The 57,671-nt window shown below is 66.9% G+C and carries 47 protein-coding genes and 2 tRNA genes (2 of these 49 running past the window's edge); 19 read left to right on the top strand and 30 right to left on the bottom strand.

The window, feature by feature from the left end; genetic code table 11:
• From K8P63_RS10485 to K8P63_RS10470, 4 genes are all read right to left on the bottom strand, one after another.
• Positions 1–1,068 carry the 5' portion of a PepSY-associated TM helix domain-containing protein gene (locus K8P63_RS10485; RefSeq protein WP_223795981.1) on the bottom strand. 84 nt of this gene lie to the left of the window's left edge, so 1,068 of the gene's 1,152 nt are visible here — the first part of the coding sequence; its start codon is at positions 1,066–1,068; its stop codon lies off the left edge, out of view.
• Positions 1,068–1,760, bottom strand: coding sequence for a hypothetical protein (locus tag K8P63_RS10480; RefSeq protein ID WP_223795980.1), 693 nt, complete (start codon positions 1,758–1,760; stop codon positions 1,068–1,070). Before K8P63_RS10480 ends, K8P63_RS10485 begins: the two co-directional genes overlap by 1 nt.
• Position 1,761: 1 nt before the next feature.
• Positions 1,762–3,909: a TonB-dependent siderophore receptor gene (locus tag K8P63_RS10475; protein ID WP_223795979.1), complete on the bottom strand. Its 2,148-nt coding sequence runs from the start codon at positions 3,907–3,909 to the stop codon at positions 1,762–1,764.
• A gap of 490 nt (positions 3,910–4,399) precedes the next feature.
• Positions 4,400–5,812: a YncE family protein gene (locus K8P63_RS10470; RefSeq protein WP_223795978.1), complete on the bottom strand. Its 1,413-nt coding sequence runs from the start codon at positions 5,810–5,812 to the stop codon at positions 4,400–4,402.
• A 15-nt stretch (positions 5,813–5,827) separates the two neighbouring features.
• On the opposite strand from K8P63_RS10470, the gene K8P63_RS10465 reads away from it, so the two are divergent.
• The 4 genes from K8P63_RS10465 to K8P63_RS10450 all read left to right on the top strand — a co-directional run bounded on the left by K8P63_RS10465 (position 5,828) and on the right by K8P63_RS10450 (position 11,306).
• Positions 5,828–7,195, top strand: coding sequence for a glycosyltransferase (locus K8P63_RS10465; protein WP_317629372.1), 1,368 nt, complete (start codon positions 5,828–5,830; stop codon positions 7,193–7,195).
• Positions 7,196–7,461: 266 nt separating this feature from the next.
• Positions 7,462–8,010: an RNA polymerase sigma factor gene (locus K8P63_RS10460; protein ID WP_223795977.1), complete on the top strand. Its 549-nt coding sequence runs from the start codon at positions 7,462–7,464 to the stop codon at positions 8,008–8,010.
• A complete protein-coding gene (locus tag K8P63_RS10455) occupies positions 7,997–8,977 on the top strand; it encodes a FecR family protein (RefSeq protein WP_223795976.1) in 981 nt (326 codons plus the stop codon). The genes K8P63_RS10460 and K8P63_RS10455 overlap by 14 nt, the downstream gene beginning before the upstream one ends.
• Positions 8,964–11,306, top strand: a complete 2,343-nt coding sequence (locus K8P63_RS10450) for a TonB-dependent receptor (protein ID WP_223795975.1) — start codon at positions 8,964–8,966, stop codon at positions 11,304–11,306. Before K8P63_RS10455 ends, K8P63_RS10450 begins: the two co-directional genes overlap by 14 nt.
• Before the next feature lie 58 nt (positions 11,307–11,364).
• Here K8P63_RS10450 and K8P63_RS10445 read toward each other — a convergent pair whose 3' ends face one another.
• Both K8P63_RS10445 and K8P63_RS10440 read right to left on the bottom strand, forming a co-directional pair.
• Complete coding sequence (locus K8P63_RS10445; protein ID WP_223795974.1) at positions 11,365–13,911, bottom strand: TonB-dependent receptor; 2,547 nt, start codon at positions 13,909–13,911, stop codon at positions 11,365–11,367.
• Positions 13,912–14,137: 226 nt separating this feature from the next.
• On the bottom strand, positions 14,138–16,009 hold the full coding sequence (locus K8P63_RS10440; RefSeq protein WP_223795973.1) for an AsmA family protein: 1,872 nt from the start codon (positions 16,007–16,009) through the stop codon (positions 14,138–14,140).
• A 388-nt stretch (positions 16,010–16,397) separates the two neighbouring features.
• Here K8P63_RS10440 and K8P63_RS10435 point away from each other — a divergent pair, with 388 nt between their 5' ends.
• Complete coding sequence (locus tag K8P63_RS10435; RefSeq protein ID WP_223795972.1) at positions 16,398–17,918, top strand: carboxylesterase/lipase family protein; 1,521 nt, start codon at positions 16,398–16,400, stop codon at positions 17,916–17,918.
• A gap of 7 nt (positions 17,919–17,925) precedes the next feature.
• Here the strand turns inward: K8P63_RS10435 and K8P63_RS10430 are convergent, their stop codons facing one another.
• On the bottom strand, positions 17,926–20,364 hold the full coding sequence (locus tag K8P63_RS10430; protein WP_223795971.1) for a DUF3772 domain-containing protein: 2,439 nt from the start codon (positions 20,362–20,364) through the stop codon (positions 17,926–17,928).
• 229 nt (positions 20,365–20,593) lie between these two features.
• On the bottom strand, positions 20,594–21,760 hold the full coding sequence (locus K8P63_RS10425) for a glycosyltransferase (protein WP_223795970.1): 1,167 nt from the start codon (positions 21,758–21,760) through the stop codon (positions 20,594–20,596).
• A 98-nt stretch (positions 21,761–21,858) separates the two neighbouring features.
• Here K8P63_RS10425 and K8P63_RS10420 point away from each other — a divergent pair, with 98 nt between their 5' ends.
• Complete coding sequence (locus K8P63_RS10420; protein ID WP_223795969.1) at positions 21,859–23,229, top strand: lipopolysaccharide biosynthesis protein; 1,371 nt, start codon at positions 21,859–21,861, stop codon at positions 23,227–23,229.
• 22 nt (positions 23,230–23,251) lie between these two features.
• Here K8P63_RS10420 and K8P63_RS10415 read toward each other — a convergent pair whose 3' ends face one another.
• The 3 genes from K8P63_RS10415 to K8P63_RS10405 all read right to left on the bottom strand — a co-directional run bounded on the left by K8P63_RS10415 (position 23,252) and on the right by K8P63_RS10405 (position 27,012).
• Positions 23,252–24,376: a glycosyltransferase gene (locus tag K8P63_RS10415; protein ID WP_223795968.1), complete on the bottom strand. Its 1,125-nt coding sequence runs from the start codon at positions 24,374–24,376 to the stop codon at positions 23,252–23,254.
• A 3-nt stretch (positions 24,377–24,379) separates the two neighbouring features.
• Positions 24,380–26,293 carry an asparagine synthase (glutamine-hydrolyzing) gene (gene asnB, locus K8P63_RS10410; protein ID WP_223795967.1) on the bottom strand — a complete coding sequence of 638 codons (1,914 nt, stop codon included), beginning with the start codon at positions 26,291–26,293 and terminating at the stop codon, positions 24,380–24,382.
• A 632-nt stretch (positions 26,294–26,925) separates the two neighbouring features.
• Positions 26,926–27,012, bottom strand: a tRNA-Ser gene (locus tag K8P63_RS10405).
• A gap of 232 nt (positions 27,013–27,244) precedes the next feature.
• Here K8P63_RS10405 and K8P63_RS10400 point away from each other — a divergent pair.
• The 9 genes from K8P63_RS10400 to mazG all read left to right on the top strand — a co-directional run bounded on the left by K8P63_RS10400 (position 27,245) and on the right by mazG (position 35,194).
• Positions 27,245–28,207 carry a lytic murein transglycosylase gene (locus K8P63_RS10400; protein WP_223795966.1) on the top strand — a complete coding sequence of 321 codons (963 nt, stop codon included), beginning with the start codon at positions 27,245–27,247 and terminating at the stop codon, positions 28,205–28,207.
• 145 nt (positions 28,208–28,352) lie between these two features.
• Positions 28,353–29,531, top strand: coding sequence for a D-alanyl-D-alanine carboxypeptidase family protein (locus K8P63_RS10395; RefSeq protein ID WP_223795965.1), 1,179 nt, complete (start codon positions 28,353–28,355; stop codon positions 29,529–29,531).
• A complete protein-coding gene (tmk, locus tag K8P63_RS10390; RefSeq protein WP_223795964.1) occupies positions 29,528–30,154 on the top strand; it encodes a dTMP kinase in 627 nt (208 codons plus the stop codon). The genes K8P63_RS10395 and tmk overlap by 4 nt, the downstream gene beginning before the upstream one ends.
• Complete coding sequence (locus tag K8P63_RS10385; RefSeq protein WP_223795963.1) at positions 30,151–31,137, top strand: AAA family ATPase; 987 nt, start codon at positions 30,151–30,153, stop codon at positions 31,135–31,137. Before tmk ends, K8P63_RS10385 begins: the two co-directional genes overlap by 4 nt.
• A gap of 5 nt (positions 31,138–31,142) precedes the next feature.
• Complete coding sequence (gene metG, locus K8P63_RS10380) at positions 31,143–32,657, top strand: methionine--tRNA ligase (protein ID WP_223795962.1); 1,515 nt, start codon at positions 31,143–31,145, stop codon at positions 32,655–32,657.
• Positions 32,657–33,430, top strand: coding sequence for a TatD family hydrolase (locus K8P63_RS10375; RefSeq protein ID WP_223795961.1), 774 nt, complete (start codon positions 32,657–32,659; stop codon positions 33,428–33,430). The genes metG and K8P63_RS10375 overlap by 1 nt, the downstream gene beginning before the upstream one ends.
• Entirely contained in the window at positions 33,427–34,194 is a 768-nt protein-coding gene (locus tag K8P63_RS10370) for an MBL fold metallo-hydrolase (RefSeq protein WP_223795960.1), read from the top strand. Before K8P63_RS10375 ends, K8P63_RS10370 begins: the two co-directional genes overlap by 4 nt.
• The gene (locus tag K8P63_RS10365; RefSeq protein WP_223795959.1) at positions 34,191–34,367 is read left to right on the top strand and encodes a hypothetical protein; all 177 of its coding nucleotides are present in this window, start codon (positions 34,191–34,193) and stop codon (positions 34,365–34,367) included. Before K8P63_RS10370 ends, K8P63_RS10365 begins: the two co-directional genes overlap by 4 nt.
• A gap of 89 nt (positions 34,368–34,456) precedes the next feature.
• The gene (mazG, locus tag K8P63_RS10360) at positions 34,457–35,194 is read left to right on the top strand and encodes a nucleoside triphosphate pyrophosphohydrolase (RefSeq protein WP_398288887.1); all 738 of its coding nucleotides are present in this window, start codon (positions 34,457–34,459) and stop codon (positions 35,192–35,194) included.
• Here the strand turns inward: mazG and hflX are convergent.
• From hflX to K8P63_RS10320, 8 genes are all read right to left on the bottom strand, one after another.
• Complete coding sequence (gene hflX / locus K8P63_RS10355) at positions 35,175–36,500, bottom strand: GTPase HflX (RefSeq protein ID WP_223795957.1); 1,326 nt, start codon at positions 36,498–36,500, stop codon at positions 35,175–35,177. The two genes, mazG and hflX, sit on opposite strands and share 20 nt — an antisense overlap.
• Before the next feature lie 73 nt (positions 36,501–36,573).
• Complete coding sequence (gene hfq, locus K8P63_RS10350) at positions 36,574–37,074, bottom strand: RNA chaperone Hfq (protein WP_223795956.1); 501 nt, start codon at positions 37,072–37,074, stop codon at positions 36,574–36,576.
• Positions 37,075–37,254: 180 nt separating this feature from the next.
• Positions 37,255–38,640 carry a nitrogen assimilation response regulator NtrX gene (gene ntrX / locus K8P63_RS10345; RefSeq protein WP_223795955.1) on the bottom strand — a complete coding sequence of 462 codons (1,386 nt, stop codon included), beginning with the start codon at positions 38,638–38,640 and terminating at the stop codon, positions 37,255–37,257.
• A 4-nt stretch (positions 38,641–38,644) separates the two neighbouring features.
• On the bottom strand, positions 38,645–40,807 hold the full coding sequence (locus tag K8P63_RS10340) for a sensor histidine kinase (protein ID WP_223795954.1): 2,163 nt from the start codon (positions 40,805–40,807) through the stop codon (positions 38,645–38,647).
• A gap of 149 nt (positions 40,808–40,956) precedes the next feature.
• Positions 40,957–42,402 carry a nitrogen regulation protein NR(I) gene (gene ntrC, locus K8P63_RS10335; RefSeq protein WP_223795953.1) on the bottom strand — a complete coding sequence of 482 codons (1,446 nt, stop codon included), beginning with the start codon at positions 42,400–42,402 and terminating at the stop codon, positions 40,957–40,959.
• Complete coding sequence (locus K8P63_RS10330) at positions 42,402–43,505, bottom strand: two-component system sensor histidine kinase NtrB (RefSeq protein ID WP_398287401.1); 1,104 nt, start codon at positions 43,503–43,505, stop codon at positions 42,402–42,404. Before K8P63_RS10330 ends, ntrC begins: the two co-directional genes overlap by 1 nt.
• The gene (dusB, locus tag K8P63_RS10325) at positions 43,481–44,413 is read right to left on the bottom strand and encodes a tRNA dihydrouridine synthase DusB (protein WP_398288885.1); all 933 of its coding nucleotides are present in this window, start codon (positions 44,411–44,413) and stop codon (positions 43,481–43,483) included. Before dusB ends, K8P63_RS10330 begins: the two co-directional genes overlap by 25 nt.
• 142 nt (positions 44,414–44,555) lie before the next feature.
• Positions 44,556–45,050: a nuclear transport factor 2 family protein gene (locus K8P63_RS10320; protein WP_223795951.1), complete on the bottom strand. Its 495-nt coding sequence runs from the start codon at positions 45,048–45,050 to the stop codon at positions 44,556–44,558.
• 47 nt (positions 45,051–45,097) lie between these two features.
• Between K8P63_RS10320 and K8P63_RS10315 the strand changes: the two genes are divergently transcribed.
• Entirely contained in the window at positions 45,098–46,315 is a 1,218-nt protein-coding gene (locus tag K8P63_RS10315) for a flavin monoamine oxidase family protein (protein WP_223795950.1), read from the top strand.
• A 41-nt stretch (positions 46,316–46,356) separates the two neighbouring features.
• Here the strand turns inward: K8P63_RS10315 and K8P63_RS10310 are convergent, their stop codons facing one another.
• From K8P63_RS10310 to K8P63_RS20780, 6 genes are all read right to left on the bottom strand, one after another.
• Positions 46,357–47,184, bottom strand: a complete 828-nt coding sequence (locus K8P63_RS10310) for an outer membrane protein (RefSeq protein WP_223795949.1) — start codon at positions 47,182–47,184, stop codon at positions 46,357–46,359.
• 140 nt (positions 47,185–47,324) lie between these two features.
• Positions 47,325–49,127 carry a translation elongation factor 4 gene (lepA, locus tag K8P63_RS10305; RefSeq protein WP_223795948.1) on the bottom strand — a complete coding sequence of 601 codons (1,803 nt, stop codon included), beginning with the start codon at positions 49,125–49,127 and terminating at the stop codon, positions 47,325–47,327.
• A gap of 177 nt (positions 49,128–49,304) precedes the next feature.
• Positions 49,305–49,571, bottom strand: coding sequence for an accessory factor UbiK family protein (locus tag K8P63_RS10300; RefSeq protein WP_223795947.1), 267 nt, complete (start codon positions 49,569–49,571; stop codon positions 49,305–49,307).
• 66 nt (positions 49,572–49,637) lie between these two features.
• On the bottom strand, positions 49,638–50,378 hold the full coding sequence (locus K8P63_RS10295; RefSeq protein ID WP_223795946.1) for a TlyA family RNA methyltransferase: 741 nt from the start codon (positions 50,376–50,378) through the stop codon (positions 49,638–49,640).
• 43 nt (positions 50,379–50,421) lie between these two features.
• Positions 50,422–51,165 (bottom strand): CAP domain-containing protein, encoded by a 744-nt coding sequence (locus K8P63_RS10290; protein ID WP_223795945.1) that lies wholly within the window; start codon positions 51,163–51,165, stop codon positions 50,422–50,424.
• 582 nt (positions 51,166–51,747) lie between these two features.
• A complete protein-coding gene (locus K8P63_RS20780; RefSeq protein WP_263282626.1) occupies positions 51,748–52,062 on the bottom strand; it encodes a hypothetical protein in 315 nt (104 codons plus the stop codon).
• On the opposite strand from K8P63_RS20780, the gene K8P63_RS21015 reads away from it, so the two are divergent.
• On the top strand, positions 52,019–52,132 hold the full coding sequence (locus tag K8P63_RS21015; RefSeq protein WP_398288883.1) for a hypothetical protein: 114 nt from the start codon (positions 52,019–52,021) through the stop codon (positions 52,130–52,132). The genes K8P63_RS20780 and K8P63_RS21015 overlap by 44 nt on opposite strands.
• On the opposite strand, the gene K8P63_RS10280 is transcribed toward K8P63_RS21015, so the two are convergent.
• The 5 genes from K8P63_RS10280 to mutM all read right to left on the bottom strand — a co-directional run bounded on the left by K8P63_RS10280 (position 52,089) and on the right by mutM (position 56,252).
• Positions 52,089–52,164 (bottom strand) — tRNA-Val (locus tag K8P63_RS10280). The genes K8P63_RS21015 and K8P63_RS10280 overlap by 44 nt on opposite strands.
• Positions 52,165–52,207: 43 nt before the next feature.
• The gene (locus K8P63_RS10275; RefSeq protein ID WP_223795944.1) at positions 52,208–53,113 is read right to left on the bottom strand and encodes a winged helix DNA-binding protein; all 906 of its coding nucleotides are present in this window, start codon (positions 53,111–53,113) and stop codon (positions 52,208–52,210) included.
• A gap of 132 nt (positions 53,114–53,245) precedes the next feature.
• Positions 53,246–54,625, bottom strand: coding sequence for a chromosomal replication initiator protein DnaA (gene dnaA, locus K8P63_RS10270; protein WP_223795943.1), 1,380 nt, complete (start codon positions 54,623–54,625; stop codon positions 53,246–53,248).
• Between the two features lie 443 nt (positions 54,626–55,068).
• Positions 55,069–55,332 carry a 30S ribosomal protein S20 gene (gene rpsT, locus K8P63_RS10265; protein ID WP_223795942.1) on the bottom strand — a complete coding sequence of 88 codons (264 nt, stop codon included), beginning with the start codon at positions 55,330–55,332 and terminating at the stop codon, positions 55,069–55,071.
• A gap of 104 nt (positions 55,333–55,436) precedes the next feature.
• Positions 55,437–56,252 (bottom strand): bifunctional DNA-formamidopyrimidine glycosylase/DNA-(apurinic or apyrimidinic site) lyase, encoded by an 816-nt coding sequence (gene mutM / locus K8P63_RS10260; RefSeq protein WP_223795941.1) that lies wholly within the window; start codon positions 56,250–56,252, stop codon positions 55,437–55,439.
• A 48-nt stretch (positions 56,253–56,300) separates the two neighbouring features.
• Between mutM and ubiE the strand changes: the two genes are divergently transcribed.
• Positions 56,301–57,032, top strand: coding sequence for a bifunctional demethylmenaquinone methyltransferase/2-methoxy-6-polyprenyl-1,4-benzoquinol methylase UbiE (gene ubiE / locus K8P63_RS10255; protein ID WP_223795940.1), 732 nt, complete (start codon positions 56,301–56,303; stop codon positions 57,030–57,032).
• 7 nt (positions 57,033–57,039) lie between these two features.
• Positions 57,040–57,671, top strand: the 5' end (the start) of a protein-coding gene (gene ubiB, locus K8P63_RS10250; protein ID WP_223799694.1) for a 2-polyprenylphenol 6-hydroxylase. It continues 901 nt past the right edge of the window; 632 of the gene's 1,533 nt are visible here — the first part of the coding sequence; the start codon lies at positions 57,040–57,042; its stop codon lies off the right edge, out of view.

The following is a 57,671-nucleotide window of genomic DNA, read 5'->3' as shown; positions in this document are numbered from 1 at the left end:
CAGCAGCCCGGTCACGGTGAACATCGGCATCGACACGCTCGACACGAACAGGGCGATGCGGCCGGGGAGGCCGAAGAAGGCGCCGGTATGAAATGCGTGGAAGCTCGTCGTGATCGCCGACCCCGTCGGCCGGTCGGCATAGCGATCCGATTTGGTGAGCGCGCCCGTCTTCGCATTGAAATTGAGCTCGTCGGTCATGCGATCGAAGCGGGCATGAAGCGGCAGCACGCGCATGCGGATCGGCCCCTTGCCGGTCGGCATCAGGATCGCGATCCGCTCATAGCTCGCGCCGTCGCTCGCCATGACGGTGGCCCATGGCAAAGCGAGGCTCGGCAGCGGCGCATCCTTGGCTGCGGGCTCCTTTTTGGCGCCCTTCTCGGTCGTGCCGGTCAGCGCATAGCGCACGCCTTGCTGATACCAGTCGAACGACCACCACAGTCCGGTGAACGCGCTGAACAAATAGAGCAGGAACAGCCAGCCACCGATCACGCGGTGCAGGTTGCGGTACAGGGTCGCGCCGCCGCGGCGGAGATCGAGTACCAGCCATTCGCGCCATGCGAGCGGGCGGCGCGGCCAGCGCAGGTAGAGCCCCGATAGCGCGAAGAAGATCAGGCAGAGCGCGGTGATGCCCGTCAGCGATCGACCGATCCCGTTCGCATGGCCGGGCAGCGCCAGCCAGCGGTGCAGATTCTCGACCGTGTCGAAAAAGGCCTCGCCGGTGGCGGGACCGAGCAGCCTGCCGTCATGCGGATCGAGATAACTCGACGCGCTGCCGCTTTTCTTGCCGGCGGGCGCAAAGATGATCTTGGGGGCGCGCGTGGGATCGCGCTGCATGACGAGCTGCGTCACGCGCGCGCCGGGGCGCTGGCGCAGCGCCGCGGCGATCAGCGCGTCGGGAGCGAGCAGGGGGGCGTCACTCCTCGCGACCGTCACCACGCCTGGGCTGAGCGCGGTCATGATCTCGTCCTCGAACGCCATCGTCGCGCCGGTCAGGCCGATCAGCCCGAGCACCAGCCCCACGCTGATGCCCAGCCAGCCATGCAGTTTGAAGAGCGTCCGGTAGAGCATCACTTGGTCGCCACGGCCCAGTCGATCGCCGCGTCGAACAGCTTGAGTCCGCTGGCGGAGAGATTGGAGAAGCCGTCATTGCCGAGGAACAGCATCACCCGCCGCGCCGGCGCGAGCGTTTCGTAATCCATCGTCGCGCCGGTTTCGTAGCCGAAGATAGCGACCTTCTCGGGCTGGCCGTACAGGGTGGCGATGATCGTCGCGCCGAGGCCGGGCTTGCCCCAGCTCATCGGTGCCTGCTTGACGTAGACGTTGGCGATGCCGGCGGGCAGGCCGGCGGCCATCGGCTGCGGGGCATTGACGATCCAGAGGTAACGCTCCTTCTCGGCCTCGCCGAAGTCGACGTCGTGACGCTTGCCGGTCATCGCCAGATCGTCGAGGAAATCATTCTCCCACGTCACCAGCGGCACCTTGAGCTGGCGCCAGCCGGGTTGCACGTCCTTCGCCGAGACGGTCGAGGACAGCACGATCAGGTCGGCGCCCTTGGCACCCTCCGGATCGGCGGCCTGGTCCTCGATCTGGACCGTGAAGCCGCGTTCGGTCAGCCGGTCGCGCACCTTGGCGTCGCTGGCGAAATTGGGGCCGCCTTGCTGCACGACCAGGATGGCGGTGCGCGCGCGAGCTGCCGCCTGGGCGGGGGCCAGGCCGGCGAACGCCAGCGTCAGTGCGAGGACGTAGCGTAGAAAGGTCATATCAAAGTCCGAACGTGATGGTGAGCGAGACGCGGCGCGGATCGCCGATCGAGAGGAAATACTGGTTGATCGCCGACTGGTAATAGGTCTTGTCGAAGATGTTCTTCACGTTGAGCTGCATGCCGACCTTCTTGCCCGACACGGTCATGTCGTAGGTCAGGAACGCGTCGGCGGTGACGTAGCTGGCGAGGAAGAAGCTGTTCGCGGAATCGCCCGGGCGGCGCCCGATATAATGTGGCCCGCCGCCGACCCGCAGCCGATCGTCGCCTCTGATCGCGCCGAAATCGTAGACGGCCGAGAGCGAAGCCGTGTTGCGCGCGACGTTCGCCAGCTGGTTGCCCGCGAACAGCGGATCCTCGGTCGTCTTGGCAGCGGTGAACGCATAGCTGGCGATCGTGCTCAGCCGATCGGTGACCTGCCCGGCGACGTCCAGCTCGACGCCGCGCGAACGGGCGCGGCCCGAGGTGCGATAATCGGTCAGCTTGGTGACATCGTTGAACTGCGAGACGATCACGTTGCGCTTGTCGATGTCGTAGACCGCCAGCGTGCCGGTGATCCACTTCGCGATGTCCAGCTTCAGGCCACCCTCGAACGAGCGCCCCTTCTCGGGAGCGAAGGTTGAATTGAGCACCACGCCGGTGCCGAGCGGCGCGATCGTGGAGGCGGGCTTCAGCGAGCGGGTGTAGCTGGCGTAGAAGGACAGGAAGTCGAACGCCTTGTAGACCAGCCCGGCGCGCGGCAGCGCGAACGTGCCGGCGGTATCGGTATTGGCGACGAACGGCCGGCCGCGCCCCGCAAGCTGGGTGAAGTGCAGCACGCGGCCGCCGAGGACGGCGATCCAGCGATCGCTCAGGTGGATCGAATCCTGCGTGAACACCGAATAATCGTGGAGCTTGTCGGTCTGGTCGCTGTCGCTGGGCGAGACGGTCGAGGAGAATGGCTCGATGCCATAGACCGGGTTCAGATAGCTGAAGGTCGAACGCGTCGCCTGGCGGAGCAGATCGGCGCGATAGATCTTCCGATACTCGCCCTCGACACCCACCTGCAGATCGTGGCGCATGCCCAACAGGTCGACGTGGCCGTCGATATAGAATGTGCCGTAGGTGTCCGTGCTCAGCGCGCTGCGCGTCCCGTCGTCGCTGCGCATCAGCGTGCCGGTGGTCGTGTTCACGCCCGAGACGCGCAATTGCCCGGCGTCGTAGGTCTCGCGGTTGTAGCTGAGATTGAGATGCGCCGCCCAGCTGCCACCCAGCCGATGATCGACCGAAAGCTGGCCGAGATGGCTCTCGCCCGACATCTGATTATTGTAATCATCGAGCCGCTCGGTGCGTGGAATATTCAGCGGCTTCATCGTGCGCGGGTCGAGCGCGGTGCCGCGGTCGAACGGATACAGATAGCTACGATATTCGTACCAGCCGACGATCTGCGTGGTGGCGCCGTACCAGGCCAGCGAGGGTGCGACCAAGGTTTCGCGCCGCACGCCGAAATTGCGCCAATAATCCTCGTCGTCATAGTCGACGACGAGCCGATAGGCGAGGTCGCCGGCGATCGGCCCGGTTGCATCCGCCATCGCTTCCAACCCGAGCTTGCCGTGCGCATAGCCCGATCCGGTCATCGCGACGTTCAGCTGGCTGTCGAGCAGCGGCTTCTTGCTGACGATGTTGATGACGCCGCCCGGATCCATGATCCCGTACAGCAGCGACGACGGCCCCTTCAGCACCTCGACGCTCTCGGCCGCCGCGTTGAAGCCTCGCCCTTGGACCAGCGGCATGCCGTTGTGCATCACCGATCCGTCGCGATTGCCGCCGAAACCGCGCTTCAGGATCGTGTCCTGCGTGGATGCCAGCGTGTTGGCCTGCGTGATGCCGCTGACGTTGGCGAGCACGTCGTCGAGATAGCGCGGCCGCTGATCGCGGATGACCTGTGCGGGGACAACGTTCACGACCTGCGGGATGTCGAGCGGGTTCGCGGTGGTGCGCAATGTCGACGCGTCCGGCGTCGGCTTATAGCGGTCGTCGGCACCCTTGCCGACGGGCGCCGCGCGCGCGGTGACGACGATGTCGGGCGCAGCGTCGCCGTCGGCGGCATGGGCGGGCGCAACTGCGATCAGGCTCGTGCCCGAGAGCAGGAGGATGGAATAGGCGTTCAAGACTGGATCCTGCGGTGGGTTCCAGCGGCCTATAGCTATCGACAATCAGTCGCAACAAGAGCGAGCTGATAGCGGAAACATTAAATTTCCCCAATCTGGATTGCGCGCATCGGCGGGTTTTCACCCAAAGCCATGATATCGTTCGGCTTGCGCGATTTCGCCCGATGGTCGGCACCGGCGGCGCGTCGATGTTATCCGAGGTGATGGCACGGCCGTGCATGCGCGGTACGATACCGCTTCGCGCGCCATCGCCCATGAAGGTGATAAACGACTCGCCTGCGCGGCGAGTATGTTGACCGCTCGCGCGATGGGCTAAGGCGGGGACAGCGCTTCGTGTCGGCGCCGCCGCATGCTTGGCGCTCAGGTCGCGCGCGACAGACGTCTATCGCGTTTGCGAAGTTCTACTTCGCGACCAAAAGCCGCGTGTGTTCTTGCGGGGCGGGGCAGGACGACCGGGCCGAGACAGCCCGATCACCCTGCCCGAATGGCGTCAGGCTGCCGGCTGCACCGCAACCAGGTGGAACGTGCCCGGGATCGGCGCGCCGCGCTTGGCGCCGGGCGCTGGCGTGCCGAGCTTGGCCGTCGGCAGATAGACGGTGCCATCACGCGGATCGAGCGTGCCGGTCCGGGCGTAAGGCTCGGTCTTGATCGAGCCGGTCACGTGCGCGCCGTGCGCGCCGTCGAGCGCGATCACCGTCAGGTCGCCGCTCTTGCCGCAGGGAATGTAAGCGTGCCGCCGCGCGGCATCGAGGATCACCGCGTCCGGGCCCATCCCGATGTCGAGCAAACCGGTGAGCTTGCGGGTGCGGGCGTCGACCACGGCGGCCTTGCCGTTCGCGCAGGCGGCGATGAGCGTCATGGTCTTTCCATCGTAGGCGAGCCCGCTCGGCGCGTCGCAGCCGGTGAGGGCGATCGGCGCGGCTGCCTTCATCGCCTTGGTGTCGACGACTTCCATCTCGTTGGCGTCTTCGTCATTGATGAACAGCGTGCCGTTGGCCGCCAGCGCGCCAAACTCCAGACCGGGCTTCAGCGCGATCGTGTTGACCACCTTGTTGGCATGCAGGTCGATCACCGAGACGCTGCCGCTCTTGGCGTTCATCACGTAAGCGCGGTGCGTCGCCGCGTCGATCGCGGCCGCGTCCGGATCCTTGCCGACGTCGAGCCGGGCGACGTCGTGGCCGTCGGCCGTGTCCATGATGCGGACGCTGTCGTCGTCGCCGCTCGTCACGAGCAGATGCGCAGTGCCGGGGATCGGCAGGACGCCGTGGCCGTGCACGATCGTACCCAGCGTCCGCGGCGCGGCCTTGCCCGAAAGATCGAACATGGTGATCGAGGTCGAGCGGGCGACATACAGGCGATGAGCCGCGGCATCGACGCTGGCATAATCCCATGCGCCACCGTCGGGCCCGGGCAGCGCGCGCGGTGCCGGGGCGGCAGCGACGCTCAAAAGGGCAAGCGAGGCAAAGGCGATGCGCATGGAAACGACTCCTGAAAGAGGCAGGTTCACTGCGCGAAGACCCTCGCCGAAGCCATAGAAACAGGTCAGATTGGGAAAACTTAATCTGTCGAGGGCGGCGCAACCATGTGAACTCGAAAGCTGCGAGAGTTTATAAGCTCGTTTCTTCATTGGCGACTGGAGCGCATGATGAATGCGATCGTCACTCTTTAAGCAGTCTGTAAAACGACTGAATAAACTTGCGATTTGCTCCTCTCGGCATTTGGATGCCGTAGGACTTTGGCCGCGCGGGGCGCGCCGTTGCCCCGGATCAGAACGTAACGCTTCTGCGCAGGGCGCCCGCGCCGGGCTGCGGGAAATGGCAATCTGTGCCGTCTCGGCTCGCCGTGTTGTTCCACGGTGCGCACCGCCGGCGGTTGCCCCCAAGGTCGCCGGCGGGCGCTTCACGATATTTCTCGTGCGATGCCCGACCGTCGTGCGCCACTAGTGACACTGCCGATGCGGGTTTGGCGTGGTCCCGCCGTCCTGCGCGCATGCGGATCGACCAGACACTTTCTGCCCGGCCAGCGCGAGGCGGCGATGCGGTGGAGTGAACTGCCGTGCGATGTCGGCTCGGCACGTCCGGGGCACGATATTCGCCAGAGCCCGGCGGCGGCCCGGATCACGATCGTGCTCCACGACTTTTCCGCAGGTGGCACCGAGCATGTCGCACTCCGGCTGGCCGATGCCTGGTCTGCGTCGGGGCGGGACGTCACCTTGTTCTGCGGCACCGAGGGCGGGCAGCTTCGCGACCTCGTTGCGCCGGGCGTCGCGGTCGTCCGTGCCTCGAGGGAATGCGTGCGCGGCCCGCGCTCGCGCGCGCGGCTCGGGGCGGCGCTGGCCGATTTCCTGAAGCTGAGCCCACAGGACGTCGTGTTCGCGCCGGGGAATTTCCATCTGCCGGTCCTCGCCCGGTGCGCGCAACTCGGCACGTCGGGCGCCACCACGATCTGCAAACTCAGCAACCCTGTAACCAGTCGATCCTCCAACCCGGCCATCACGACTGCACACAATTTCATTTTGCGGCAGATGGCCGCGTGGATCGATGCCTTCGTCGCGATGAGCCCCGCGCTTCGGGATGCGGCGCGCGATGCGTTGGGCCGGCCGGATACCGCGATGGCCTGGGAACCGATCCTCGCGGACGCGCTCCCGATCAGACGGCCGGCGCCCTCAGGTCGACCGCTCGTCCTCGTGATCGGCCGGCTGGAGCGGCAGAAGAATATCGAATTGGCGCTGGATGCATTCGCGTGTTCCAGAGCCGCCAATGATGCCGATCTGCTTCTGCTGGGCGAAGGACGGCTGCGTGCGCGGCTCGCGCGCCGGGCGAAGAAGCTGGGTATTGCGGATCGGGTCATCATGCCCGGTTACCGCAATGCCGTGCAGGCCGATCTCGCCCGCGCATCCGCTCTGCTCCTGACCTCCCATTTCGAAGGCTATCCGGCCGTATTGGTGGAGGCGATCGCGGCCGGCGTGCCGGTGATCACCACGCCATGCTCCCCCGCCATCAGCGAGATCGTCGGCGATTATCCCTCGAGCATCATCGTGCCGCCGGATGTCGGCCTCGTCGCCGCCGCGATCGATGCCACGCTCGCGGGCGGAAGGTCGGCGAGCGACGCGGCGCCCGGTCGCCTGCATGCACGCCATCGGATCGGCGCAGCGGCAGCAGGCTATCTCATGGTTTTCGACGCGGTGCGTCGGCGTAGTCAGCGCTCGATCGGCGTGGAGGGTCCCAGCTGGACACCCCGCTCTTTTGCCGTCCCCGATCTCTCCTCAGCCAGCATCGGAGGCTGAACCGTGCACGTGCTTCGCAAATCCGTTCCGCATGCGGCTCCGCCGATCTTGCCGGCGCATCCGTCGACACGGACGCGCTTTGCAGGCAGCCCCACGCGGCGCTCGGAAGGGTCGATGCCGTGCACCTGCTGGTACGTCGTCGCGCGCATATTGATGTGGGCGACCCGCAACGAGCGGGGCAGCTAATGGCGGCCACTCTTCAACCTGTTTGCGGGAATGGAGCCGCGGCGGTAGGATCGTCGCGTCTCCAACACCCGGGCGAAGCGATGACGCAAGGCGGCATGCAGGCCGTGTTCATGGAGAATCAGGCGGTCCTTCTTCGTTTTCTGCGTGCGCGGGGGGCAGGGGGCGAAGCCGAAGACGTCTTGCAGGACATGTGGCTGAAGCTTGGTGTGGTGGATGCGGGGCCGATCAGCGAGCCTTTGTCCTACCTCTATCGCATGGCCGACAACCAGTTGCTCGACCGCCACCGGGCGCGAACGCGCCGGGCGCGGCGCGAATCCGAATGGGGTGAAAGCATGCAGGTGCAGGCGCCATCGCCCGAACAGGCGCTGGATGCCCGCGAGAAGCTGATTGCCGCAGAGCAGGCGCTGACCGATCTGGGCGAGCGCACCCATTCCATCCTGACGCGCTATCGCGTCGACGGCGTGAGCCAGAAAGAAATTGCGCGTGAACTGGGCGTCAGCCTGAGCCTGGTGGAGAAGCATTTGCAGCGCGCATATCGCGCGCTGGTTGCGGTACGCCGTCGCGTCCAGGGCGAGACGATCGAGGGGGCCGGCAGCACATTGCCGGACAAGGCCGATGCTGGCAGCTGACGATCGCACCGAGCGCGAGGCAATCGCATGGCGGCTGCGCGTACCCACGCTCGACGCGCAGGGATGGGCCAGTTTTACGACGTGGCTGGAAGCCGACCCGGCCCATTCGCCAGTATACGACTTGGTCGTGCGGGCCGAGGAGGATGCCGATCGCGCTTTGCACGCGCGGCGCGTCGAACAGAAGATTGACCACGCGGCGCTGCTCGTCGACGACACGACGCCGCAGGCGCGGCGTGGGGCCGGTCGAGCATGGATGGCCGCGGCGGCGGCGATGGTCGCTGTCCTTGGGGGAGTGTGGGGCGTGCATGGCTGGCAGTCGGCGCCGTCCGATCGGCTCATCGTCACTGCGCCGGGCGAGACGCGTGCATTGCGTCTGGCCGACGGCACCCTGGTCAGCATGAATGGGGACAGCCGTATCCGCATCGCGTCGGGCGACCAGCGACGCGTGCAGCTGGAACAGGGAGAAGCGGCATTCAGCGTGGTCCATCATGCCGATCGGCCGTTCGAGGTCGTGGTGGGCGCGACGATCTTGCGCGATGTCGGGACCGCCTTCGACGTATCGCGTCGTCTGGACGGCCTGGATGTGGCCGTCGCCGAGGGATCGGTCGCCTACGATCCGGCGGGCCGAAACGTCCTGCTGGTGGCCGGGCAGGCGGCGCGAACCGGGGCAAGCCCGGGTACGCTGGAGGTCTACGATGTCGATCGCACCAAGGTGGGTTCGTGGAAGTCGGGCCGCCTCAGTTACCACAGCGCGCCGCTCGCCTGGGTCGCGATTGACATTGGGCGTGCGCTGGGCAAGCGCGTAACGGTCGATCCCGATCTTGCCCAGCGACGGTTCAGCGGCACGATCGTCGTGGCGAAGCAGGGCGACGTCATGCGAAACCGGCTGGAGGGGTTGTTGGACGTCACGATCAGTTCCTCACCCGGCGAATGGCAGTTGAAACCGCCCGCACGTGCGGTCCACTGAGCGGGCCTTCGTCGCGGCGCTGCTGGCGGCGGGAACGAACGGTTACGGGTTGGCGGCGAGCGCGCGGCCATGGATTCCCGCAGGCAGTCTGGGCGAGGCATTGGCGATGCTTGGCGGCAGTGCGGGCATAAGCGTGGGGGTTTCGGATCCCTCGCTCGCGCGGCAGCGTGTCCCCGGCCTCGCCGGACCGATCGCACCGGAAGCAGCCATCCGGCGGCTGATCAAGGGTCTGGATGCCTGCCTGCGCCGGATTGACGCGCAAACCTATCGGGTCGAGCCTTGTCTACGTCGCGGCAGGCCGCTGCCGCCGCCGCCGCCGGTGCCGGTGCCGGATGTGCCCAGCGCGATCATCGTCACCGCGAGCAAACGCCAGACCCCCGCAACCGATTATGCTGGAACCGCCCTGATCATCGTGGGTGACGATCTGGCCCCGGGAAGGAGCGCGCGCGGCAGCGCGGGCATCGTCGCGCGGCTGCCGACGCTGGCGTCGACCAATCTCGGGCCGGGGCGCAACAAGCTGTTCATCCGCGGCGTCGCCGATTCCAGCTTCAACGGGCCGACGCAGGCGACCGTGGGCCAATATCTCGGCGACATCCGTCTTAATTACAACGCCCCCGATCCCGACCTGACCCTCTACGACGTCGCGCAGGTCGAGGTATTGGAGGGGCCGCAAGGCACGCTCTACGGCGCCGGGTCGCTGGGCGGCATCTTTCGGATCGTACCGGAGGCGGTCGATCTCGACCACGCCCATGGCAGTTTCGCGGCTGGCTTTTCCGACACCTACAAGGGAGCGGATGGCAGCGATGCGGCGGGCATGCTCAATCTGCCCATCATCGATGGCCGGGTCGCGGTCCGCGGCGTCGCCTACCGATCGGTGGACGGCGGCTATATCGACGACGTCGGGCGCGGGTTGCGGGACGTCAACCGCACGAGGACGATCGGCGGCCGAGTGGCCTTGAAGGGGGAGTTGGGCGACGGCTGGGTGCTTACCTTGTCCGGCACCCTGCAGAACATCGACAGCGCCGACGGCCAATATGCCGAACGCAACCTCCCGCGGCTGGAGCGGCGCAGCGCGGTCGCGCAGCCGTTCGATAATGATTACGCGCTCGGCGGGATCACGCTGACCAAAAGCTGGGGCAATACGCGCCTGGTCTCGACGGCCAGCGTGATCCGGCACGACGTCGGCTCCTCGTACGATTTCACGCCTGTCGGCGGCTCGCCGACCCTGTTCGGCCAGACCAACGCCATCCTCCTCTACTCGAACGAGACGCGCCTTTCGCACGAAGGGACCGGCGGTCGCGGCTGGCTGATCGGCTCGAGCCTGGTGGTGGACGAAGAGCGGCTGACCCGTACGCTGGGCCCGGTCGACGCCCCCACCCGGATCGAGGGCGTGCGCAACACGATCGCCGATGCCGCCCTGTTCGGCGAGGTGACGCAGCCGGTGGCGCGCCGGTTGATCGTGACGGCGGGCGCGCGCGTCAGCCTCACCGTTCTGGACGGCCAAGCGCTGGACCAGCCCGGCGAGCCATCGGAGCCGAGCCGCCACCAGGTCCGCATCCTGCCGTCCGCAGGGCTGGTATGGCGCCTCGGGACGCACGGGACGACATTGTTTGCTCGGGTCGAGCAGGGATTCCGCCCCGGTGGGCTGGAGGTGAGCGGCGATCCGTCATCGCAGAGCGTCCAGCGCTTCCACGGCGATCTCATCACGACATGGCAGGGTGGCGTGCGCGCAGGGCGGGAGGCGCTCGGCCACGTCAGCGCATCGGCCAGCCTGTCCTATTCGGCGTGGAACAACATCCAGGCCGATCTCGTGGGCACGACCGGGCTACCCTATTCCAGCAATATCGGCGACGGCCGCATCCTCGGGGCCGAGGGCAGGGTCGGGTGGCGACCTCTCGAGGGCGTCGATCTGCAGGCCAGCATCTTCCTCAACGATAGCGAGCTGACCCACCCCGCGCCGGCATTCGTGGGATCGGACGCGTCGCAACTGCCCAACATTCCCGCGATCGGCGGTCGCATTGCGGCGACCTATTCGCGCCGGTTGACCGAACGGTGGCGTGTGTCGACCGGTCTTGCCGCGCGCTATGTGGGCCAGTCGCGCCTCGGCGTCGGGCCGCTGCTCAACATCCCGCAGGGCAATTATCTGGATGCGAGCGCCGATCTCCGGATCGGGACCGAACGGCTCGGCTTCGATCTCAGCGTCGCGAACCTGACCGACACCACCGCGAACACCTTTTCGCTGGGCGATCCGTTCCGGGTGGCCGATCGCCTGCAAACCACGCCCGTTCGTCCGCGCACCGTCCGCTTCGGGATCGACGCGCGCTTCTAGCACCGGCGTTGCCGTAGCCCGGAGCGCAGCAAGCGCGCTCCGGACTACGGTCGATTTCCTAGAGGTGAACCTTGACGCCGCCTTCGATCGTGACATCGTAGAATTCACGCTGGATCGGCCGGTTCGATGACCCCTCGTAGAAGCGCAACGGCGCGTTGGTGAGGTTCTTGACGTTGGCGTACAGCTCGACCCGCTTGGTCAGCTGATAGCTGCCCGTGAGGTCCAGCGTGAACCGCTTGTCCTGGAAGATGTCGGTCGCGCGATTGGCGCCGATGCCGAACAGCACCGCCGACTCATACTGGCCCGACAGGCGCAGCTTGGCGCGTTCGCGCTCGTAGAAGACCGCCGCGTTGCCGGTATATTTGAACGTGCCCGGCAGCGTGACATGCTCGCCGCCACGGACGGCGGCCGACGAGGTGACATAGGTGAAGTTGCTGTCGACGCCGAGGCCGGACAGCAATCCGGGCAGGCCGGCGAAGCGGTTGACGAATGCCGCCTCTATACCCCGGGCATGCGCGCCGGAGATGTTCTGGTAGCTGTCGACCGTGAAGATGCCGGTGAAGCCCGGATAGCTGCCGCGGGTGGTGCGGGCGACGATGTAGTTGCTGAACTCCTTGTCGAAGAAGCCGAGCGACACGATGCCGTTGCCGGGAAGGTAATATTCCAGCGACGCGTCGAAATTCTGGCCCGTTGTCGGCTTGAGCGCAGGATTGCCGATCGCCACCGCCTGGTTGCCGACGTCGACGTTGGCCGACTGGATCGTCTGGTAGAAGCCCGGCCGGGCGATGCCGGTCGAGTAGGTCGCGCGGCCGACCAATTTCGGCGCGATCTGGTAGCGCAGCTGCACCGTCGGGAAGACATTGGTGTAGGTGTGATGCTGCGATTGCGGCGTGAGCAGGGTTGAGCCGTCGGCCTGCGTCGTCGTCGCGATGCCGCGATACGTCACCGACGTATGCTCGACGCGCACGCCGGCAAGAACGCCCAGCGCCCCGAAGGTGCCGTCATATTGCGCATAACCGGCGGAGACGTCCTCATTGTCGTCGAAGCTGCCGCCGGCATTGAGGACCGGGCTGCCGGTCGCGCCCTGCAGGAACAGGCCGCGCAGCGCGTCGCCGGCGAGCCCCGAACCGATCATGTAATGGCCGTCATAATAAGTGTAGGGCCCACCGCTTTGCAGCCCGGTCAGGCTGTTGCCGGTCGCGTCCGAACTCCAGCCATAGGGATTGGCGGTCTTGTGGCGGTAACGCAGTTTGCCGCCGATCTTGATCTCGTCGCCCGCGGTCAGGCCGGGCGAAGCGCTCAGGTTGGCTGCATAGGACCATTCCTGATCGCGATCATGCTCGGGCTGGTTGACGATATTGTCGAGTGCGTAATTGGCGGAATTGGTGATGCTGCCGCCCGATACCACCGAATAGCTTGGGTAATTGGGATTGGTGGTGTTGTCATAGGCGACGGTCAGCCCGGTCGGCCCGGCGAAGGTGCTGTTATAGTCGTAATGCTTGTCATAGGTCGCGCGCGAATAGGCGCCGAACCAGTCGAGCTTGAAGATGCCGAGATGATGCTCGCCGCCGATCTGGAACACCGTGTTGCGGTGCGTCTCGTCATAATCGCGCAGCGTCTTCGTGGCTGACACGCCGGTCGCGATCAGCCCGTTGGCATTGGCGGGATCGACCGTCACCGCATCGCCGAGACCGCTGAGGACGAGGCGGTTGCGATAGGCATGCTCGTTATAGCCGGCGATGCTGACGCGGGCATAGATGCGGTTGTTGGCGTTCGGCGTGAGGTCGAACTCGCCGCTATAGCCGAAGCGGCGGCGGTGATAGTCGTAGCGGCGCAGCTCGAGCGCATCGAAGGCCTTGTCCGGCACGCCGTTGGCCTGATCGTCCTTGTAGGCAGCCTCGACGTCGTCGACCGCGCGGCGATCATTGTAGAGGAACTGCGTCACCACGAAGGAGAACAAGGCGTTGCCGTCGACGTTATGCCCGACCGGCGCGCCCAGCACGACTTCGTCGCGATAGAGGGCGGACGAATGGAGCGGCTCGTACCCACCGCCGAGCGTGATGTCGGCGAAGGGCTTCTTGAGACCGATGGCGGTGCGCGGCGTGAGCTCGATCGAGCCGCCGAGGCCCTCGGCCTCATGATCGGGCAGGCCGGTCTTGATCACGGAGATACGGTCGATCGCGCCGATCGGCACGGTATCGAACTCCACCGCGCGGCCCGATCCGTTGAAGTAGGTTCCACCCGGCTGGGTGTTGAGCAGCACCACGCCGCCGAGGGTCGCGCCGTTCAGATTGCCGTCGAGGCCGCGGATATTGACGAAGCGCCCTTCGCCGGTGTCGATCGAGAGCGCGACGCCGGGCACGCGGCCCAAGGCTTCCGCCGCGTTGACGTCGGGATATTTGGCGATCGTCTCGGCCGGCTGGATGTTGACGAGATTGGGCGCGGCGGCCTGCTCCTGACGGGCAGTCGCTTCGAGACGGCCGGTGATCACGATCGTGCCACCATTATTCGCGGCCGTGTTGTCGATCGATTGCGGCGCAGTCTGGGCCGAGACCCCGACTGGAATCGCTGCCGTCGTGCACAACAGAAGATAGAATGCTTTCACGTTGGTTCCGCCCTTTATTGATGTTGGGCGGATGCGATTGTCGTGTGACACTTTGGCGTCGAAGTTACATCTTACAAAGACATTGGGAGAAATTAATGATTCAAATTATTGCGGGTTAAGAGATGCTCTGACGTCTTGCGTCTGACCGGGTTTAACCTGTGCGTTTTTCTTGGCCAAAAATGCCCCTGGCCGATCCAGAGCAGGGCGGTGGCAGCGAATTGATGTCCTACGAGCACCCGCGTGAGGGTGCAGCCGGGCGGCCGATCGGCAGCAATCCCGCAACGGGCGACAGCAGGACGCCGAACTTTCCCTTCAGGCCGACCGCTTTGGCCTTGGGGCTGGGGAGCAGGGTCACGCTGGGCTTGGTCCACGGACCCGAAATCCGGAACGGTGCCGTGACCTGAAAGAGGCGTCGGTGGGCCGGATGGCCGATGAAATAGGCGCAGAAGCGTTCGGTGCCGAGGTCGACCGTGGCATCGCCCGATGCCGAGCCGGCGGACGATTGTGCTGTCAGGGCAGTGCTTGCAAAATGTCCGTTGCGGCCGGTGAAACCGTCGCCCGTGATGCTGGCGTCGGTCACGCTCTTCCCGCCGCCGATGCTCGATGCCGCGGCGCGCAGCAGATCGCCGCCGATCATCCAGCCGGCGGCCTTGGGCAGCGAAAGCGAGGAGACGCGCAATCGCGCCGATCCACGCGCGCCGGCGGCGGCGGCGTGGAAGGATTGGCCCGCCCCGGCGATCGCGAATTGCCCGTCCACCTGTCCCGTCTGGCCGGCGCCCCCCGGCAGCTGTGCAAGACGAAGACCGGCGAACCGCATCGCGATCCGGGTTTCAGGAACCGCCGGGCGGGCGTCGATCCGCCCATCTCCGACGACCGTGCCGCCCGCCAGCGCCGCGTGGAACGTCGGCATGTTCAAAAGGCCGTGGTCGAGATCCAGCCGCGTCGTCACGTTGCGCAACTGGAGCGGATAGCCGGTGAGAACGCCGACGCTGATGTCGAAATCGAGATCGGTGGCGCGCAGGCGGGCTACCCCGAGTGGTGCATCGCTGATGATGTAGTGGCTCGGCGGCCCGGCCGCGACTGCGCCCGATCCGTCGCGCGCCTGCGCGTGCGAGGGGGGCGTCGCCAGCATCGCATCGACGTCGGCGTGATCGAGACGATCCGCATGCAGCTTCGCGCGGATTTCCCGACGGGGATCGCGGTGGTTGGACCAGATCTTGCCGGTGACGTGGCTCTTGCCCGACGACACGTCGATCCGGCCCACCCGCATGATCCCGCTGCCCGACGTGACGATCGCGCTCATGCGGAACGGCGCCGTGTTCGGCGTGATCAGATGGAACAGGTAGCCGATGTCGGCGAGGTTCGGACCGGTCGCGCGCACCGCCAGGCGGTAGGCCGAGAGATCGAAGGGCTGGACGCTCCTGCCATGCACGTCGACGCGCGTATGGCCGTCGATCAGCCAGCCCGCAAAGGGGTAGGGCGGCCCCACCGCTTCGCCATGCAGCGGGCCGCCGACCATGCCGACCGACACGGGCGCGCCGATATACATGCCGGCACCCCGGAAACGGAATGCAGCCTCGCCGCTTCCGATCGCGAACGGGCCGGCGACATCGAGATTTCGCGCGATGTCGTGAAATCGCAATTGGCCATTGGACAGCTGGAAATCCCTGACGCCGGCCAAAGGGGCGAAGGCCGGCCCCTTCTGTCGGTGAGCGGTCGACGTCCAGTTGTTCCGGTTTGGGCCGTAGCGGATCAGCGACAACGACACGCCGTCGAGCTTGAGGGTATCGATCCCGAGTGATCCGGCCCAGAACCGGATGGGCCTCAACGTCGCGACAAGGCGGCGGACACGCGCGAGATCACCACGGGCAAAGCCGGGTGGATTGGCGACCTGCAGGTCGTCGATCTCGACCCATTGGTTTCTGCTCAGCAGATGGACGTGGAGCCCACCGATCCGGATCGCTCTCCCCGAGAGCCGCGATGCCAGACGTTCGACCGGGCCGTCGAGCAATCCCCGATCCAAAGCGAAGGCCGTGGCAAGCAAGGCGACCGCGATCGTCGTGAGCAGCCCGACCAGCGCCGATACGATGATGCGCATGCGCGATCGTGCGGCGCGCCGCTCGGGTCTGATCTCGGAAGATGAATGCGGTTCGCCACCGCAGGGTCGATCACCGCCGCGCTCGAGCATGAACTATCGTGGTCCTACGGTATGGGCGCGATGAACGGGGATGGGTTGCTCCGTGGTTGCTTGCATAACCCCCCAGACGGCGTCAGTGCCGCCCACCCGTCCCAATCGCGTCAATTAAAGTTAACCGCTGCACCGGAGCCGACGCGCTACGATCGCCGACAGCGGCCGGCCGCTGCCGGCGACGGCGTGCATTTGCGTGGCGATGGATCATCCGTGCTGGTGCGACTATGATCGCGTGAACGATCGGGCAGCAGTCGAGATAATCGGCGCTGTCCCGACCTTTTGCGAAGGGGAGCTGATGAAGGCGCGGTCGAGCTTGTGGCTGTTGTGCAATATCGCGACCTCAGCCTGGGCGGCGCCGGTCGTGACCATCGCGCAGGGGCAATTGATCGGTAGCGACATCAGCGGCGTCGCCGCATTCAAAGCGATCCCGTACGCCGCGCCGCCCGAAGGCGCCTTGCGCTGGCGGCCGCCGGCGCAGCCGCATCGCTGGGCGGGCGCGCGGCAGGCGACGGCGTTCGGTTCGGTCTGTCCGCAGGCACCGGTGAGCTGGGCCGGGCATGATCTGGACCGTACGAGCGAAGACTGCCTGACGCTCAACATCTGGACGCCACGGCCGAATGGCGGAGCACGCCTGCCCGTGATGGTGTGGTTCCACGGGGGCGCCTACACGGCGGGTGCCGGCTCGCAGAGCACTTATGAGGGATCCCATCTGGCGCGGCACGGGGTCGTGATCGTGACCGCCAACTATCGGCTGGGCGTGCTCGGCTATCTGGCGCACCCGGCGCTGACCAGAGAATCGCCGCTGGGCACGTCCGGCAATTACGGCCTGCTCGACCAGATCGCAGCGCTGCGATGGGTGCGGTCAAACATCGCCCGCTTCGGCGGCAATCCGCGCAACGTGACGATCTTCGGCCAATCGGCGGGTGGCGGATCGGCGATGCTGATCACCGTCGCGCCACGGGCGCGCGGCCTGTTCCAGAAAGCGATCTTCGAAAGCGGCGCGGCACTCGGCCTTCCGGGCACGCAAGCGGGCGCGATCGGGCTGACGGAGGCGCAGGCGGCCGGGGCGGCGCTCGCCCAAAAGCTCGGGGCCGCCACGCTCGCCCAGCTGCGCGCTTTGCCGATGGCCGCTTTGGTCGCCCCGGACATGCCGAGGATCAGCACCAGCCCGATTGCCGACGGCAAGATCGTGCCGATGGACATCACCGCGGCGTATCGCGGTCGTGCCGATGCGGGCGTGCCGGTCCTGCTCGGGTGGAACAGCAACGAGGCTGCGCGCTTCGTCGATCATGTCACGCTCGCAAGCTATACCGGCAGCGCGCGCGACGAATTTGGGGCGGCCGCCCCCGGCCTGCTCCAGCTCTACCCAGCGCGGAGCGATGACGAAGCCGCTCGCGTTGCGCCGGACCTCATGAGCGATACGGAGTTCGGCTGGCGCAGCTGGAGCATCGCCGAGGCGCGATCGCGCGCGGGGACGGCGCCGTTGTTCCTTTATCAGTTCGACAATCCGCCGCCCGGTCCGAACGGCAAGCGCACCGATGGGGCGATCCATTCCGACGAACTCGGCTATGTGTGGGGCAATAACGACCCCCAAGGACGGTGGCCCGCGGCGGACAAGGCGCTTGCGCGGATAATGCAGGATTATTGGGTCAATTTCGCACGGACGGGCAATCCGAACGGCGCCGGGCTGCCACGCTGGACGCCTTATGCCGACAGGCGAACCGCACTCTGGCTGCGAGGGGACCGGATGGCGAGTGCGCCGCCGCTGCGTGCGGAGAGGCTGGTCCGGATTGACACGCTCCTCGGCGGAAAATGAATGCACCTCAGCTCGTTGCGGCCGGCCCACGCGCAGCATCACCGGGCTCGATCGTCCGATCGGCGAGGCCGACATTCACGACAGGTGTCGAACTTGCGAGGGCAATCCCGTTCTTCCGAAGATCGGGAACGATCTGGAACAGCAGCTCGCTCTTGATCCGATAGGCCTCGCGGGCCGAGGCGACATATGCAAGCGCCGTAAACTCGAGGCCGCCGTCCCGAACGTCGGTCAGAAACACGTTAGGGGCGGGATCGGCGATGATATCCGCATGATCCACAAGGCGTGCGCCGATCAGATCGCGGACCAAGGCGGGATCTGCGGTGTCGTTTACGTTGAGCACGATCTTGAGGCGACCGGGCGCGCTGCCATGGGTCACGTTCCTGACCGTCTTCGAGATCAGGTCCGAGTTGGGGACGATGAGCTTCGAGCGATCGCGCATCTCGATCTCGGTCGCGCGGACGCTGATCTTCCTGACGTCGCCCTCGAGATCGCCGATGGCGATCCAGTCGCCGATCCTGATCGGGCGCTCGGCCAAAAGGATCAGCCCGGAAACGAAGTTGCTTATGATCGACTGGAGACCGAAGCCGATGCCCACCGAGAGCGCGCTGGCAAGCAATGTGATTTTGTCGAGGCTGAGACCGAGATAGGCGGACGCGACCGTGATGGCGACGATCGCACCAAGATAGCTGATGCCCGCGCCGAGCGCCGTCTGGGCGCCGATATCCATCGACGTCGTGGGCAGATAGCGCGCCTCAAGCCAGCGGCGCACACCCCGGGTGGCCGCAAGCCCGACCAGGAATACAAGGAACCCGATCAGGATCGTTCCGGGCGAGATCTCCACCTGGCCGAACTGGAACACGAACGCGCTGGACGTCAGGCGCCCGAACATCCCTTCCGCACCCGGGCCGAACGGCGCCAGCATCGCCGTCCAGCCGAAGAGCAGCAGCGCGATGCGTGCGAAACCCGAAAGCAGCACGCCCGCTTGCGCGAAGCTCGCCGGCGGCAGCGATAGCGAGCTTCGCAGCATGCGGCCGACCCGGCTGTGAGGGGACAGCAGCGCCGGAAAGATCTCGTCCACAAAGTTGACCAGCAGGAACAGCAAGGCGAGCACGGTGGCGACCCAGATCATCTCACGGATGATCAGGCCGCCAAATGCGTTATAGCCCAGCAAGGTGGCCCCGAACGTGACCGCGATCGACATCCACGCGCCGATCATCGCCAGCGCCCAGGGCAGGCGCGAAACCCGCCGCGTCTCTGCGGGTACCGCGTCGGTGCCGTGACTTCCTTCGAGTTCGCCGCGGGTGACGGCCGACAGGGCCGCCGTAATCACCGCCACGTCGGCAAGGTTGGTGAAGCACCGGATCGCGGCCGACGTCTGTTCGCTGAATTGAAGCGCTGTGGCCGTTTCCAGCAGGAAGGCGCCCAGCGCAACGATGGCTCCGACGAGCGGCGGATATCGCTTGGCCCGATCGACGAGGTCGTCGGCCAGGGGGGCAAGCCGCCATGCGGGCGCCCGCGGCGACAATAGCGCGCGGCCCAGCCCGGCAAACAGGGACGCAAAGACCAAAGCCCGCGTGAAAGCGGGCGCCACCGCTCCAAGCACGATGTCGGAGAATGCATCGTCTTCCAGCGCATTGCGAAGGATGAGGCAGGCCAGCAGCGCCGTGCACGCCGCGACGCCGGCAATCCAGAGCGCGAGCGCGGCGCGACGCAGGCGTGTCGGGCTGCTGGAGCGCTCTGCGCGGCTCCTCGCCCATCGGATCAGGAAGGTGCGGCTCGGGACGAGCAGGGCGGCCGCGAGTAGAAGCACGGCCAGCCACCTGCTCCATGTCGCGGTCGAGCTGGTCTGCGGCGATGTGCGACGTCCGGCCGTCAGCCCGGCAGCGCGCGTGATATCCTGGGGCATTGCGGCGGCGGTCTGGCCCCAAAAGCGATAATCGAGCGGTGAGCTGTCCCGCTGCCACAGGCGCTCGTTGAACAGATCGCGTCGCCGCGTGGTCAGATAATCCTGCAGCTGCTTGACCTCGATCCCGACGAGCTTCGCCTGCTTCACCTCGGTATCGACGCTGCGGCGAAAGCGGAGGATCGTCTGCCGCTCCTGCGCAATCTCGGGGTCTTCGGACGGTTGCCCGGGGCCGGGCGGGACACCCAAACCCGCCAATCGGGCATCGGCGGACTGTAGCCTGGGTTCGAGCGATGCCAGCGCGTCGTCGAGTTCGGCCTGGATTTCGGGTATCGCGGCCAGACGGCTGCGCAGCCCCGCATCGTCGATCGTGCGCAGGCGCGCGCCGATCGCAATGCTCTGCGACTGCGCATCGGCGCGGTCGACCTCCCCGGCCAGTGCGGCGATCGAATGCGGTGCGGCCGCAACGGCTGGCCGCGGATTCGTGGCAAATGCGGGCGCCGCTGCGAGGATCAACAGGAACGGCAGGGTGATCAGCTTCAATACGGGCTCCGGGATGTCCGAGGACCGAGATCATTCGGCGCGCCGCAGCCGTACATCAAGTTGCGATCCATGCATGTCTCGCGCGACGCTCGCATCGGCAGGGCGTCCATTCTTTGGGCCGGTCCGATCCCGATCAGGCGCGAAGGCTGCCGGAGGTTATCGCTCTTATCGAGCGCCGCAGGCCAGGTCATTGATCACGAAACTTTGACGGCTCGGTTGCCTCGCTCCGTCACGCTTCGAGACCAAGCTGTGCGGCATGATCGCGGATTGCCTCGCTCACGCTGAACGCCCGCGCAATGTCTCTGAGACTCCCCGGGTCGCGAGGTGCGGCAAGCCCTTCATCGAGCGCCGTCGCCAACGCTTGAACATCGTCGCGCGGCACGACCGCGCAGCCCTCGATCCCGGCGAGGATCGCGTGCGCAGCATCGAAGCAGTCGGTCGTCACGACCGGAACGCCGCATGCCAGCGCTTCGAGCGCGGCGGCGGGCAACCCCTCATAATCGGACGAGAGCGCGAACAGGTCGGCACGTTGAAGCCACGGCAGGACATCGGTGGCAAATCCCGGCATATCGACGCGATCGGCGATGCCAAGCGTCCGGGCAAGCTGCTCCAGCTTGTCCCGTTCCGGTCCGTCGCCGACGATGGCCAGCCGCGCCGCTGGCGCATTGACCCGCGCGAACGCCCTGAGGAGCCGGTCGAGCCGTTTCTGCGGCATCATCCGGGCGAGGGTCAGGATCAGCGGTGGCCCGGTCCGATCCGTTCCGAGCGGAGTGGCAAGCATGTCCTCCGAGATATACGGATTGATCACCGTTCGCAGGCGCGACGCTTGTTCCGGGAACATCTGCACGAGGTTCGCGCGCTCGGCATCGCTCAAGATCAGCACGCGATCGAAGCTGCCGAAGATGAAGCGGTAGAGCCGACGACGATAGGCCTTCCGGATCGCGCTGCGATCGCTGGGCCGGATGACCGGGTTGGTCAGCTTCATCGCGAAACGCACGCTGCTGCCGCGTTCGGCGCGGGCGGCCAGACCGGTGACGACGCCCATGTTGCTGCTGCTCGCCAGCACGAATGCCGGCTTCGCCACGGCGATCTGCCGGCGGATATGGTGATAGCCGCGCACAAGCTCGACATGGCGCGACCCGGTCGGGGGACCGGCGCTGCTCAGCGCGACATCATCCCGCAACAGATCGAGCAAGGCATCCTCGCCTTCGCCGCCGCCGCGGAACACGGCGACGCCCGTCGGGATATTGATCGCGGCAAACCCGTTGGCGAGCAGCATCGCCACGCGATCGGCACCGCCCTGACTGAGCCGATGGATCGTCAGAAGCACGCCTCCCGAAAGCGCGCCCTCCGCCATGTCTCGCGCCACGTTGAGATCGCGGCGCGCGGCTTTCATGGGCAACACGCTTCGGCTAGGCATTCGGCGTCTCTCGGCTCCCGGCAGCGAGCGATTGCGGTTCGTCGATCACTATCAAAAGCGCCTGTTTCACGATTATGTCCGAAAAGGAAACCGAGCTCGAGCTGACGTCGCCGCACGGCTCGCGCGACGCTCGGGATGGCGGGGGCGCCGTCGGCAGGATCTACGGCAACCTTGCCAAGCTGCTTGGCGGCAAGGCGATCGCCGGGCTCATCAGCCTGCTCTATCTGGTCATCGCCGTACGGGCGCTGGGCGCGCACGATTACGGCGTGTTGATCCTCGTCCACACCTATACGATCACGGTCGGCGGGATCATCGAATTTCCCGGCTGGCAGGCGGTCGTGCGTTATGGCGCCCAGGCCGCTGAAGCGGGCGAGTGGCCGCGCCTCGAGCGCTTGCTCCGTTTTACCGGCGCGATCGAGCTGAGCGGTGGTGTGATCGCCGTGCTGACGGCCGCGGTGCTCGCGCCCTTCGTCGGCCCGCGGCTGGGCTGGTCCGCCACGGCACTCGCCTTCGCCACGCCCTACAGCTTTGCGGTGCTTGCAACGATCCGCTCGACCCCGGCCGGCTATCTGCAGCTGCTCGGTCGTTTCGATCTGCTCGGATTGCACAATCTGGTCTCGCCCACGATCCGGCTGGTCGGCGCTTTGATAGCGCTGGGCCTCGGCTCCGGCTTGCGCGGCTTCCTCATCGCATGGCTGGTCGCGGCGCTGGCTGAGTGGCTGTCGATGTGGATGCTCGGCATCGTGCTTGCGCTCCGCCACTCCCCCCGGCTCAGGCTGTTCGGGTCGGCGCGTGGCGCGGTCGCCGAAAATGCCGGGATCCGCTGGTTCATGATTGCCGCGAATGCCGACGTCACCTTCGGCGACCTGTCGCAGCGCCTGTCGTCGCTGGCTGTCGGCTGGGTGATGGGCCCCGTGGCTGCCGCGCTGTATGCGGTCGCGCAGCGCGCGACGTCGATCATCACGCAGCCGGCGGGAAACCTCGGCCAGGCGGCCTATGCCGAGCTCGCCCGGCTGATCGCGGCGGGCGGGCGCGGCAGCGAGGTGCGCAGCACCTTTACCCGCGCGGTGCTGATCGCGCTCGGCCTCGCATTTCCGTTCGTGGTCGCTTCGGCATTCTTCGGGCGACCCTTCGCGCGCTTGCTCGGCGGCGCGAGCGTCGTCGCTGCGGGCGACGTGATGGTCTGGCTGTTCGCCGCGCGCGCGATCATGCTCGCGGCGCCGCCCGCCAGCGCAGCGCTCGTGGCGCTCGGCCGGCCTAGCCTGTCCTTCGGCGCCAATCTGGTCACGTCGCTTGGGTTGCTGCCCTTTCTGCCGTTGCTGATGATGCATCTGGGCCTGCAGGGTGCCGGCGCGTTCGCGCTGGCGCAGGCGGTGGCATCGGCGGCGATGCTGATCTGGATGCTCTGGCGCGAGACAGCGCCCCGGACGCGACCCTCCATGTAATCCCGTCGCGGGCGGCACGGTCTCAGGCGGCCGAGCGCAGCGCGTCCAGATGGCTTTCGACACCCTGTGGAATAGAATAACGCGCGGCGATCGCCCGCAGGCTGGACGGACGCGGCAGGAGCAGGTGAGCGTCGATCTGCGCCGCAAGGCTCGCCGGATCCGTCCGTTCGATGATGGCGCAGCCTTCGGACTGTCCGAGCAGATGCTGCGCGGCGGGGAAGCAATCGGTGCCGAGGACCGGGCAATTGGCGGCCATCGATTCGAGCACGACGGCGGGGAGCCCTTCATAATCCGACGGCAGCACGAAGAGATCGGCGGCATGAAGCGCCCCGGCGACGTCGTTGACATAGCCCGGCATGCTGACGCGGTCCTGCAATCCGAGCGTCGCGATCTGCGCCGTGAGCGCCGCGCGCTCCTCTCCCTCGCCTAGGATCAGCAGGCGCGTATTCGGATGGCGCACCTCGGCGAACGCGGCGATCAGTCGCTCCAGCCGCTTCTGCGCGGTGAGCCTAGCAACCGCGATCACGGTCTTGCCCGTCGCCGCCGGCGGGGCGGTCGGCTCCGCAAGCATGGCGGTCGTCACGTAGGGGTTCGCGACGTCGCGGAAGAGCGACGCGAAGCCGGGGAAGGCATCGCGCATCTCGTCGCTCTCCTGGCTGCTGAGCGTCCAGACCGCGGACACCCAGCGGAAGGCGAGGCCGTATGTCCACAGGCGGATCCGCCGGACGAGGCCCTTGTGGCGCGAGGTGGCGATCGGATTGGTCGTCTTGACGAACAGCTTGCCCGGCACCCCCGACCGCCGGTGCGCGACGGCGCAGACCAGCGCCACGTTGTTCGCGCACGAAACGACGAAATCGGGGCGGTCGGCGCGCAATTGTCGGACGAGCTTGCCCATCCCCAGCATCAGATCGAGCGGCCTTATTCCACTCGATCGCCCGAAATAGCGGATCGGAATATCCTGCCCCGCAAGTTCGGTGGCGAGCGCCTCGACGTCGCCGCCGCGCGCGAACACCGTGAGATCGACCACCATGCCGTGATCGGCAAAGCCGCGAGCCAGATATGCCGCGACGCGCCCACTGCCGCCGCGATCGAACGTGTGGATGACGAGGCTGACGCTGCGGCCCCGCACATCTTGGCCGTCCAGCATCGACTATGCGCTCCCCATCTGTTGGCGATGCGCCTGATACCATAAGCCGAAGGTCGCGATAGCGTAGAGCATCCGCCCATTGTCGGCGGCCCCGCGGCGATGCTCGTCGAACAGTCGGTCGACGGCTGCGGGATCGAGATAGCCCGCCGATGCCGCGCCGCTGTCATGCCACACGGTCTGGGCGAATGCGCCGAACTGCCCTTGCATCCAGTGGGCGTGAGGGATCTGGAAGCCCTGCTTCGGCCGCCGGAGAACCGCGGGCGGGAGCCAGGGCTCGATAGCGCGCCGGAGGATCACCTTCCCGGTCGCGCCCGAAAGCTTCATGCTGGTCGGGACCGTCAGCGACCAGTCGACCACCTTTTGCGACAGGAACGGCACACGTGCCTCGACCGAATGGGCCATGCTCATCCGATCAAGCCGCGTGAGCATCGCGGACGGCATGTTGAGCGTCAGATCGCCGAACAGGAACTGATCCAGCGCTGACAGCCCGAGCGCATTATCGTCGGAGAAATACTCCTCTTCCAGTCGGCACAGGCTGTCGGCGCCTTCGAAGGTGGCGCGAAACTCAGGCGTGAAGACGCTCCGTCGCAGGCTGCTGCTGCTGATCTGCGTCGCGGCAAAAAACTGCTGATAGCCATCCGGCAGGCGAATGAACTCGGCAAATCGCCGCGCATGCTGGCGGAGATAGTTGATCCGCGACGAGCGGGTGACCGGAACGCGATCGATCATCGCCCCCAGCGGCCCGATCGCGTCGATCACCGACCGCCACCGCTCGATCGCATGGGCATTGCGGTGGCGCTTATATCCGGCGAACATCTCGTCGCCGCCTTCGCCGCACAGCACCACTTTCACATGTTCGCCGGCAAGCTTCGATGCGTACCAGGTCGGGATCGCGGCCATGTCGGCGAACGGTTCGTCGAACGATCGCACCAGATCGGGGAGGATCGCGATCGCATCGTCCGGCTTCAGCGGCAGGACGATATGTTCGCAGCCGAGATGGGCCGCGATTTCGGCCGCCGCGGCGGTCTCGTCGATGCGCGCGCCCGGATAGCCGACCGTGAAGGCGGTGATCGGCTGATCGGACGATCGCCTCGCAGCTGCCAAAATCGCGGCGGAATCGATACCGCCCGACAGGAACGCGCCCACTGGAACGTCCGACTGGAGGTGTCGCGAGGTCGAATCGAGCAGCATGGCGCGCATCTGTTCGACCCATTCCTCCGCGGAACAGGCGGTGGATGCCTGCCGCAGCCGGGGTTTCCAGTAAGCGCGCACGACTGGCTCGCCCTCGGCGCCGATCGTGAGATAGTGGCCCGGATCCAGCGAGAAGACTTCGCGGAAGATCGATCGCGGCCGACGGACATGGCCGAACGAAAAGAAGTCGTGCACCGCGCGATCGTCGATCGTGAAGTCGTGGCCGGGAAGCCGGCGTAACGCCTTCAGCTCGGATCCGAACGCGATGCCGCCGTGCTGCAGCGACAGGTAGAGCGGCTTGATGCCAAGCGCGTCGCGCGACAATGTAAGGGTGCGGGTCAGCCGGTCCCAGATCGCGACCGCGAACATCCCCTCGAGCATCGCCCAGGCGTCGTTGCCCCACACCGAAAAGGCCGCGAGGATGGTCTCGGTGTCGCTGCCCGTGACGAACGGATATCGGCCGGCCAGCGTGTCGCGGATATCGCGATGATTATAGATCTCGCCGTTGAAGACGATGACGAAGCGCTTGTCGGCGGTCTCCATCGGCTGATGGCCGCCAGCAATATCGAGGATGCTCAGCCGGCGCATTCCAAAGCCGAAATCGCCGTCGACGAATATGCCGTCATCGTCGGGGCCGCGATGAAAGAGCGACTGGCACTGATTTTGGACGACCGTCGATGATACCGGTCCGCCGCTCCGCCGATACCAACCGGCTATGCCGCACATGGGACGCTCCCGATCGCAGGGGTCGCGGTGACGCCGGCTACCGGATCGAGATTCCCGATACGTGCACCGGCCTCGGGCATGCGCGCGGCGAGCGCCGAAAACCTTCCGGCTGTCGGCCGCTCCGAATCACCGAGTTCGGCGCGCAGACTCGGATCGCTCCGCTGCTCGCAAAAGCCCAAAATGGACCGTGATGGACCTAATCTGGCGGAGCAATACCGATCCTTGAGCGGCGGTCGGGTGCGAAAAGGTGACTTCATATGCCGGTAGGACGGCGCAGGCTGGAACAACCGCAATCCATATTACCTATAATCAACGGGTTCACCGAGACGCAGCAGCACGCCGCGGCTCGAGCTTGCTGCTTCCGGACGCCTACGATGCTGCATTCCCCCGCGAATGGATGGAAGGCCGGACAGCCGATCGCCTTCGAGCCTCATTCGCCAGCAACGCTACCGGGAGTTGCCGGCCATGACGATTAATTTTTGAACCTGCACGGTTTGAGCCGATCCGCGGGTCACGACTGCCCATGCTGACGCAACCGGCGCGCCGCGCTCAACCTTCACATGGCTCCGGGAGGGGCGCGCCGACGCTTGCAGTTTCTGGCTGCCCGCGTGCGCTTCCGAGGGCGGAGACGGCGGACAGGGTGGGATTCGAACCCACGGTGAGCTTCCGCCCACGGCGGTTTTCAAGACCGCTGCCTTAAACCACTCGGCCACCTATCCCGGCGGGGCCTTCTTATCCGACGGCGTCCGGCGTGCAAGCGGCGTTGCCGTTGGCTTTCCCATCGGGCAGCGCCTGTGGCAGAGGCGGGGCATGCGCTCGATGCTCCATCCTTTTCTCCTGTTGTCGATGTTCTCCGCCGGGCCGGCCTTGGCGCAGGAGGCTCCGGCGCCGTCCGCCGAAACCCCACCGGCTTTGGCCGCCGCCGCGCCCGTCATCCCAGAGGTACCGGCTATGGACCTCGCGCTTCGTGCGTTCGTCGCGTCGCTCCGGCCGAGGGCCTTGGCAGAGGGGGTCAGGCCCGCAACGTTCGATCGCGAGACGGCGGGCCTGACCTATGACGGCAAGGTCGTGCGGCTCGATCGCGCGCAGCCGGGCGGCATGCCGGGGGTCAGCCGGCCGGGCTCGATCGATTTCGCGCCCTATCGCCGCCAGCATGTCGATCAGGCGCATATCGTGAAGGGCCAGCGGCTTTATGCCGAGCTGGCCGGCTCGCTCAACGAGACGCAGCGCCGCACCGGCGTGCCGGGGCCGATCGCGCTGTCGATCTTCGGGCACGAGACCGGCTATGGCAGCTTCAGCGGCAATTACGATCTGATCCGCTCGTTCGCGACGCTTGCTTTCGACGGGCGGCGGCGCGACCTGTTCACCGCCGAGCTGATCGCGACGCTGAAGCTGATCGACCGTGGCTTTTCCCGCGTCGAGCTCAAGGGGAGTTGGGCCGGCGCGACCGGCTATCCGCAATTCCTGCCCTCGGTCTATCTGCGATTGGGCACCGACGGCGACGGCGACGGCCGCGCCGACATCTGGACCGACCGCGCCGACGCGCTCGCCTCGATCGCCGCTTACCTGCAGGAGGCGGGGTGGAAGCCGAACACCCTGTGGGGCGTTGCGGCGACCGTGCCGGCCGACTTCGATCGGGCATCGGTTGCGACCAAGCTGGTCTCGCCGCGCTGCCCGCGCGTCCACGCCCGCCTCAGTCGCTGGCTGACGGTCGGCGAGTGGAAGGCGCGCGGGATCACCGTCACCGGCTTCCCCGCGCCGGCCGATGGCGAACTCGCCCGGCTGATCGAGCCCGACGGCCCGGCTGCCACCGCCTACCTGCTCACCGCCAATTATGGCGCCTTGCTGGATTACAATTGCTCCAACTTCTACGGGCTCGCCGCCGGCCTGCTGGCGGACGAGATCGCGCGCTAGCGCTTGATCGTCTGAGGCGGAAGCGCCGCGCGCTTTCGCCGATGGCGTGAATCAAGCTCTTCTCAAGATCGCGCCGGGTGGCGCGCGCGACGGCCGAGGGCTATCAGCGACGCATAACCATGATCGGGAAGCCTGCCACCTTATGATGCGCCATCGTTTCGTCGCCCTTGCGCTCGCAGCCACCGCGCTCGTCGCGCTGCCGGGTGAGGCTGCGGCCCCGCCGTTCGATACGCCTGCAACCGTCGCCTACATGAAGGACCTGTCGTCGGGCGCGGTGTTGTTTTCCAAGAATGCCGACGTCCGCATTCCGCCCGCCAGCTTGGCGAAGATGATGACGGTCTATGTCGCGTTCGACCTCGTCAAGAAGGGCCAGCTCAAGCTGTCCGACATGGTCAATGTCCGGCCCGAGACGTGGAAGCAGTGGCACGGCCCCGCCGCCGGCTCGACGATGTTCCTGTCGCCGAACGAGCAGGTGTCGGTGGCCAATCTGCTGCTGGGCATCATCACCTTGTCGGGCAACGACGCCTGCGTGGTGCTGGCCGAGCATATCGCCGGGACCGAGCCGGCCTTCACCAACCTGATGAACCACAAGGCGCAGGAGCTGGGGCTGGCCAACAGTCATTTCGGCACGTCGAACGGCTGGCCCGATGGCGGTGTCACCTACGTGACGGCGCATGACCTGACGACGCTCGCCACCGCGACGATCCAGAACTTCCCCGATCTCTACAAGCAGTTCTACAGCCGCCCGAACTTCACCTGGGGCAAGACGCTGGGCTCGGGCGCAGACATCACCCAGGCCAATCGCGATCCGCTGCTGGGCCGCGTGCCCGGGGCCGACGGGCTCAAGACCGGCCATACCGAGGAATCGGGCTACAGCTTCACGGGTTCGGCCGAGCAGAACGGGCGGCGGCTGGTGATGGTGATGTCGGGGCTGACCTCGTTCAACCAGCGGATCGAGCAGTCGGTCGCGTTCATGAACTGGGGCCTGCACGCCTGGCAGGCCAAGCCTTTGTTCGCCAAGGGCAAGCAGGTGGCGACTGCACCGGTGCAGCGCGGCGCCGCGCGCTCGGTCGGGCTGGTCGCGCCGCGCGATCTGGCGGTGACGCTGCCGGCGGGCATGGGCAGCGACGTCAAGGTGTCGGTCGCCTATGACGGCCCGATCAAGGCGCCGATCAAGGCAGGAACCCCGATCGCGCAACTGATCGTGCGCACGCCCGACGGTCCGCCGCAGGTTATGCCGCTGGTGGCGGCGAGCGACGTGCCGGTGGCCGGTTTCTTCGGCCACGTCGGCAACGGCGTCGCGCGGCTGTTCGGCAAGGGATGATCGCGCCGGGCCGCTTCATCAGCCTCGAAGGCGGGGAGGGGGTCGGCAAATCGACCCAGGCACGCGCGCTCGCCGCTGCGCTGCGCGCACGCGGGCTGGAGGTGGTGGAGACGCGCGAGCCCGGCGGCAGCGCCGGCGCGGAGGCGATCCGCGGCCTGCTCCTCGGTGGCGCATCCGATCGCTGGGAGGCACGCGCCGAGGCGTTGCTGTTCGCGGCGGCGCGCGCCGACCATGTCGCGCGCACGATCCGGCCAGCGCTCGCAGCCGGCGCGTGGGTGGTGTGCGATCGCTTCGTCGACAGCTCGATCGCCTATCAGGGCGCCGACGGGCTCGGGCGTGAGGCGATCATGGCCTTGCACGCGATCGGGAGCGAGGGACTGCTGCCCGACCGCACCCTGCTGTTGCGCTTGCCCCGCGCGATCGCGACCGCGCGCGAGATCGAGCGCGACGCGGGCGCGCCCGACCGCTTCGGGCTGCGCGACGACGCCTATCGCGCCGCGGTCGAGCAGGCCTTCGTCACGCTGGCGGAGGACGATCCCATGCGCTGGCGCATGGTCACGGCCGAGGGTAATCCGGACGAGGTAACTGCGCGCCTGCTGGACAGTCTGGCGGACCTGCTGTGACGCTGATTGGGCATGCTTCGGCGGTGGCGGCGTTGCGTGACGCCGCATCGGGCGATCGTATTCATCATGCATGGCTGCTGGCGGGGCCGAAAGGCATCGGCAAGGCGACCTTCGCCACTGCTGCGGCGCGCTGGCTGCTCGCGCGTGAGGCAGGCCCGGCATTCGAGTCCGATGGCCTCGACGTACCGGCAGCGCACCCGATCGGCTCGTTGCTCGATGCCGGATCACACCCTGATTTCCGTGTCTTGGCGCGTCTTCCCAAGGATCGATCGGAAGAACTTGCACGCTCGATCGCGGTCGATCAGGTGCGCGCGCTGCAGCCGCTTTTCGCCACCACGCCGAGCCTGTCGCGGCGCCGCGTGGTGGTGATCGACGCGATCGACGATCTCGAACGCAATGCCGCCAACGCATTGCTCAAGAATCTCGAGGAGCCCCCGCGCGGCACGATCTTCCTGCTCGTCAGCCACGCGCCGGGGCGGTTGCTGCCGACGATCCGCTCGCGCTGCCGCCTGTTGCGCTTCGGGGCGCTCGATGCGCCCGAGGTGGCAGCGGTGCTGCGCACGGTCCTGCCCGACGCGGATTCCGGCGAGATCACGGACCTCGTTGGCGTCGCCGGTGGCGCGCCGGGAACGGCGCTTGGCTTTACCGGGCTGGACATTGCCGGTCTCGACGCCGCAATCGACCGGCTGGCACGCGAGGGCGATCCCGGCAATGCGCTCCGCGCGCAGCTCGGTCGCGCGCTCGCCACGAAGGCCGCGCAAGGCCGCTACGAGGCATTCCTCGAACGGGCGCCCTCGCGCATCGCCGCCGCCGCCCGCACCGCACCACCGGCACGATTGGGCGAACTGACCGCCTTGTGGCGGCAGGCGCGCGAGATCGGCGATCGGGCCGTCCGCCAGTCGGCCGACCCGCAGACGACTGTGTTCGAGCTGGCCGGGCTGGTCGCCGCGCTTGCGCATAAGAGTGCCCACGCTAAAGCCTGAGCGCCATGGCCGACCCCTTCTACATCACCACCGCCATCGCCTATCCGAACGGCCGGCCGCATATCGGCCATGCCTATGAGGCGATCGGTGCCGACGCGATCGCGCGCTATCGCCGGCTGCAGGGCCGCGACGTGTTTTTCATGACCGGCACCGACGAGCACGGGCTGAAGATGGCGCAGGCTGCCAAGGCGCGCGGCATCACGCCGCTCGCGCTGGCCGACGAAATGTCCGGATATTTCCGTGAGATGGACGAGGCTCTCAACATCTCGTTCGATCGCTACATCCGGACCACCGAGCCCGCCCATTATGAGGCGAGCCAGGCCCTGTGGCGCGCGATGCAGGCCAATGGCGACATCTATCTCGGCCGTTACGAGGGCTGGTATTCGGTTCGCGACGAGGCCTTTTACGACGAGAAGGAACTGGTCGACGGGGAAGGGGGCGCCCGCCTTTCGCCGCAGAATACGCCGGTCGAGTGGACGGTCGAGGAGAGCTGGTTCTTCCGCCTTTCGGCCTATGCCGACAAGCTCCTCGCGCATTACGAGGCGCATCCCGATTTCATCCGGCCTGAGGGACGCCGCAACGAGGTGACCAGCTTCGTGCGCGGGGGCCTGTCCGATCTCTCGATCTCGCGCACCAGCTTCGACTGGGGGGTGCCGGTGCCCGACGCGCCGGGGCATGTGATGTACGTGTGGGTGGACGCGCTCACCAATTATCTGACCGGCACAGGATATCCAGAAAAGTCCGAAGCTTACGAGCGCTTCTGGCCGGCCGATCTGCACCTGATCGGCAAGGATATCGTCCGCTTCCACGCGGTCTATTGGCCGGCCTTCCTGATGGCTGCCGGCGTGCCGCTGCCGCGCCAGGTGTTCGGCCACGGCTTCGTGCTCAACAAGGGCGAGAAAATGTCGAAGTCGGTCGGCAACGTCGTCGACCCGATCGATCTGGCGCGCACCTACGGCGTCGACCAGCTGCGCTATTTCCTGCTGCGCGAGGTGAGCTTCGGCCAGGATGGCAGCTATAGCCACGAGGCGATCGTCACGCGCTGCAACGCTGATCTCGCCAACGGCCTCGGCAATCTCGCCCAGCGCTGCCTCAGCATGATCGCCAAGAATTGCGGCGGCGTCGTGCCCGCACCCGGCGCCGCGCACGACCAGCTTGGACTCGCCGACCTGCTGCCGCGGCTGGACGCCGCGTTCGACGAACTGGCCCTGCACCGCGCGCTGGAGATCGTGTGGGACGGGGTCGCGCTCGCCAACCGCTATTTCGCCGACATGGCGCCGTGGTCGCTGCGCAAGGAAGATCCGGCGATGGCCGACGGGGTGCTCTACCGCACGGCCGAGGCGGTGCGCATCCTCGCCATCCTCGCGCGCTGGGCGATCCCTGCCAGTGCCGACGCCTTGCTCGATCAGCTGGGGCAGGGGGCGGACGCGCGCGACTTCGCCGCGCTGGCGACACCGATCGTGCCCGGCACATTGTTGCCGCCGCCGCAGGGCGTGTTCCCGCGCTGGGTCGAGAGCTGATGCTGATCGATAGCCACTGCCACCTGAACTATAAGGGGCTGGTCGAAGAGCAGCCGGCGGTGTTGGCGCGGGCGCGGGCGCGCGGCGTGACGGGGATGCTCAACATCGCGACGCGCGAGCGCGAATGGGACGCCATCATCGCGACTGCGGAGCGCGAGCCCGACGTGTGGGCCTCGGTCGGCATCCACCCGCACGAGGCGGACGCGCATCCGGATGTGGATACCGCGCGGCTGGTCGCGGTGGCGGCGCATCCGCGCGTGATCGGGATCGGCGAGACCGGGCTCGATTATTATTACGACCATTCGGACCGGGCGCGGCAGCAGGCGAGCTTCCGTGCGCATATCGCCGCCTCGCGCATGACCGGGCTGCCGCTCATCATCCACACGCGCGATGCCGAGGCGGATACCGCGGCGATCCTGACCGAGGAGATGGAGCAGGGCGTCTTCCCGGCTTTGATCCACTGCTTCACCGCCAGCGCCGAATTCGCCGCCAAGGCGCTGGAATTGGGGCTGTTCATCTCGATCTCGGGCATCGTCACGTTCAAGAATGCGACGGCGCTGCAGGCCACCGCGGCGACCCTGCCGGCGGATCGGCTGCTGATCGAAACCGATGCACCGTTCCTCGCGCCGGTCCCGCATCGCGGCAAGACCGGAGAGCCCGCGTTCGTCGCCGATACCGCCGCTTTCCTCGCCAAGCTGCGCGGCGAGGATGTCGCCGACCTGATGGAAAGGACGGCGCACAACTTCTTTCGATTGTTCGGAAAAGCTGCGTGAGGATCACGATCCTCGGCTGCGGCACGTCGTCGGGGGTGCCGCGGATCGGCGGCGAATGGGGCGACTGCGATGCCGACGATCCGCGTAACCAACGCACGCGCGCGTCAATCCTCGTCGAAAGCGCGACGACGACGATCCTTGTCGATACGGGCCCGGATATGCGCGCGCAGTTGTTGGCGGCCGAGGTCGAACGGATCGATGCGGTGATCTGGACGCACGAGCATGCCGATCACACCCACGGCATCGACGATCTTCGCCAAGTCTTCCATCTGCGCGGCGCGGCGGTGCCCGGCTATGGGCGGCGGGAGACGCTCGACCTGCTGCGGAAACGCTTCGCCTATGTCTTCGCCGGGCGGCATGGCTATCCGGCAACGGTGGCAGCGCACGATCTGGCGGACGACGTCATGATCGGCGACATCCGCGTGCGCACCGTCGATCAGCCGCACGGCGCGATCACGTCGGCGGGCCTACGCTTCGACCATGATGGCGTCAGCGCCGGCTATGCCACCGATTTCCATAGCTTTACGCCTGAGATGGCAAGCCTCTTCGCGGGGCTCGATCTGTGGATCGCCGACGCGCTGCGCCGCGCGCCGCATCCGACGCATGCTCATCTTGCGGTGACGCTGGATGCGATCGCGCAGGTGCGGCCACGCCGAACCATCCTGACGCACATGGATCAGTCGATGGATTACCGCGCGCTGGCGAACGAACTGCCGGACGACGTCGAGCCGGGCTTCGACGGGCTCACGGTCACGCTCGCATGAGCGCGGATGTTCTGCCCGGCATCGTCGCGATCCTCGGCGCGCTCATTCTCTTCGGCAGCGGGCTGTGGCGGCGACGGCTGGGCGGCGCGACGATGCTGCGGCTGGCGTTGCTGTGGGCAGGGATCATCGCGATCCTGTGGGGTGCGGTGACCTTGGTCCTCCACCTCCGCTGATATGTCTTCATTTAACATAATATATATTATCGAGATAGAAGATGGTGCTACCCGAGGCTGAAGCCGGCCACCCCACTTTGGCGAGCATGATGCGGCTGGTCGCGATCATGGCGCGGTTGCGCGATCCCGAGCGTGGTTGCGCATGGGACGTTGCGCAGACCTTCGCGACGATCGCGCCCTATACGATCGAGGAGGCCTATGAGGTCGCGGACGCCTGCGCGCGCGACGATATGGCGGAGCTGCGCGACGAGCTCGGCGACTTGCTGCTCCAGGTCGTGTTCCATGCGCGCATGGCCGAGGAACGTGGCGCCTTCGCGCTGGCCGATGTCGCCACGGCGATTTCCGAGAAGATGGAGCGTCGCCACCCGCATGTCTTCGGCGACGGCGCCGGTGGCCATCATCAGTGGGAAGCGATCAAGGCCGCCGAGCGCGCCGCCAAAGCCGACGATCCCAGCGCCCTCGCCGGGGTCGCGCTAGCGCTGCCGGCGCTGATGCGGGCCGAGAAATTGCAGAAGCGCGCCGCGCGGACCGGCTTCGACTGGCCCGATGCCGAGGGCGCGCGCGCCAAGATCGACGAGGAAGCCGCCGAGGTCGCCGCCGCGCCCGATGCCGCGGCTCGGGAGGAAGAGATTGGCGACCTGCTGTTCGCGGTCGTCAACTGGGCGCGCAAGCTCGGCCACGATCCCGAGGTCGCCCTGCGCGCCGCCAATGCCAAGTTCGAGCGCCGCTTCCGCGCGATGGAGGCGATTGCCGGCGACGGCTTCGCCGCGCTGACGCTCGAAGACAAGGAGCGGCTTTGGCAGACCGTCAAAAAGCGGCCGGCCTGATCCCCTGCTTGGCCTCGAACCGGCCCCATTCGTCGGGCGAAAGCCGCACGTCGAGGCTGATCGTCTCGCCGTCGAGCGCCTGATCGAGCACCTCGCCATGCTGGTGCAGCCACGCCAGCGTCTCGCCGTCCGTCGCCGCCACCGCCAATTTGTGGACGCGCGCACCTGCCAGCAGCCGCTCCGCCACGGTCCGGCGTAGCGCATCGACGCCGTCGCCGGTGCGCGCCGAGATGGCGACCACATCGGCCCGGCGCGCCGCTTCGGCCGCCACGTCCTCGCGTGTCACCTCATCGAGCAGGTCGAGCTTGTTCCACACTTCGATCAGCGGAACGTCATCCTCCCCCTCGCCCGACATCAGGCCGATCTCGGCCAGCACCGCCAGCACGTCGGCGCGCTGCGCCTCGCTGTCGGGATGGGCGATATCGCGCACGTGGAGAACGAGATCGGCGGCGGTCACCTCTTCAAGCGTCGCGCGGAAGGCGGCGACGAGCTGGGTCGGCAGATCGGAGACGAAACCCACCGTGTCGGAGAGGATCGCCTTGTCGAGCCCCGGCAGCGACACCTGCCGCATCGTCGGATCGAGCGTCGCGAACAACAGGTTTTCCGCCATCACGTCGGCGCCGGTCATGCGGTTGAACAATGTCGACTTGCCGGAATTGGTGTAGCCGACCAGCGCCACGACCGGCCACGGCGCGCGTTCGCGCCGCGCGCGATGGAGCCCGCGCGTCTTGCGCACCTGCTCGAGTTCGCGCCGAATTTTGGCCATGCGGTCGCGGATCATGCGGCGGTCAGCCTCGATCTGCGTCTCGCCGGGGCCGCCGAGGAAGCCGAAGCCGCCGCGTTGGCGTTCCAAGTGGGTCCATGACCGGACGAGTCGACCAGCCTGATAGTCGAGATGCGCCAATTCGACCTGCAGCCGTCCCTCGGCGGTCGCCGCGCGCTCGCCGAAGATTTCCAGGATCAATCCGGTCCGGTCGATCACCTTGGCTTCGCAGGCTTTTTCAAGGTTCTGCTGTTGGACGGGCGTGAGCGCGGCATCGACCACCACCAGTTCGGCATCGTGCATCCGGGCCGAGGTGGCAATCTGCTCGACCTGTCCCGATCCGAACAAGGTCGCCGGCTTGGGCGCGCGTACGCGGAACGCCTCGGCATCGACCACGTGAAGCCCGATCGCGGCGGCAAGACCGCTTGCCTCCTCGAGCCGCGCCGCGCTGTCGCGCATCGTCTGGCCAAGCTCGGGCAGCGCGATCACCGCGCGTGCGCCATGCCGGACCTCGTCAGTCTGCTCGCGTCCGAATCCGCTCATTCACACCATGTAGGGCGGCGCCGCGCCGACGCCAGTGGGAGGACGAAGTTGAGGAAGTTGAGGGTTGCGCGCATCACCCCTCGTCTTCGTCGTCGCCCTCGTCATCCTCCTCGCCGCTCATCAGGTTGAGCGGGCGCAGCGGCTGCACCGTGGAGATTGCGTGCTTGTAGACCAACTGGCTCATGCCGTCGCGACGGAGCAGCATGCAGAACAGATCATAGGCCGCGATCTCGCCCTGCAGCATCACGCCGTTGACGAGGAACATCGTCACCGGATCGCCCGACTTGCGCACCGCAGCGAGGAATATTTCCTGCAGCAACGGGGACTTGCGATCCTCCAGCTTCTTCTCGGCCTCGCTCAGGTCGATCGGGTGCGCCGGCATGACGGTGGAGATTGCGTGCTTGTAGATCAGCTGGCTCTGGCCATCCCGGCGCAGCAGCACGGAGAAATTGTCGAACCAGGTGATGATCCCCTGGAGTTTCACACCCTTTACCAGGAACATCGTCACCGGCGTCTTGGATTTGCGGAGCGTGTTCAGGAAGATGTCTTGAAGATTGTTGACCTTGTCCGCCATTGCGCGTGGTCCTTCTATGATTGGCGGGTCATTGCCCGCTGGCGCCTTTGGCGGCGCCATGCGCCCCGACCGTTTGCCGGAACCCGAGCGAAATAGGATCTGTTGCGATGCAGCACAAGGCACGGAATCGTTTCAGTATCGTAACCAGTCCCGAATCGGACCTATCGGGATGACGCCTTCTCAGTCCTCCTCGGATCGCGTGTCCGCGAGCCCGAGGCTCTTGAGTTTGCGATGAAGCGCCGAGCGCTCCATGCCGATGAACGTCGCGGTGCGGCTGATATTGCCCGAGAACCGACGGATCTGGACGCGCAGATATTCGCGCTCGAACGTCTCGCGCGCCTCGCGCAGCGGCGTCCCCATGATCGAGCGGCCGGCGTCGCCCGGCACGATCTCGGCCTGGCCGGACACAACCTCGGGCGGCAGCATGTCGGCGTCGATCCGGCCGATGCGGTCGAGCGGCGCGAGGATGATCGTGCGCTCGATCACGTTGCGCAGCTGGCGGACGTTGCCCGGCCATTCATAGGCCTGCAGTGCCGCGACCGCCTCGGCGCTGAGCTCGGGGGTCGGCACGCGTCGTTCCGCCGCATAGCGGGCCGCGAAATAAGCGGCGAGCGTCGGCACGTCCTCGCGCCGCTGCTCCAGCGGGGGCATCTGCACCGGCACGACGTTGAGGCGGTAATAGAGATCCTCGCGGAAGCGCCCGGCGGCGATCTCGCTCGCCAGATCGCGCGAGGTGGCGGACACGACGCGCACGTCGACCTTCACCGTGCGCGTGCCGCCGACGCGGGTGAAGCTCTGATCGGTCAGCACGCGCAGGATCTTGGCTTGGGTCGACAGCGGCATGTCCGCAATCTCGTCGAGAAACAAAGTGCCGCCATGCGCCTGTTCCAGCAGGCCGGGGCGGGCCATCTCGCCCCCCTCCTCCGCGCCGAACAATTCCTCCTCGACCCGCTCGGGCGACATGCGCGCAGCGGAGACGACGGTGAACGAGCCTTGTTCGCGCGTGCTCCACTTGTGAAGCAGGCGGGCGGCGACCTCCTTGCCGGCGCCGGCCGCACCCGAAATGAGGACGCGGCTGCCGGTGGCGGCGACGCGCTTCAGCGTGGCGCGCACCTGGTTGATCGCGGCGCTGGTCCCGGTCAGTTCGTCCTCCGGCCCCACTCGCTCGCGCAGGCTCGCATTCTCGCGCCGCAGCCGGTCGGTCTCGGTCGCGCGCGCCACGAGGTGAAGCAGGCGCGAGCTTTCGAACGGCTTTTCGATGAAGTCGACCGCGCCCTGACGCACCGCCGCCACCGCGGTATCGATCGTGCCATGTCCGGAAAAGACGATCACCGGCAATGTCGGATCGCGCCGCTTGATCTCCGACAGGAGTTGCAGGCCGTCGAGGCGCGAGCCCTGCAGCCACACGTCGAGCAGCACAAGGCTCGGTCGTCGTTCGCCGAGCGCGGCCAGCGTCGCGTCAGCGTCGGCGGCGGTGCGAGGCTGATAGCCCTCGTCCTCCAGCACGCCCGCGACCAGTTCGCGGATGTCGGCTTCGTCGTCGACGACGAGGATGTCCAAGGCCATGTTTTCAGCGGCTCCCGGCCGTTACGAGTTGAGGAAAGGCGTCGGCAGGCGTGTCGATCAGTCGAGCGAGCGCGGCGAGGTCGAAATCGAGGCCGACGACCGTGCCGCCGCCGGGCCGGTCGCTGAACACCATCGTTCCCTGATGCTCCTCGACGATGCGACTGACGATCGCGAGGCCGAGGCCGGTCCCGCGCGCACGGGTGGTGACATAAGGTTCGGTCAGCCGGTCGCGATCGGGCGGCAGACCGATGCCGTCATCCGCCACCTCGATGCGCAGATGGCCATCGGCGGCGCGGACCGTCATCGCGACATTGCCCGCCCCGCCCTCGCCGGCGCGCGCCTCGATCGCCTCGACCGCATTCTTGACGATGTTGGTGAGCGCCTGGCCGAGCTGGCGACGGTCGCACACCAAGGGCGGCAGCGCATCGGATGCGTCGAGGCTGAAACGGACCGACGGGTGCGCGACCTCGTGCAGGAACAAGGCCTGACGGCAAATGTCCAGCGGGTTCTCGGTGCGGAATTGCGGCTTCGGCATGCGCGCGAACGAGCTGAACTCGTCGACCATGCGGCGGATGTCGCCGACCTGGCGGACGATTGTCGACACCAGCCGCTCGAACGTCCCGCCATCGCCCTCGATCTCGCGGCCGTAACGGCGCTGGAGCCGCTCGGCGGCGAGCTGGATCGGCGTGAGCGGATTCTTGATTTCGTGCGCGATGCGGCGGGCGACGTCGGCCCAGGCGGCGCGTCGCTGGTCGGCGAGCTGCTGCGTGATGTCGTCGAACGTCAGAACGTGGCCGAGCCCGGCATTGACGATCGTCACGGCGAGCGTGCGGGGCTCGCCCTCCTGCTCGATCTGCACGACCGCCTCGCGCTCATTGCCGTCGAGCAGATGATCGAGATCGGGTGCGATTGTCGCCAGCTTGGCGCCGATCGCATGGGTCGGATCGACCCGCAACAACGCCTGGGCGGACAGGTTCAACAGGGTCACATCGCGCTCGCGATTGACCGAGATCACCCCTGCCGACACCCCCGACAGCACCGCCTCGGTCAGCGCGCGGCGGCTTTCGAGCGCGCCGGTCTGCTCTTGCAGGCGTCGGGTCATGCGGTTGAAGGCGGCGGCGAGCGTGCCGACCTCGTCATGCTGGTTGGGCGCGGTCACCCGCGTTGCGAGATCGCCGCCCGCCACCGCACGCGCTGCACCGACCAGCTCGCCGATCGGCCGTACCAGCCGATCCGCCACCGCCAGCGCCACCCAGATGGCGAGCGTCACGATCAGCAGCGAAACGACGAACAAAGCGGTGTTGAAACGCAGCTGAAGCGTGCGCGCGCGGGTCACCAGCCGGCGATATTCGCTGAGCGCGGTGTTCGCCCGCCCCGCCTGCGCCAGCACGACGCGATCGGCGACCCGCGAGATATAGAGATAGGTGTGGGTTGCCTCGTCGAACCGCATCACGCTTTCGAGATGGTCGGGCAGGATGCGCGAATGCGGCTTGCCGTCGGCGAGCTGGGGAATGAGGGCGGCCGGCAGGCGATCCTCAAGCGGCCGCTTGTCGAGATTGGCACCCTGGATCAGGCGTTCGCTGCCATCCGGCGCCACTTGGATCAGCGCCGCCTGATCCAGCTTGCGATAGAAAACCTGGCTGGCGAAGTAGAGCGCCATCCGCGGATCCTCCGCGGGCGCGGTCGCGAGATTGTTCAGCAGATCGCCCCTCATGGCGACATTGTCTTCGTCCAGTCCGCGACGATGTTCGTCGACATAGGTCTGCACCACCCGGTCGGCATTGCGCAGCACCGTGGCGGCGCGTTCCGAAAACCAGAATTGCACGCCATATTGGAAGAGGAGCGAGGCGAAGATCACCACCAGCAAGGTCGGCATCGCCGCGACGACCGAGAACAGGGCCACCAGCCGCACGTGCAGCCGCCCCCTGCCCCCCAGCGGCGAGCGTTCGGACCGGCCGCGCGCGATGCGCCGCGCCAGCAGGACCAGCAGGCCCATTGCGGGCACCAGATTGGCGACGAGCAGCAGCGCGACTTCGATGGGGCCGAGCGGGCGCTGCGGGGCGCCGGCATGCCGCAGCAGCATGTACGTCATCAGCAGCATGCCGAGAATGCCGGCGAGCACGATGAATTCGAGACCGGCGATGAAGCGACGCGGCCGCAGGCGCATCAGCGCGAGCCGCCGCTTCCATCGTGGTCCTCGGGCTTTTTCGCGCGATCTTATCGCCGTCATCGTTGCTGGGCTACCACACTCCCGTGGCGCCCGGAACACATGTTGTGACAGAGAAGCGACAAACCGAGCCCTATTGGCGACGAGGCTCAGTCGCCGCCAAGGTCGTTCCGCCGTACGGCCGGCCCGACTCCCAGATCGGTCAGCTTCTTGCGCAACGTGTTGCGATTAATGCCGAGTATCTGCGCGGCCTTGAGCTGATTGCCGCGAACCGCCGCGAGGGTCAGGCGGAACAATGGCCGCTCCACCTCCGCCAGCACCCGGTCGTACAGTCCATCCGGCGGCAGATCGCCGCCATAGGCCGCGAAGTGCCGGGCGAGATGCTGTTCGATCGCCTCGCTCAATTCGGCACTTTCGGGAACGAGCGGCGGCTGCGGTTGGCCCAGATGGCCGAGCTGCTGCTGGACGAGGCTCGCGCTGATGACCGGATCGCGCGTCAGCGCCGCCAGCCGGCGCATGAGATTCGCCAGCTCGCGGACATTGCCCGGCCAGCCGTGCCGTTCGAGACAGCGGATCGCCGCCGGATCGAGCTGCTTGCGCGGCAGGCCGTCGGCAGCGGCGCGATCGAGGAAGTGGCGGGCGAGTTCGCCGACGTCCGAGCCACGGTCGCGCAACGCCGGCAGCCGCATCGGCACGACGTTAAGCCGGTAATAGAGATCCTCGCGGAACTGCCCATCGGCGATCAGGCGCGGCAGATCCTGGTGGGTCGCGGCGATGATGCGCGCATCGGTGCGGATCGCGCGCGCGCTACCCACCGGCGAGAATTCGCCCGACTGGAGCACGCGCAGCAGCCGCGTCTGCGCCTCCAGCGGCATGTCGCCAATCTCGTCGAGGAACAAAGTCCCGCCCTGCGCCTGCTCGAAGCGACCGGCGGTGCGCTGCGCTGCCCCGGTGAAGGCGCCGCGCTCGTGCCCGAACAGGTCGCTCTCGATCAGCTCGCGCGGGATTGCGGCCATGTTGACCGCGACGAACGGCGCGCGCCTGCGCGGCCCGAAATCGTGGATCGCACGCGCGACCAGCTCCTTGCCCGTTCCGGATTCACCCAGCAGCAGCACAGTCAGGTCGGTCGACACGACGCGCGCGATGGTGCGGAACACCTCCTGCATTGGCGGCGAGCGGCCGATCAGCGGCAGATCCTCATGCGGCCCGCCTTCTTCCTCACCCAGCGTCGGCATGCGCGTAAGCGCGTCCGCGACGGCCTGGGTCAGCTCGGCAAGGTCGAACGGCTTGGGCAGATAGTCGAACGCGCCCTGCTCGGTCGCGCGCAACGCGGTCATGAAGGTGTTCTGCGCCGACAAGACGATCACCGGCATCGCCGGATATTCGGCGATCAGCTCGGGCACATGATCGAGGCCATTGCCGTCGGGCAGCACGACGTCGGTCACCAGCACGTGCGGGCGGAAGCTGCGCAGGCTGCGGCGCATGTCCGCAAGCGTGCCGACCACCTCGACCGCGTGGCCGGCACGACGCAGCGCCTCGCGCACCACGGTACGGATCGCGGCATCATCGTCGGTGACCAAAACCCGTGCGCGCATCAGCGATCCTTCGCGCGCGGCAGCAGAAGCCGGAACACGGTTCGTTCGGGCATTCCTTCGCGCGCATATTCGACCATGCCACCAAGCTCCGACACCAGTTTCTCCACCAATGCGAGGCCGAGGCCCCGCCCCTGCCGTTTGGACGATACGAACGGATCGAACAGATGCTCGGAAATCTCGTCCGGCGCGCCGGGGCCGTCGTCGATCACGCACACCTCGATCGGCAGGTGCCGGCGGCCATCGCCGCCGTCGGTCAGCATGCTGATGCCGTGGCGATAGGCGGTGGTGAGTAGGATCGTTCCCCCTGTCTCCCCAAGAGCTTCCGCGGCATTCTTGATGAGATTGATGAGGATCTGAACGAGCGAGTCACGGTCACCGAGCACGGGCGGAAGCGAGGGGTCGTAGGCCGAGCGCACATGAACCTGCGCGCCGAAACCCGCCGCGGCGACCGCCCGGGCATGGTCGAGCAGGGCGTGGATGTTCTGGGGAGAGGTCGCGAGCGGGCGCGTGTCGGTGAAGTCCTCCATCCGGTCGATCAACGCGACGACGCGGTCGACCTCGTCGCGGATCAGGCGGGTGAGCGCGCGCCCGTCGGCATCGGCATTCGTTTCCAGCAACTGCGCCGCGCCGCGAATGCCGGCGAGCGGGTTCTTGATCTCGTGCGCCAGCATCGCCGCAGCGCCGGCGGCGGTGCGCGCGGCGCCGGCATGGCCGCTGCGCCGCGCGATCGGACCGGCCGCCGGATGGCTATGGATCGTCACCACGCGCCAGCCCGGCCAGTCGCCCAGCGGCGCCGCGGTCAGGTCGGCGCGCTGCTGGCGCTGGCCCGGCAACGTCACCTCCAGATCGTAGGCGACGAACGGTGTGTCGTTGGGCACGCTGCGCAGATGATGGCCGGTCGCATCGTGGATGTGCATGCCGATGATCACGCTGCGCGACAGGTTCAGCAGCGTCTCGGCGGCGACGTTGGCATCGAGGATCACCCCTTCCTCATCGACCACCAGCAACGGCGTCGGCAACGCCGTGAGCAGCGCTTCGGCCGGTGCGGGGCGCGCATCCGCGCGCGCCCGCAGCCGGATCAGGCGACCTTCCGGCAGGTCCACGGTGCGTAAAATTCGGCGAGCATCGCCAGGACGATCTTCGATTCAGGGATCTGATTGACGCGGTTGCGGAACTCGGCCGAACCAGCCAGCCCTTTAGTGTACCAACCGAGATGCTTGCGCGCCATGTTGACGCCGACCTCGCTGCCGTAAAGTTCGAGCATCTCGTGGTAATGCGTTACGATCGTTGCATATTGCTGGTCGATCGTCGGATCCGGCCGACGCTCGCCCGCCTGCAGCCAGCGCATCACCTGCCCGAGCAGCCACGGACGGCCATAGGCGCCGCGACCGATCATCAGCCCGTCGGCGCCGGACTGGTCGAGCGCGGCTTCGGCATCCTCGATCGAGCAGATGTCGCCGTTGACGATCACCGGCACCGACACCGCATCCTTGACGCGGCGCACGAACGCCCAGTCGGCCGAGCCCTTGTACATCTGCGAGCGGGTGCGGCCGTGGACGGTGATCATCCGCACGCCCAGATCCTCGGCAACCCGCGCCAGTTCGGGCGCGTTGAGGCTCTGATGGTCCCAGCCCATCCGCATCTTGAGCGTCACTGGCACCTTCACCGCCTTGACGGTGGCGGCGATCAGCTCGGCGGCGAGCTTGGGCTTGGCCATCAGCGCCGATCCGGCGTCGCCGTTGACCACCTTGCGCACCGGGCAGCCCATGTTGATGTCGACGATGGCGGCACCGCGATCCTCGGCCAGCTTCGCCGCCTCGGCCATCTGCGCCGGCTCGCAACCGACGAGCTGCATCGACACCGGATCCTCGATCGGATCCCACAATGCCTTCTGGATCGACTGGCGCGTCTCGCGGATCGCGGCCTGGCTCGCGATCATCTCGGTGACGTTGAGGCCCGAGCCGTAGCCGCGCACCATCCGCCGGAACGGTAGATCGCTGACGCCGGTCATCGGCGCCAGAATCACCGGCGTGTCGATCCGCACCGGACCGATCGAAATGGGTTGAAGTCGCGCCACGTTGCTCTGCCTAAAAATCAGGCAGTCCCTACAGTGTCGGGGACCGTACCGCAACCGAGCGGCGCGGCACCTGCTGCTACCTGGGCACAGCCGGCGCCGGAACGACGGCGTCGCAGTCAGTGGTGCGGCTGGACCAGGTGACGTTCTGCACCATCCAGCGGCCATTGGCGCGGACGAGATCGAAATGGTCGGTGCCGCAATGCTGCACCTTGCCGTCGATCGTGAAGACGTAGGGCGACCAGACGAGCGCGATGTCGCCGTCGACCTCGACCGCCGGATCGGTCAAACGCTCCTCATAGCGTTCCGGTCCAGGCTTGATACCGGCGGCAAAGTCCTGCCAGTTCATGTGACGAAGCGTGCGCGTGCCGTCGGGCCGCTCGGTCGCGACGGTGGCGCCGCCGTCCGGCGCGACCTGCCGGAGGATCGCGGCGCCGTCGCGCGCGGCGAGCCCGGCGAACAGGCCGTCGATCGGCGCCATCACTGCCGCGACGCCGTCGTCGGGCGGCGGCAATGCATTGGCGGGCGGCAGCTTGGCGGGCTGCGTAGCGAGGAGCAAAGCGGCGAGGATCATCGGGCGACCATGGACGTCTTATGGCCGCAGGAACAGCGCGAGGAAAGATGACGCAGGTGGACGTGGTGGTGGTTGGTGGCGGTGCGGCGGGGATTGCGGCCGCACGGCGTCTGCACGACCGTGGCCGATCGGTGCTGATCGTCGAGGCGCTGGACCGCCTCGGCGGGCGTGCCCACACCCGGCAGATTGCGGGGCTGCCGCTCGATCTCGGCTGCGGCTGGCTTCACTCGGCCGGCCGCAACCCGCTGGCCAGACTTGCGGAGGCTGAGGGCATCCGCGTCGATCACAGCCAGGCGGCGTGGCAAAGGCAGCTCGGCAATATCGGTTTTTCCGCATCGGATCAGAATGATGCATGGGCGGCTTACGCCGACTTCGAGGAAAGGCTGCGTTCCCATCCGCCGGCCGGCGATCGGGCCGCCGATGCCGTGGCGCCCGACGATCGCTGGCGACCATTCCTCGATGCGCTCAGCAGCTTCATCAACGGTTGCGAACTGGACAGCCTCTCGGCCGCCGACTTCATGGCCTATGAGGATGCCTCGACCGAGCTCAACTGGCGCCTGCCGGCGGGGTACGGCACGTTCATCGCGGGGCTTGGCGGACGCCTGCTCTTTCGCCTCGGAACGCCGGTGCGTGCGGTCGCAAACACGGGCGATGGCATTCACATAACGACCGATGCTGGCGACATTGCCGCGCGTGCGGCGATCGTCGCCGTGTCGACCGAGGTGCTGGCGCGCGGCCAAATCCGCTTCTCGCCCGACGTGACGGATCATCTGCATGCCGCCACGCGCCTGCCGCTGGGCCTTGCCGACAAGGTCTTCCTGTCGATCGCCCAACCGGATGCGGTTCCGGCGGAATCGCACCTGCTCGGCCGCGTCGATCGGACGCAGACCGGCAGCTATTATATCCGCCCGTTCGGTCGGCCGGTGATCGAATGCTTCCTGGGCGGTGCGTGGGCGCGGGAACTGGAGGGCGGCGATGCCGTCGCCTTCGTCGTCGACGAACTGAAGGGGTTGCTCGGCGGGGACTTTGCCGCAGGACTTTCGCCGATCGCGGTGACGCGCTGGGCGCAGGAACCGACCATCGGTGGCTCGTACAGCCATGCTCTGCCCGATCATGCCGACGCGCGTAATGTGCTTGCGCACCCTGTCAGCGAGCGGCTGTGCTTTGCCGGCGAAGCCTGTTCGTCCACCGATTTCTCGACCGCGCATGGTGCGTGGGAGAGCGGACTGGCCGCTGCCGACTGGATCGAGCGCGGGCTCGGTTGAGCGGGATGGCGGGCGGCCCGAGGGACGCCCGCCGCCGTCGATCAGAAGTGGTAGTTGATCTTCACGACGCCGTTATAGCCGCGCGTCGCGACGCCGAGGCGATAAAAGCCCGGCTGGGTTCCGGTCTGCAGCGCGTAGATGCTGCTCTTGCCGAGGTCGTAATAGGTCGCCTCCGCACCGAAGGAGATCTTGCGCCACACGCCCTGATTGAACGGACGGAACTCGCCGCCCAGGCCGCCGATCCAGCCCTGCGCGGTGTATTTGTGGCTGCCGGCATAGTTGACGGTGCTGTCGCTATCGCCGTCGAACTCGGCGCGGCCCTTGACCTTGCCGAAGGCGTAACCGCCGGTGGCGTAGACGAAGCCCTGGTCGCTCAGCGCATAACCCGCGCGTGCGCGGACCGAACCCATCCAGTCGAGCTGGCTCTTGACCAGGGTGCGACGGCCCGGGGCCGCTACACCGGTGACGCCGAGGCCACGATAGACCGAGGTGCCGCGCGAATCCATGTAGGAGAAGTCGCCTTCGCCACCGAAGATCAGCTTGCCGCGCTGGAAGTTGTAGCCGAGCTGGCCGCCGCCGAGCGCGCCCGAACGGTTCTGGCCGAGCTCCGACGTGCGGATGCCGCTGCTGAGCGCCACGGCGTTGTTCGGCGTGGAGCCGACGTTGCTGATCTTGCGGCCATTGTCGAAGCCATAACCGCCATGGAGACCGGCGTAGATGCCGGCCCAGCTCGGCGCATCGCTCGCCATGCCGGTCGATGCAACCGGCGCCGAAGCGTCGCTCGCAGGTGCGGTCTGATCGGCCATCTGGGCGAAGGCCGCCGTCGTCGCGCCCGCGGCGACCGCACCGGCAAACATCAATTTCAACATATACCAAGTCCCTGAAAATTAAGTGGGGACCGGCTGAACCAGCGAAGCGCGAAAACGGTGTCTCCGTTTTGTCACACCGCCTTCGCATCCGCAAAAAAACGGGACGAAGCGAGCCAAATCGGATGTAAAATGCTCGGAACCTACTCGTCGCCCATCCGAAGCGCGGCAATGAACGCCTCCTGCGGGATGGACACGTTGCCATATTCCCGCATCCGCTTCTTGCCTTCCTTTTGCTTCTCCAGCAGCTTCTTCTTGCGGCTTATATCGCCGCCGTAACATTTAGCGGTGACGTCCTTGCGCAATGCCGCGATCGTCTCGCGCGCGATAACCTTGCCGCCGATCGCCGCCTGGATCGGGATCTTGAACATGTGGCGGGGGATCAGATCCTTCAGCCGCTCGCACATGCCGCGACCGCGCGTCTCGGCGACCGAGGCGTGGACGATCATCGAGAGCGCGTCGACCGGCTCGTTGTTGACGAGGATCGACATCTTGACGAGGTCGCCCTCGCGATAGCCGACCTGATGATAATCGAAGCTGGCATAGCCGCGGCTGATCGATTTCAGCCGGTCGTAGAAATCGAACACCACCTCGTTGAGCGGCAGTTCGTAGCGCAGCTGCGCGCGGCCAGCGACGTAGGTCAGATCCTTCTGGATGCCGCGCCGATCCTGGCACAGCTTGAGGATCGAGCCGAGATACTCGTCGGGCACGTAGATCGTCGCCTCGATCCACGGCTCGTCGATGCTGTCGATCCGATTGGGATCGGGCATGTCGGCCGGATTGTGCAGCTCGATCGTGTGCGCATCCTCGGTCTTCGAATGCGACAGATGGAGGTGGTAGACCACCGACGGCGCGGTCGTGATCAGATCGAGATCATATTCGCGCGTCAGCCGCTCCTGGATGATCTCCAGATGCAGCAGGCCGAGGAAGCCGCAGCGGAAGCCGAAGCCGAGCGCGGCCGAGGTTTCCATTTCGAACGAGAAGCTGGCGTCGTTGAGGCGCAGCTTGGAGATGCTGTCGCGCAGTTTCTCGAAATCGTTGGCGTCGGTCGGAAACAGCCCGCAGAACACGACCGGCTGGACCTCCTTGAAGCCCGGCAGCGGCTCGGCCGCCGGTTTCTTGGCGTCGGTGATCGTGTCGCCGACGGCGGTCTGGCTGATGTCCTTGATCTGCGCGGTGATGAAGCCGATCTCGCCCGGGCCCAGATCGGTCAACTGCTCGATCTTGGGGCGGAAGCAGCCGACCCGGTCGATCAGGTGGCGTGTGCCGGCCTGCATGAACGCGACCTCGGCGCCCTTGCGCAGCACGCCGTCGATCACGCGGACGAGGATGACGACGCCGAGATAGGGATCGTACCAGCTATCGACCAGCATCGCCTTCAACGGCGCGCTGGCGTCGCCCTTCGGCGACGGGATCCGCTCGACCACCGCATCGAGGATCTCGTCGATGCCGATACCCGCCTTGGCCGAGGCGAGGATGGCGTTGGAGGCATCGAGCCCGATCACCTCCTCGATCTCGGCGCGGACCTTCTCCGGCTCGGCGGCGGGCAGGTCGATCTTGTTGATGACGGGCACGATCTCGTGATCGTGCTCGATCGACTGATAGACGTTGGCGAGCGTCTGCGCCTCGACACCCTGGGCGGCGTCGACCACCAGCAGCGCGCCCTCGCACGCCGCCAGGCTGCGGCTCACCTCATAGGCGAAGTCGACATGGCCGGGCGTGTCCATCAGGTTGAGGACGTGGCCCTTCCATTCAAGGCGCACGGTCTGCGCCTTGATGGTGATGCCGCGTTCCTTCTCGATATCCATATTGTCGAGCACCTGCGCCGACATCTCACGATCGGTGAGGCCGCCGGTGCGCTGGATCAGGCGATCGGCGAGGGTCGATTTGCCATGGTCGATATGGGCGATGATCGAGAAATTGCGGATCTTGTCGAGCGGAGTCATCGCGCGCGCCTAGCAGGATGCCATGGCACGCGCCTAGTGTTTCTGGAGAAGCGCGTCAGCCGAGACAGGAGGCATGCCGGCGAACGCTGGCATCTCCCGAAGGACGCGCGCCCGGTGCAGCACGCGAGGCCAGCGTTCGCCGGCGTGACGATAGGCCGAGACGCAACCCCGAGGAGATCAGGCGGCTGGCTGATCCTTGGCGCCGAGCGTCGTGTCCTTGGCGGCCAGTTCGGCGCGCAGCGCGGCGACCTCGTCGCGCGCGGCCGCAGCCATCGCCTTAACCGCCTCGAACTCCTCGCGGCTGACGAAATCGAGCCCGCCGACCCACGTCTTCACTTTCTCCCGGAATGCAGTCTCGCCCTCACGCGCCGCGCCGGCCATCGTGCCGGCGAAGCCGTTGGCCATCTTGACGAAGTCCTCGAACAACTTGTTCTCGCTCTGCATGATCGGCTCCCGAAGGTGTGTTAGGCGGCTAAATGGGTCTGGAGTGCCATTTTGGCAATGCTCGCCTCAGCCGTCCACCGTGCGGATCGCCGCGAGCAGGAATTCTACATTGCCCTCTGGCCCCGTGATCGGGCTGCGTTCGATCCCGACGACCGCCCACCCCTGCGCCGCAACCCACGCGGCGGCCTCGTCGCAGACGCGCGCATGGACGGCGGGATCGCGCACCACCCCACCCTTGCCGATCTCGTCGCGGCCTGCCTCGAACTGCGGTTTGACCAGCGCCACCAGCCGCGCGGCCGGCGTGGAGAAGGTCAGCGGTCGCTCGAGCACCTTGGCGAGGCCGATGAAGCTCGCGTCGCAGACGATCAGGTCGATCGGCTCGGGGATCTCGACGGCGGTCAGGTTGCGGGCATTGGTGCGCTCGTGTACGATCACGCGATCGTCGGTGCGCAGCTTCCAGGCGAGCTGGTTGGTGCCGCTGTCGATCGCATAGACCCGCGCCGCGCCGCGCGTCAGCAGCACATCGGTGAAACCGCCGGTCGAGGAGCCGACGTCCATCGCCACCGCGCCGGTCACGTCCCAATCGAAATGAGTGAGCGCATGATCGAGCTTGATGCCGCCGCGCGACACCCACGGATGATCGCGCCCGCGCACGTCGAGCGGCATCGCCGCATCGATCTGCTCCCCCGCCTTGGCCAGTTTGCGCTCACCGGCATAGACCAGCCCGGCAAGGATCAGCGCCTGCGCGCGCGTGCGGCTCTCGGCGAGCCCGCGATCGACGAGCAACTGGTCGGCACGGGCCTTCATCGGCCCTGTCTTACGTCGCCGATCCGCCAAATGCCATCGGCGGTCAGGCCGGCGGGGCGTCGGTCCGGGCCGGCGAGGCGCGGTGAACGGCGGCCTGCCGCGTCGTCGCGGGCAGCCGGCCATCGGGCGTGATGCCGAGATCCATCACGCACACGATGCGATAATCCTTGTGCGGGCCGCACGATACGCCGGCATAGGCCAGTTCGGGCGAATAGAGAATCGCGCGATGGCCGCGATCGTCCACGCCATCATCGACGATCAACTGGCGCACCGCGTCGACCGCGTCGAGCGAGCCGTAGGCGATCACTTCCGCCACATAGGCCCCCCCGCCGTGGCGGCGGACCCGGTCGCCCGGCGAAGAGCCGTCGGCGCCCTCATGCCCGATCGCGCCGCTCGCCCCCTGTTCGCTGCTATGGTCGGATGCGCTTTCGCGCAGCAGTGCGGCGGGTGCGATCGGCGCCATCGGGCGCTGGCGCCGCAGGAACATGATCGTCTCGTCGACCACGCGAACGCCCTCGCTAGTCTCGAAATCGACCGACTGCCCGGGCAGGCTGACGATGTTGCCATGAAAGTAGCGCTTGTAGCGTTCGAGCGCGTCGGCATAGCCGGCAGGGTCGGTCCGCGCGAAGTTCACCGCCGCCAGCACCTCGCGCTCGAACGGCGTTTCGGCATGCGCCGGCGCGGTCAGGCATAGCGCGCACGCATATAGCCATGCCCATGCTGCCGCCTTCCACGCCATTCCGCCATTGGCCTCCGCCCGTGCGGCCGCGCCGCGTCGGTGGGGCATTAGGGCAACGATGGTTAGAAAATTGCTTATGGAGGCCCAGAACAGGCCGACGGTAAGTAATGGTAAAATGCGGATAAACGGGGGCTTATCCTACGCGGGACTTGCCGCTAACCATCTGTTATGGTTAACGTCCTCTTGACACGTAACGTCTCCTGACGGAACAAAGCGGACGTAGGAGATTTCTTCCAGAATGCGTAAGTGGCTTGTGACGTACTCGTCCCGGTTGCTGGGGGCCACGGTTGGGTTGGCGATCTGTATCGAGGCGACCACGTTCGTCTCTGCCGACGCCGCCGAGGTGTCGACCGGTACTGACGGTTCCTCGCTCTTCGCTCCCTGTCTCGAATCGGCTCCCGTCACGCTCGCCTCGGCGCGCCCGCTGGCGCAGCGCAGGACGCTTGCCTCGCCGCTGCCGCACCGGCCGCGCGTTCGCCGCCGCGTCGTGCATCGCGCGCCCGTCCACCACGTCGTCGTCCACAAGCCGGTGGTCCACCGCCCGGTCGTCGTCCACAAGGCCGTGGCGCACCGGCCGCTGCACCGCCGTCATCCGGTCAAGCACCGCCGGCCGGTGATGCGCAAGGTGACCTATGCCAGCCCGCTCTGCGTCGATCGGGCACCGATCATCCGGGCGCTGCTGGGCGACGTGCCGGCGCCGACCGTCCGTCCGGTAGCGATCGTCGAGGGTGCTCCCACCGGCCCGATCCAGATTGCCGAGGCGCCGGTCTCGTCCGTCCCGATCCTGCCCGTACCGGTCGTTTCGGGCATTCCGTTGCCGAGCGTTCCGCTGGTGCCCTCGACGCCGATCGGCGGCACGCCGCCGGTCGCGGGTATTCCGGAGCCGGCAAGCTGGTGGACGATGATCCTCGGCTTCGGCGCGATCGGTGGCGTGGTGCGCGGCAATCGCCGGCGTCGCCGTCAGGCCGACATGGTGGGCGGTGACGGGCTCGAACCGCCGACCCTCTCGGTGTAAACGAGATGCTCTACCAACTGAGCTAACCGCCCTCGTCCCGCGCGATGCCACCGCTGCCGGCAAACGGCAAGGGTATCAGGTGGCGAGAACGCCGGCGCGCTCGATCGCGCGAAAGTTATTGGCGAGCGCATCGACCGCGGCCGGCGCGAGATCGACGAATACGCGCCGGCCGTCGCGCGGATCGGCCGTGCGGACGAACAATCCCATGTCGTGCAGCCGCTTGATCCAGCGCAGCGCCGTCGTCGGCGGCACCGATGCGGCGATGCACAGGCTGGATACCGCGACGTTGCGCTGCTCCATCTGCGCCACCATCAGATCCAGCAGCATGTCCCACGCCGGATCGGCGAACAGCTCCGCGTCGAAGAATTGGTCGCGCAGCCGTCGCCCGCGAATGACCGACCGGATCGTGGCGACGCTCGGCAGCGTGACACCTTCCAATAGGGCGCCGGGCGGGGGCATCGGCATCGCCGTGGGCTCGTCCCGCGACAGTTCCGCCAGCGCGCGCGCGATCCGGCTGACTTCCTCGCTCAATTGACGCAGTCGCTTCGGCGGCCCGTCGCCCCGTTCGCGCAGCGCCGGCGCCGACGGCACGGCAATGGCGAGGCCCAGCGCCGCAGCCCGCTCGATCGGGCTGGGGTCGCACAGCAGCATCACGTCCGGGTGACTGATCGCTGCACACACCGGATCGATCAGATCGGGCGTAAACGCGACCACGGTGGAAAACCGCCCCTCGGCCGCCGCCGCGTCGAGCCGCAGCAGCAGCGCGTCGAGATCTCGGCCGCTATCGCGAACGACATCCAGCAGCACCACGTCGGGATAGGCCATATCGTCCAGGATCGCGCCGGCCTGTACGACGTCGCTCGACAGCAAGGTTCGGCCGCCCACGGCAGAGACCGCCAGATGCCAGCGCTCACCGCCGGCGATATCGTCCGAGAACACCGCGCACGCGGGCTGCTCCCCATAATCGATGCGTTGGTCCATGCCCGCCCCCACAGATTGGATCGCATGACACGTATCCAATCCGGACCGGGTTCGCACCAAACATTGATCCAGATTGGTTTGATGGCGCATAAAAGCGCCACCTTACCTCCGTTTTGGTCGAGTCAGTGCCGATCAGGCTTCGAGCTGGCGCAGCAGCAGGCGAACGTCGGCGTCGAGCTCGGCATCCTTGATGCGCAATTCCTCGATCTTCCGCACCGCGTGGATCACCGTGGTATGGTCGCGCCCACCGAAGCGACGACCGATTTCGGGCAGCGAGCGCTGGGTAAGCTGCTTGGCCAGATACATCGCGATCTGGCGCGGACGGGCCACCTCGCGCGCGCGGCGCGCCGAACCCATTTCTGCCTGGCGGATGCGGTAATGCTCGCACACGCGACGCTGGATCTCGTCGATCGAGACGCGGCGCTGGCTCGCGCGCAGCTGGTCGGCCAGCGCCTCCTGCGCGAAATCGAGATCGATCACGCGATTGTTGAGCGTGGCGAACGCCATGACGCGGTTGAGCGCACCCTCCAACTCGCGCACCGACGCGCTGATCCGCTTGGCAAGGAAAAGCGCCACGTCCTGCGGCACCGTGCCGGCGGGCTGATTCTCCAACTTCTTGCAGATGATGTTGTAGCGCAGCTCGAAGTCGGCCGGATTGACGTCGGCGACGAGGCCCCACGACAGGCGCGACAGGATGCGGCTCTCGATCCCTTCCAGCGTCTGCGGCGAGCGGTCGGCACTGATGACCAAGCGACGGCCTGCCGAGATCAGCTCGTTCATCGTGTGGAAGAATTCTTCCTGGGTCGATTCCTTGCCGGCAATGAACTGGACGTCGTCGATCATCAGCACGTCGGCGGCGCGCAGCCGCTGCTTGAAGCTGTGCGTGTCCTTGGCGCGCATCGCCGCCACGAACTCGAACATGAACTTCTCGGCCGACATGTAGAGGATGCGCGCCTCCGGATGACGGGCGCGATATTCGTGGCCGATCGCATGCATCAGATGCGTCTTGCCGAGGCCGACGCCGCCATGGAGGAACAGCGGGTTGAAGGCGAGCTTTCCGCCCTCCGCCAGCGTGCGCGCGGCATTGTAGGCGAGCTCGTTCGCCTTGCCGACGACGAAGCTGTCGAACGTGTAGCGCTGCTCCAGCGTGGTCGAATGGGCGAGCGTGGCCGTTTCGGCTGCCGGCGCGACCGATGGCGCAACCGGCTCGGCCGCGGGCTCGGGCATCGTCACCCGCATCGCGTCGGTCGCCGCCTCGATCGAGACATGGACGACCTGCGGCAGCATCGCGCGCCACGCCGCCGCGATCTGCTCGGCGAAATGACCCTGGACCCAGTTGGCCATGAACGCCGACGGCGCGGTCAGCCGGACGTCGCCAGCGTCGAGATCACACGACGCCAGCGCGAGTGGCTTCAGCCAGCCGTCGAAGATCCGCTCCCCGCACGAGCGGCGCAGGCTGGCGCGAATGGCCTCCCAAGCGGCCTGAGCCGGCAGGCACGCATCGTCCTCCATCGGTACATCGTCCCTGTTCTTTACCGCATGGCGCACGCGCAAAACTCTCCCGCCGCGCGGAACGCATTCGAGCGTTCCGAGCCGTTCCGTCCACCCACGACTCTACTCTCGCGCACCAAACCCCCGTGCGCGTCGAGACCCATGCTCGAAGATGGCCCGGCGGAAGAATCACCGCCCGACCCGATGACTTTAGGGAGATCGTGGAGGCGGTTTCAAGCGCGACGACCGTCACGATTTTGAAATAAACCGGCTTGACACGGAAGACCGCCATTTTTCCGCGACTAAGCGAAAAATGACAGAAATCTGACAATTCCAGCGCAGTCCACTTTGGCGGTTACCAAGAATCATGGTATTTCCGAGGGATGACCGATCGGCTGGAAACAGGCATGAAAAAGCCCGCCGATCTTGCGACCGACGGGCTCCAAAATCAGCCGAAAAACGGTTTAGCCGAGCGCGGAAACCCGCTTGGTAAGGCGCGCGAACTTCCGCGAGGCGGTGTTCTTGTGAAGCACGCCCTTGGACACGCCACGCTGCAGTTCCGGCTGGGCCGCTGCCAGCGCCAGCGCTGCCGCATTCTTGTCGCCGCTGGTCAGCGCCGTCTCGACCTTCTTGAGGAAGGTACGGATGCGGCTGACGCGGGCGCCGTTGACTTCGGCGCGGCGATCGTTGCGACGGATGCGCTTCTTGGCTTGCGGCGTGTTCGCCATGCGGAATCAAACCTCGTTCAAATGAATGGAGCGGCGCCGGGCTGAACCCTGCACCGTGAGCGCGCGCCTCTACGTGAAAGTCGCCAACGCGTCAATCCGCGCGCTCATTTCTGGCAAGCGGGGCACCAGAAGGTCGATCGGCCGCCGTCGACCTGCCGCAGGACGACGCCGCGCCCGCACGGGCATGGCTCGCCTTCCCGCCCATAGACCCGGAACTGCTTCGAGAAATAGCCGAGCTCGCCATCGGGTCGCGCATAATCGCGCAACGTCGAGCCACCCGCCTCGATCGCGGATTCGAGCACCGACCGGATCGCCGGCACCAGCCGCCCGAGCCGTGCCTTGGTCAGGCTTCCCCCCGGTGCCCGCGGGTCGATGCGCGCGACGTTCAGCGCTTCGCATACATATATATTGCCGAGCCCGGCGACGATGCGCTGGTCGAGCAGCAGCAATTTGATTGGCGCGATCCGCCCGGCGAGTTTCCCGACCAGATAGTCGGGCGTCAGGTCCGGGCCGAGCGGCTCCGGGCCGAGCGCACGGAACGCTGCGAAATCCTCGATCGCCTCGGTGCGGAGGAGGTCGAGCGAACCGAAGCGGCGCGGATCGTGCAACGCCAGCGTGCGGCCGTCGTCGGTCTCGATCAGCAGATGATCGTGCGGCAGCAATTCGGCCGGATCGACCCGCCACCGACCCGACATGCCGAGGTGAAAGATCAGGGTGTCGCCGCGATCGGTGTCGATCAGGCCATATTTGGCGCGCCGCCCCAGCGCGGTCACGGTCGCGCCCGTCATCCGCTGGCGCAGATCGGGCGGAATGGCGCGGCGAAGATCGGCGCGGCGCGGCTCGACGCGCGCCAGCCGCTGTCCCATCAGCACCGGCCGCAGGCCGCGCACGGTGGTTTCGACTTCGGGCAATTCGGGCACGCCTCGCCCGCTAGCCGATCCCGCATGCCGCCGCTATGGGCTTGGTCCATGAGCGACACCGTCTCCTTCGGCTATGCCGACGTCCCCGCCACCGAGAAGACCGCCAAGGTCGGCGAGGTCTTCGCCCGCGTGGCGCGCCGCTACGACATCATGAACGATGCCATGTCGGGCGGCATGCACCGCCTGTGGAAGGATCGCTTCGTCGCGCGGGTGAAGCCGCGCCAAGGCGAGCGCATCCTCGACATGGCGGGCGGCACCGGCGACATCGCATTCCGCATGCACAAGACCGGCGCCGACGTGACGGTGGCCGATATCAACGGGGCCATGCTCGAGGTCGGCCAGCAACGTGCCGAGAAGCGCGGGCTGGAGGGCCTGACCTGGATCGAGCAGAATGCGGAGGAGCTGTCCTTCGCCGATGCGCGCTTCGACGCCTATACGATCGCGTTCGGCATCCGCAACGTGACGCATATCGACAAGGCGCTGGCCGAGGCGCACCGCGTGCTGAAGCGCGGCGGCCGCTTCTTCTGTCTCGAATTCTCGACCAACGAATGGCCGGGCTTCGACGAGGCCTATGATTTCTACTCGCACCGCATCGTGCCGAAGCTCGGCAAGGCGATCGCGGATGACGAGGAGAGCTATCGCTACCTGATCGAATCGATCCGCCGCTTCCCCGACATGCCCACGTTCAAAGGCATGATCGAAACGGCCGGGTTCGTGCAGGCGAAGGTCGAGCCGATCCTTGGCGGGCTCGTCGCGATCCACTCCGGCTGGAAGATCTGACCGCGCCGTGACCACCTCGATCGTCCACGTCGCCCGCCTCCTGCGCTGGGGGCGCATCCTCGCGCGGCATGGCGCGCTGCGCGGGATCGAGCGCGATCCGAACACGCCCGCGCCGGTGCGCCGCCTCGTCAAGCTCGCGCGCTTCGGCGCGCGCGTGCCGGCGCAACCGGCTTATGCCGACGCCTTCCAGGCGATCGGGCCGGCGGCGATCAAGCTCGGGCAGGCGCTGGCGACCCGCCCCGATCTGGTCGGCGAACATGCCGCTGCCGATCTGGCGCGGCTGCAGGATGCGGTTCCGGCGGCACCGTTCGAGTCGATCAAGGCGGCGCTCGAACAGAGCCTCGAGCGTCCGGTCGAGGCGCTGTTCGCCTCGTTCGATCCCGAGCCCGTCGGGGCCGCCTCGATCGCGCAGGTCCACCGCGCCGTCACCAGCGAGGGCCGCCACGTCGCGGTCAAGGTGATGCGGCCGGGGATCGAGGACGAGCTCGTCCGTGCGATCGAGACCTACGAATGGGCCGCGGCGCAGGTCGAGGCGCTCGGCGGCGAGCTGGCGCGGTTGCGCCCGCGGCTGGTGATCGCGCATTTCCGCCAATGGACCCTGCGCGAGCTAGACCTACGACGCGAGGCAGCTTCGGCCTC

The organism is Sphingomonas nostoxanthinifaciens (assembly GCF_019930585.1).
GTDB classification, from domain to species: domain Bacteria; phylum Pseudomonadota; class Alphaproteobacteria; order Sphingomonadales; family Sphingomonadaceae; genus Sphingomonas_I; species Sphingomonas_I nostoxanthinifaciens.
This window is presented reverse-complemented; position numbering and strand designations above follow the sequence as displayed.

Coding starts and splice junctions, on each gene's coding strand:
- K8P63_RS10480 (WP_223795980.1), bottom strand. CDS start 1,760: ATGACCTTTCTACGCTACGTCCTCGCACTGACGCTGGCGTTCGCCGGC.
- K8P63_RS10465 (WP_317629372.1), top strand. CDS start 5,828: ATGCCCGACCGTCGTGCGCCACTAGTGACACTGCCGATGCGGGTTTGG.
- K8P63_RS10460 (WP_223795977.1), top strand. CDS start 7,462: ATGACGCAAGGCGGCATGCAGGCCGTGTTCATGGAGAATCAGGCGGTC.
- K8P63_RS10455 (WP_223795976.1), top strand. CDS start 7,997: ATGCTGGCAGCTGACGATCGCACCGAGCGCGAGGCAATCGCATGGCGG.
- K8P63_RS10440 (WP_223795973.1), bottom strand. CDS start 16,009: ATGCGCATCATCGTATCGGCGCTGGTCGGGCTGCTCACGACGATCGCG.
- K8P63_RS10435 (WP_223795972.1), top strand. CDS start 16,398: ATGAAGGCGCGGTCGAGCTTGTGGCTGTTGTGCAATATCGCGACCTCA.
- K8P63_RS10425 (WP_223795970.1), bottom strand. CDS start 21,760: ATGAAAGCCGCGCGCCGCGATCTCAACGTGGCGCGAGACATGGCGGAG.
- K8P63_RS10420 (WP_223795969.1), top strand. CDS start 21,859: ATGTCCGAAAAGGAAACCGAGCTCGAGCTGACGTCGCCGCACGGCTCG.
- K8P63_RS10415 (WP_223795968.1), bottom strand. CDS start 24,376: ATGCTGGACGGCCAAGATGTGCGGGGCCGCAGCGTCAGCCTCGTCATC.
- asnB (WP_223795967.1), bottom strand. CDS start 26,293: ATGTGCGGCATAGCCGGTTGGTATCGGCGGAGCGGCGGACCGGTATCA.
- K8P63_RS10400 (WP_223795966.1), top strand. CDS start 27,245: ATGGACCTCGCGCTTCGTGCGTTCGTCGCGTCGCTCCGGCCGAGGGCC.
- K8P63_RS10395 (WP_223795965.1), top strand. CDS start 28,353: ATGCGCCATCGTTTCGTCGCCCTTGCGCTCGCAGCCACCGCGCTCGTC.
- tmk (WP_223795964.1), top strand. CDS start 29,528: ATGATCGCGCCGGGCCGCTTCATCAGCCTCGAAGGCGGGGAGGGGGTC.
- metG (WP_223795962.1), top strand. CDS start 31,143: ATGGCCGACCCCTTCTACATCACCACCGCCATCGCCTATCCGAACGGC.
- K8P63_RS10375 (WP_223795961.1), top strand. CDS start 32,657: ATGCTGATCGATAGCCACTGCCACCTGAACTATAAGGGGCTGGTCGAA.
- K8P63_RS10365 (WP_223795959.1), top strand. CDS start 34,191: ATGAGCGCGGATGTTCTGCCCGGCATCGTCGCGATCCTCGGCGCGCTC.
- mazG (WP_398288887.1), top strand. CDS start 34,457: ATGCGGCTGGTCGCGATCATGGCGCGGTTGCGCGATCCCGAGCGTGGT.
- hflX (WP_223795957.1), bottom strand. CDS start 36,500: ATGAGCGGATTCGGACGCGAGCAGACTGACGAGGTCCGGCATGGCGCA.
- hfq (WP_223795956.1), bottom strand. CDS start 37,074: ATGGCGGACAAGGTCAACAATCTTCAAGACATCTTCCTGAACACGCTC.
- ntrX (WP_223795955.1), bottom strand. CDS start 38,640: ATGGCCTTGGACATCCTCGTCGTCGACGACGAAGCCGACATCCGCGAA.
- K8P63_RS10340 (WP_223795954.1), bottom strand. CDS start 40,807: ATGCGCCTGCGGCCGCGTCGCTTCATCGCCGGTCTCGAATTCATCGTG.
- ntrC (WP_223795953.1), bottom strand. CDS start 42,402: ATGCGCGCACGGGTTTTGGTCACCGACGATGATGCCGCGATCCGTACC.
- dusB (WP_398288885.1), bottom strand. CDS start 44,413: ATGACCGGCGTCAGCGATCTACCGTTCCGGCGGATGGTGCGCGGCTAC.
- K8P63_RS10320 (WP_223795951.1), bottom strand. CDS start 45,050: ATGATCCTCGCCGCTTTGCTCCTCGCTACGCAGCCCGCCAAGCTGCCG.
- K8P63_RS10315 (WP_223795950.1), top strand. CDS start 45,098: ATGACGCAGGTGGACGTGGTGGTGGTTGGTGGCGGTGCGGCGGGGATT.
- K8P63_RS10310 (WP_223795949.1), bottom strand. CDS start 47,184: ATGTTGAAATTGATGTTTGCCGGTGCGGTCGCCGCGGGCGCGACGACG.
- lepA (WP_223795948.1), bottom strand. CDS start 49,127: ATGACTCCGCTCGACAAGATCCGCAATTTCTCGATCATCGCCCATATC.
- K8P63_RS10300 (WP_223795947.1), bottom strand. CDS start 49,571: ATGCAGAGCGAGAACAAGTTGTTCGAGGACTTCGTCAAGATGGCCAAC.
- K8P63_RS10295 (WP_223795946.1), bottom strand. CDS start 50,378: ATGAAGGCCCGTGCCGACCAGTTGCTCGTCGATCGCGGGCTCGCCGAG.
- K8P63_RS10290 (WP_223795945.1), bottom strand. CDS start 51,165: ATGCCCCACCGACGCGGCGCGGCCGCACGGGCGGAGGCCAATGGCGGA.
- K8P63_RS21015 (WP_398288883.1), top strand. CDS start 52,019: ATGATCCTCGGCTTCGGCGCGATCGGTGGCGTGGTGCGCGGCAATCGC.
- K8P63_RS10275 (WP_223795944.1), bottom strand. CDS start 53,113: ATGGACCAACGCATCGATTATGGGGAGCAGCCCGCGTGCGCGGTGTTC.
- dnaA (WP_223795943.1), bottom strand. CDS start 54,625: ATGGAGGACGATGCGTGCCTGCCGGCTCAGGCCGCTTGGGAGGCCATT.
- rpsT (WP_223795942.1), bottom strand. CDS start 55,332: ATGGCGAACACGCCGCAAGCCAAGAAGCGCATCCGTCGCAACGATCGC.
- ubiE (WP_223795940.1), top strand. CDS start 56,301: ATGAGCGACACCGTCTCCTTCGGCTATGCCGACGTCCCCGCCACCGAG.